Source organism: Flavobacterium movens (assembly GCF_039581425.1).
In the GTDB taxonomy this organism is placed as follows: domain Bacteria; phylum Bacteroidota; class Bacteroidia; order Flavobacteriales; family Flavobacteriaceae; genus Flavobacterium; species Flavobacterium luteolum.
The window spans coordinates 115,344-173,014 of record NZ_JBCPXY010000008.1; the positions used below are offsets into that span (position 1 = coordinate 115,344).

At 34.2% G+C, this 57,671-nt stretch carries 42 protein-coding genes (1 of these 42 only partly in view); 23 read left to right on the forward strand and 19 right to left on the reverse strand.

Annotated elements, in window-relative coordinates; genetic code table 11:
• Both AAYQ05_RS15460 and gldJ read right to left on the reverse strand, forming a co-directional pair.
• Positions 1-910: the 5' portion of a UDP-N-acetylmuramoyl-tripeptide--D-alanyl-D-alanine ligase gene (locus AAYQ05_RS15460; RefSeq protein ID WP_343544326.1), read on the reverse strand. Its footprint begins 374 nt before the window's first position; 910 of the gene's 1,284 nt are visible here — the first part of the coding sequence; the start codon lies at positions 908-910; its stop codon lies off the left edge, out of view.
• A 117-nt stretch (positions 911-1,027) separates the two neighbouring features.
• The gene (gene gldJ, locus AAYQ05_RS15465) at positions 1,028-2,698 is read right to left on the reverse strand and encodes a gliding motility lipoprotein GldJ (RefSeq protein ID WP_343544412.1); all 1,671 of its coding nucleotides are present in this window, start codon (positions 2,696-2,698) and stop codon (positions 1,028-1,030) included.
• Positions 2,699-2,910: 212 nt separating this feature from the next.
• Here gldJ and porU point away from each other — a divergent pair, with 212 nt between their 5' ends.
• From porU to AAYQ05_RS15505, 8 genes are all read left to right on the forward strand, one after another.
• Positions 2,911-6,744, forward strand: coding sequence for a type IX secretion system sortase PorU (porU, locus tag AAYQ05_RS15470; protein WP_343544327.1), 3,834 nt, complete (start codon positions 2,911-2,913; stop codon positions 6,742-6,744).
• Between the two features lie 41 nt (positions 6,745-6,785).
• Positions 6,786-7,991 (forward strand): type IX secretion system outer membrane channel protein PorV, encoded by a 1,206-nt coding sequence (gene porV / locus AAYQ05_RS15475; protein ID WP_343544328.1) that lies wholly within the window; start codon positions 6,786-6,788, stop codon positions 7,989-7,991.
• A 79-nt stretch (positions 7,992-8,070) separates the two neighbouring features.
• Positions 8,071-8,553: a cytidine deaminase gene (gene cdd, locus AAYQ05_RS15480; protein WP_281631068.1), complete on the forward strand. Its 483-nt coding sequence runs from the start codon at positions 8,071-8,073 to the stop codon at positions 8,551-8,553.
• A 159-nt stretch (positions 8,554-8,712) separates the two neighbouring features.
• On the forward strand, positions 8,713-9,711 hold the full coding sequence (gene pdhA / locus AAYQ05_RS15485; RefSeq protein WP_281631067.1) for a pyruvate dehydrogenase (acetyl-transferring) E1 component subunit alpha: 999 nt from the start codon (positions 8,713-8,715) through the stop codon (positions 9,709-9,711).
• A gap of 4 nt (positions 9,712-9,715) precedes the next feature.
• Positions 9,716-11,356, forward strand: a complete 1,641-nt coding sequence (locus AAYQ05_RS15490; RefSeq protein ID WP_343544329.1) for a dihydrolipoamide acetyltransferase family protein — start codon at positions 9,716-9,718, stop codon at positions 11,354-11,356.
• A 91-nt stretch (positions 11,357-11,447) separates the two neighbouring features.
• Entirely contained in the window at positions 11,448-13,295 is a 1,848-nt protein-coding gene (locus AAYQ05_RS15495; protein ID WP_343544330.1) for a hydrolase/aminopeptidase, read from the forward strand.
• A 467-nt stretch (positions 13,296-13,762) separates the two neighbouring features.
• Positions 13,763-14,293: a carboxymuconolactone decarboxylase family protein gene (locus tag AAYQ05_RS15500; RefSeq protein ID WP_343544331.1), complete on the forward strand. Its 531-nt coding sequence runs from the start codon at positions 13,763-13,765 to the stop codon at positions 14,291-14,293.
• A 99-nt stretch (positions 14,294-14,392) separates the two neighbouring features.
• A complete protein-coding gene (locus tag AAYQ05_RS15505) occupies positions 14,393-15,271 on the forward strand; it encodes a helix-turn-helix domain-containing protein (RefSeq protein ID WP_343544332.1) in 879 nt (292 codons plus the stop codon).
• A gap of 70 nt (positions 15,272-15,341) precedes the next feature.
• Here AAYQ05_RS15505 and AAYQ05_RS15510 read toward each other — a convergent pair whose 3' ends face one another.
• Positions 15,342-16,583: a glycosyltransferase family 4 protein gene (locus AAYQ05_RS15510; protein WP_343544333.1), complete on the reverse strand. Its 1,242-nt coding sequence runs from the start codon at positions 16,581-16,583 to the stop codon at positions 15,342-15,344.
• A gap of 113 nt (positions 16,584-16,696) precedes the next feature.
• Between AAYQ05_RS15510 and AAYQ05_RS15515 the strand changes: the two genes are divergently transcribed.
• Together AAYQ05_RS15515 and AAYQ05_RS15520 are read left to right on the forward strand one after the other, a co-directional pair.
• Positions 16,697-17,278: a MiaE family protein gene (locus AAYQ05_RS15515; protein ID WP_111379367.1), complete on the forward strand. Its 582-nt coding sequence runs from the start codon at positions 16,697-16,699 to the stop codon at positions 17,276-17,278.
• A gap of 53 nt (positions 17,279-17,331) precedes the next feature.
• Positions 17,332-20,091, forward strand: a complete 2,760-nt coding sequence (locus AAYQ05_RS15520) for an AsmA family protein (RefSeq protein WP_343544334.1) — start codon at positions 17,332-17,334, stop codon at positions 20,089-20,091.
• 97 nt (positions 20,092-20,188) lie between these two features.
• Here the strand turns inward: AAYQ05_RS15520 and AAYQ05_RS15525 are convergent, their stop codons facing one another.
• The 3 genes from AAYQ05_RS15525 to rplU form a co-directional block, all read right to left on the reverse strand.
• On the reverse strand, positions 20,189-21,484 hold the full coding sequence (locus tag AAYQ05_RS15525; RefSeq protein WP_343544335.1) for a hypothetical protein: 1,296 nt from the start codon (positions 21,482-21,484) through the stop codon (positions 20,189-20,191).
• A gap of 140 nt (positions 21,485-21,624) precedes the next feature.
• On the reverse strand, positions 21,625-21,885 hold the full coding sequence (gene rpmA, locus AAYQ05_RS15530; RefSeq protein ID WP_012023622.1) for a 50S ribosomal protein L27: 261 nt from the start codon (positions 21,883-21,885) through the stop codon (positions 21,625-21,627).
• Positions 21,886-21,909: 24 nt separating this feature from the next.
• Complete coding sequence (rplU, locus tag AAYQ05_RS15535; protein WP_343544336.1) at positions 21,910-22,353, reverse strand: 50S ribosomal protein L21; 444 nt, start codon at positions 22,351-22,353, stop codon at positions 21,910-21,912.
• A 273-nt stretch (positions 22,354-22,626) separates the two neighbouring features.
• On the opposite strand from rplU, the gene AAYQ05_RS15540 reads away from it, so the two are divergent.
• Together AAYQ05_RS15540 and AAYQ05_RS15545 are read left to right on the forward strand one after the other, a co-directional pair.
• Complete coding sequence (locus tag AAYQ05_RS15540; RefSeq protein WP_177211040.1) at positions 22,627-23,949, forward strand: M16 family metallopeptidase; 1,323 nt, start codon at positions 22,627-22,629, stop codon at positions 23,947-23,949.
• Positions 23,950-23,961: 12 nt separating this feature from the next.
• On the forward strand, positions 23,962-26,010 hold the full coding sequence (locus AAYQ05_RS15545; protein ID WP_343544337.1) for a M16 family metallopeptidase: 2,049 nt from the start codon (positions 23,962-23,964) through the stop codon (positions 26,008-26,010).
• Between the two features lie 165 nt (positions 26,011-26,175).
• On the opposite strand, the gene AAYQ05_RS15550 is transcribed toward AAYQ05_RS15545, so the two are convergent.
• The gene (locus tag AAYQ05_RS15550) at positions 26,176-27,042 is read right to left on the reverse strand and encodes a DMT family transporter (protein ID WP_343544338.1); all 867 of its coding nucleotides are present in this window, start codon (positions 27,040-27,042) and stop codon (positions 26,176-26,178) included.
• A 102-nt stretch (positions 27,043-27,144) separates the two neighbouring features.
• On the opposite strand from AAYQ05_RS15550, the gene AAYQ05_RS15555 reads away from it, so the two are divergent.
• Complete coding sequence (locus AAYQ05_RS15555) at positions 27,145-27,522, forward strand: heavy-metal-associated domain-containing protein (RefSeq protein WP_343544339.1); 378 nt, start codon at positions 27,145-27,147, stop codon at positions 27,520-27,522.
• 280 nt (positions 27,523-27,802) lie between these two features.
• Here the strand turns inward: AAYQ05_RS15555 and gldD are convergent, their stop codons facing one another.
• From gldD to AAYQ05_RS15570, 3 genes are read right to left on the reverse strand one after another with little or no spacing between them, the layout of a single operon-like run.
• Entirely contained in the window at positions 27,803-28,363 is a 561-nt protein-coding gene (gldD, locus tag AAYQ05_RS15560) for a gliding motility lipoprotein GldD (RefSeq protein ID WP_343544340.1), read from the reverse strand.
• A 1-nt stretch (position 28,364) separates the two neighbouring features.
• A complete protein-coding gene (locus AAYQ05_RS15565) occupies positions 28,365-29,660 on the reverse strand; it encodes a gliding motility-associated protein GldE (RefSeq protein ID WP_343544341.1) in 1,296 nt (431 codons plus the stop codon).
• Positions 29,661-29,686: 26 nt separating this feature from the next.
• A complete protein-coding gene (locus AAYQ05_RS15570; protein ID WP_008466647.1) occupies positions 29,687-30,127 on the reverse strand; it encodes a single-stranded DNA-binding protein in 441 nt (146 codons plus the stop codon).
• A 252-nt stretch (positions 30,128-30,379) separates the two neighbouring features.
• On the opposite strand from AAYQ05_RS15570, the gene AAYQ05_RS15575 reads away from it, so the two are divergent.
• Positions 30,380-30,610 (forward strand): hypothetical protein, encoded by a 231-nt coding sequence (locus AAYQ05_RS15575; protein ID WP_343544342.1) that lies wholly within the window; start codon positions 30,380-30,382, stop codon positions 30,608-30,610.
• 2 nt (positions 30,611-30,612) lie between these two features.
• On the opposite strand, the gene mutY is transcribed toward AAYQ05_RS15575, so the two are convergent.
• Positions 30,613-31,647, reverse strand: a complete 1,035-nt coding sequence (gene mutY, locus AAYQ05_RS15580; RefSeq protein WP_343544343.1) for an A/G-specific adenine glycosylase — start codon at positions 31,645-31,647, stop codon at positions 30,613-30,615.
• Between the two features lie 140 nt (positions 31,648-31,787).
• On the opposite strand from mutY, the gene AAYQ05_RS15585 reads away from it, so the two are divergent.
• The 3 genes from AAYQ05_RS15585 (at position 31,788) to AAYQ05_RS15595 (ending at position 34,958) form a co-directional block, all read left to right on the forward strand.
• Positions 31,788-32,078 carry an HU family DNA-binding protein gene (locus AAYQ05_RS15585; protein WP_007805026.1) on the forward strand — a complete coding sequence of 97 codons (291 nt, stop codon included), beginning with the start codon at positions 31,788-31,790 and terminating at the stop codon, positions 32,076-32,078.
• A 377-nt stretch (positions 32,079-32,455) separates the two neighbouring features.
• The gene (locus AAYQ05_RS15590; RefSeq protein ID WP_066032867.1) at positions 32,456-34,000 is read left to right on the forward strand and encodes an Rne/Rng family ribonuclease; all 1,545 of its coding nucleotides are present in this window, start codon (positions 32,456-32,458) and stop codon (positions 33,998-34,000) included.
• A gap of 151 nt (positions 34,001-34,151) precedes the next feature.
• Positions 34,152-34,958, forward strand: a complete 807-nt coding sequence (locus AAYQ05_RS15595; RefSeq protein ID WP_343544344.1) for a hypothetical protein — start codon at positions 34,152-34,154, stop codon at positions 34,956-34,958.
• On the opposite strand, the gene pbpC is transcribed toward AAYQ05_RS15595, so the two are convergent.
• The 4 genes from pbpC to AAYQ05_RS15615 form a co-directional block, all read right to left on the reverse strand.
• Positions 34,948-37,323, reverse strand: coding sequence for a penicillin-binding protein 1C (pbpC, locus tag AAYQ05_RS15600; RefSeq protein WP_343544345.1), 2,376 nt, complete (start codon positions 37,321-37,323; stop codon positions 34,948-34,950). The genes AAYQ05_RS15595 and pbpC overlap by 11 nt on opposite strands.
• A gap of 144 nt (positions 37,324-37,467) precedes the next feature.
• On the reverse strand, positions 37,468-38,058 hold the full coding sequence (locus AAYQ05_RS15605; RefSeq protein ID WP_343544346.1) for a transposase: 591 nt from the start codon (positions 38,056-38,058) through the stop codon (positions 37,468-37,470).
• 129 nt (positions 38,059-38,187) lie between these two features.
• Positions 38,188-43,851 carry an alpha-2-macroglobulin family protein gene (locus AAYQ05_RS15610; RefSeq protein WP_343544347.1) on the reverse strand — a complete coding sequence of 1,888 codons (5,664 nt, stop codon included), beginning with the start codon at positions 43,849-43,851 and terminating at the stop codon, positions 38,188-38,190.
• 190 nt (positions 43,852-44,041) lie between these two features.
• Positions 44,042-44,485, reverse strand: a complete 444-nt coding sequence (locus AAYQ05_RS15615) for a nucleoside deaminase (protein WP_198854603.1) — start codon at positions 44,483-44,485, stop codon at positions 44,042-44,044.
• 61 nt (positions 44,486-44,546) lie between these two features.
• On the opposite strand from AAYQ05_RS15615, the gene AAYQ05_RS15620 reads away from it, so the two are divergent.
• Genes AAYQ05_RS15620 through AAYQ05_RS15630 form a run of 3 tightly spaced genes read left to right on the forward strand, consistent with a single transcriptional unit; the run spans position 44,547 to position 48,057 of the window.
• Complete coding sequence (locus tag AAYQ05_RS15620) at positions 44,547-45,182, forward strand: hypothetical protein (RefSeq protein WP_343544348.1); 636 nt, start codon at positions 44,547-44,549, stop codon at positions 45,180-45,182.
• Positions 45,183-45,234: 52 nt separating this feature from the next.
• Positions 45,235-47,022, forward strand: a complete 1,788-nt coding sequence (locus AAYQ05_RS15625) for a 1-deoxy-D-xylulose-5-phosphate synthase (RefSeq protein WP_343544349.1) — start codon at positions 45,235-45,237, stop codon at positions 47,020-47,022.
• 33 nt (positions 47,023-47,055) lie between these two features.
• On the forward strand, positions 47,056-48,057 hold the full coding sequence (locus AAYQ05_RS15630) for a DUF3078 domain-containing protein (RefSeq protein ID WP_343544350.1): 1,002 nt from the start codon (positions 47,056-47,058) through the stop codon (positions 48,055-48,057).
• Between the two features lie 74 nt (positions 48,058-48,131).
• On the opposite strand, the gene AAYQ05_RS15635 is transcribed toward AAYQ05_RS15630, so the two are convergent.
• The gene (locus tag AAYQ05_RS15635) at positions 48,132-49,478 is read right to left on the reverse strand and encodes a deoxyguanosinetriphosphate triphosphohydrolase (protein ID WP_177211060.1); all 1,347 of its coding nucleotides are present in this window, start codon (positions 49,476-49,478) and stop codon (positions 48,132-48,134) included.
• Positions 49,479-49,574: 96 nt separating this feature from the next.
• On the reverse strand, positions 49,575-50,036 hold the full coding sequence (locus AAYQ05_RS15640; protein ID WP_201998764.1) for an Lrp/AsnC family transcriptional regulator: 462 nt from the start codon (positions 50,034-50,036) through the stop codon (positions 49,575-49,577).
• Between the two features lie 157 nt (positions 50,037-50,193).
• On the opposite strand from AAYQ05_RS15640, the gene metE reads away from it, so the two are divergent.
• Entirely contained in the window at positions 50,194-52,515 is a 2,322-nt protein-coding gene (gene metE, locus AAYQ05_RS15645; RefSeq protein ID WP_343544351.1) for a 5-methyltetrahydropteroyltriglutamate--homocysteine S-methyltransferase, read from the forward strand.
• Between the two features lie 290 nt (positions 52,516-52,805).
• On the opposite strand, the gene AAYQ05_RS15650 is transcribed toward metE, so the two are convergent.
• Complete coding sequence (locus AAYQ05_RS15650; RefSeq protein ID WP_343544352.1) at positions 52,806-53,387, reverse strand: outer membrane beta-barrel protein; 582 nt, start codon at positions 53,385-53,387, stop codon at positions 52,806-52,808.
• Between the two features lie 192 nt (positions 53,388-53,579).
• Complete coding sequence (locus AAYQ05_RS15655) at positions 53,580-54,158, reverse strand: outer membrane beta-barrel protein (RefSeq protein ID WP_343544353.1); 579 nt, start codon at positions 54,156-54,158, stop codon at positions 53,580-53,582.
• Between the two features lie 148 nt (positions 54,159-54,306).
• On the opposite strand from AAYQ05_RS15655, the gene gldA reads away from it, so the two are divergent.
• Complete coding sequence (gene gldA, locus AAYQ05_RS15660; protein ID WP_343544354.1) at positions 54,307-55,203, forward strand: gliding motility-associated ABC transporter ATP-binding subunit GldA; 897 nt, start codon at positions 54,307-54,309, stop codon at positions 55,201-55,203.
• A gap of 344 nt (positions 55,204-55,547) precedes the next feature.
• Complete coding sequence (locus AAYQ05_RS15665) at positions 55,548-57,668, forward strand: TonB-dependent receptor domain-containing protein (RefSeq protein ID WP_343544355.1); 2,121 nt, start codon at positions 55,548-55,550, stop codon at positions 57,666-57,668.
• Positions 57,669-57,671: the final 3 nt, after the last annotated feature.

Here is a 57,671-nt window from a genome sequence, read left to right on the forward strand (position 1 = left end):
GCATCATTTGAGACCTATTGTTTGCAGGAATATAGTTTTCAATAGCGCTTTTTATATCGCTTTCTTTTACATCAAAATATTTTCCAATGGCTACAGCTGCATTTATATTGTTCGCGTTGTAAAGTCCGATTAAATGAGATTCTATTGTAAAATCATTATATTCAATAGCAACAAATGGATTTGCTGTAATATTTTGAATATTTAAATCTGCATTTTCTTTTTTAACCCCAAAAGTAAATGCCTTAATTCCTTTTGATTTTTCTATTTGAATAGGATCTTCTAGATTTACAAAAACTGTTTTCTGATTTGCTGAAAGATATTGATACATTTCGCTTTTACCAGCAATCACACCTTCAACTCCCCCAAAACCTTCTAAATGGGCTTTTCCGAAATTGGTTATATATCCATAATCAGGCTGTGCAATCTGACACAAAAACTCGATTTCTTTTTGATGATTGGCCCCCATTTCAACAATTCCGATTTCTGTTTCTTTTGTAAAAGAAAGCAAAGTCAACGGTACACCAATATGATTATTTAAATTACCAATGGTCGCTTTTGTTTTGAACTTTTTTGAAAGCACAACATTGATTAATTCTTTTGTCGTCGTTTTTCCGTTACTTCCTGTCAAAGCAACAATTGGAAGTCCTAAATAACTTCTATGAAATTTTGCCAATTCCTGAAGCGTTTGCAAGCTGTTTTCTACCAAGATAGTCCTGTCATCAATAAAATAAGATTCATTGTCTATAACAACAAATAAAGCTCCCAAATCTAAGGCTTCTTTGGCAAATGTATTAGCGTCAAAATTCTCTCCTTTAATGGCAAAAAACATCGAATTCTTTTCGATTTTTCTGGTATCAATAGATAGAGAACTACACTGTAAAAACAAGTTATGAATGTCTTTAATATTCATTTATATATTTTTTAATAAGTCATAAAAGTAGAAAAAAAACAATAAAAAAATTCCAAATTCCAGACTGAATATTCAGCTTTTGGAATTTGGAATTTTTATTATTAGAATTCCTAAATCTTAGTTTCTAGGAGATTTTCTTTTTTCAGATTTTGATCCTACTCTAGACATTGCACATCTGAAACCAATGTAATCAGTTGCCATATCTTGAGGGAAATATCTTCTTTGAGCTGGGTCTAACCAGTAAGCTCTGTCTCTCCAAGAACCTCCTTTGTAAACTCTTACTTTATCATCAATTAAAGTAGTACGTTTACTAGAGTTATCATACTTTCTGATCATTTTTCCTAAACTGTCAGTTGTAACATTGTGCTTAGGAGAGTTGTACATTGCCTGATCTGCTTTAGATCCAGACTCTGAATCACCAAAATCAAAATATCTTGAAGATTGTTTATCACCATCTCTGTAGTTGATATTGTCGCTTGTGCTGAAGTTTTGTCTCAAATAAGTTTCTTGTTCATCAACTGGCACTTGAGCAATTTCTCCAGGAAGGTTTCTTGCAATTACTTTACCGTTACTTAAAGTATCATACTTAATAGTAGCAGTTGTAACGATTTCAACTTTACCATCTTTACCAATTTTATTCTTAGCATACTGGTTTCCTCTGTAATAGTTGAAATCATTTGCTTCGTTATCAATAATAGGTCTGTAAACATCGGCAACCCATTCTGCAACGTTTCCTGCCATATCATAAAGACCGAAATCGTTTGGTGCATAACTTTTCACAGCATTTGTAATATCTGCTCCGTCATCTGACCAACCTGCAATTCCACCGTAATCACCGTTTCCTTGTTTAAAGTTAGCCAATTGATCACCTCTGTTTTTACGTTTGTTAGAACGTGTGTAATCTCCAGACCAAGGGTATTTCTTTTGTCCTTTGTAGATATTATATTCTCTTTGTCCAACATCAGCTGCAGCTGCATATTCCCATTCTGCTTCAGTAGGAAGTCTATATTCTGGCAAGATAATTCCTGAAGAGCGTTGTGCGTATACGTTTTTCTCTTCTTCTCCTGCTTTTGTTCTTTTTCCGCTAGGATTTTTCTTTAATACAATCTCATCGCTTGCTCCACGTGATGTACTTGGAGACATTAAATAACCTTCAGTATTAAATGCATTTTCAGCATTAACATCGGTCGTTTTAGCTCCTTTTTTAAGATATCCGTTTTTCTCTAAAACTGCTTCGTTTACACGGTCAGTTCTCCATTTGCTAAATTCAACTGCTTGAATCCAGTTAACACCAACTACAGGGTAATTAGCATAAGAAGGGTGTCTTAAATAGTTGTTAGTCATCGTTTCGTTGTATCCTAAACGATTTCTCCAAACTAATGTATCAGGAGATGCTCCTTCGTAAATATTTTTGTAATTTTCTTCTGTTGGTGGGAAAACTTTCTTTAACCACTCTAGGTATTCTAAGTACATACCGTTCGTAACTTCGGTTTCATCCATATAGAATGATTGAACGTGTTGTTGAGTTGGTGTGTTATTCCAATCGTGCATAACATCATCCTGTACTTTACCCATAGTAAACGTACCTCCTTCAACAAAAACTAAACCAGGACCAGCCTGTTGTTTTTTTCCTGCATTTCTGGCAGCAGTTCCATTCTGACTATCTACATCCCAGCCAGTAGCTCTAGAAGCGTGAGTGGAACTCGATTTTTTGCTACAACTAGCCGTGCCCAACATCAATACCATTGACATCATTAACTGCAAGACTACAATTTTGTTTACTTTCATACTCATTCTTAGGTGATAAATTTAGGTGCTGCAATATAATAATTAACATTTAATTGGCAACATCTGTTCTAATAATTTTATTTAGCTGTTTTTTACCAGAAAATAACCTTTAGTTACGAACGCAAAAATATACTTTTTATTATTACTATAACATGAAATACTATATTTTTACTTACTAATTATTTTTTAATTAAATTTCGCCTTTTTAAACAATGAAACAAACATTTCTTACCTGTCTTTTTTTAGTTCCAATTCTCCTGTTTTCCCAGTCAAATGGGACGATAACGATAGACTGGCAAAACAAAAAAGAGGTAAATTATGGCGAAAATAAAATCACAATTCCATACTTCTTAGGAAACAGTTTTCGCTTCGACATTACAAAAAAAAGCATAACATTACTGCAAAACCTTAACCTTCCTAACGTCTCAAACGGAAGCTCTGTACAAATTAACAATATCTCTTACGAACCTATTTCCAGAGCTGATTTAGGAGATTTAACACCTGAAAATATCCCCGAAAAGCTTAATGAATCGATAATAGTGACAAATGCAAGGGATCTGAGATATTCTTTCTTGTCCTTATCTCCTATAATTAAGGAAGGAAACAGCTACAAACGTATAAAATCTTTTTCTTACTTTATCAGCAATACCACAGCGCGAACTGCATCCACTTCCTCATTTCAAAAATCGGCTGCAATTGTAAATTCTGTTTTAGCTTCTGGAGATTGGTATCGATTTTACATTCAGAAATCAGGCGTTTACAAAATAGACAAATCTTTCTTGCAAAGTTTAGGATTCGACCCTTCGAAAATTGATCCCAGAAGAATAAAAATATACGGAAATGGCGGACGAATGCTTCCTCTAGCAAATAACACATATTATCCTGATGATTTAACTGAAAACGCAATACAAATAAATGGCGAAAATGACGGTGTTTTTAACAATGAAGATTACATTCTTTTTTATGCTGAAGGCACCGATAATTGGAATTCAGAAAGCCAGACCAATTTAAATTTATACGACACCAAGTCCTATTATTATATTACAACATCTGGAGGCGACGGAAAGAGGATTCAAAACTTAAATCAACCAACGGGAAACAGCACTTTAGAGCTGAACACGTTTGATGACTATCAATATCACGAAATCGACCAAACCAACATAGTTCACCTAGGTCGTCAATGGCTCGGAGAATCTTTTGACATTAATCAAGAGCAAGAATTCTCCTTTAGTTTTCCAAACCTAGACACTTCTGTTCCCGTAAAGATAGAGATAAGTGCAGCGGCAGCATCGTTCACCACTACTTCATTTGGAATAGCAGCAAACGGACAAAATATAGGATCTATAAATTTCCCTTCTTTAATCGCGAATTCTGATACTAAATACACAACAGGAAAACTTTCAAATACTGGATTTACTGGAGCAGACAATATCAAAATAAAACTTATCTACAACAATAGCGGTGTTCCTGGCTCGAAAGGCTACTTAGATTACATCAATCTAACAGCAAAGCGAAAACTTTTGGGAACAGGTAAACAATTTCAGTTTCAATATAACGCCGCTGGCTCAACAGCAGGAATTGTCAATTACAATATTGGAAATGCATCGGCGATAACTCAAATTTGGGATATTACAGACCTATATAATATATCTAAAATAGAGAATGCCAATCAGAATGCTTTTAGCTTTAAAGCTAATCTTGGCGAAGTTAGAAAATACACTACCCTTGACCCTTCCGATTATTATGTTCCATTAAAAGAGAATCAGTCAAAAATTGCCAATCAAAATTTAAAAGGAACACTTTTCAGAAACAGCCAAAATGCTTTTCAGGATATCGATTATGTTATTGTAACTCCAAAAACATTAGTCTCTCAAGCCGAAAGACTGGCAAGTTTTCATCGAACAAATTCCAATTTAAATGTAAAAGTTATTGCACTAGAGAATATCTATCAAGAATTTTCTTCTGGCAAACAAGATATTGCCGCTATTAGAAATTGTATTAAATATATTTATGACAACGCATCATCATCAGAAAAAAAAATACGCTACTTAAACTTATTTGGAGATGCTTCTTTTGATTATAAAGATCGAATTTCAAACAACACCAATATCGTACCTATATATCAATCTCTAATAAGCAATACTGTAGGCGAAGCTTCATTTGCCTCTGATGATTTTTACGGCCTTATGGATGCCAATGAAGGTGTTATCATTCCATCACTTGCCGGAATTGATATTGCAGTTGGAAGAATGTTGGTTTCAGACAATTCTCAAGCACAGGAAATGGTCAACAAAGTTTTTGAATACTATGACACAAAATCATACGGAAACTGGAGAAACAATGTTGTTTTAATTAGCGATGATTCCGACAAAGCTGGAGACCAGACCTTGCAAGCAAATCAAAATGCTCTTGCAGATCTAATAGCAACTGAAAAACCTTTTTTTAATATTGACAAAATTTTTCTAGATGCTTACACACAAGAAGCTTCAGCAGGCGGATCGCGATATCCAAAAGCAAGAGCCGATTTTTTTAATGCCTTTGAAAAAGGTGCTCTAATATTTAATTATTTAGGACACGGTGGTGAGGACGGACTAGCCAGCGAGAGAATTTGGGAGAAATCAGACGGACAAAATCTTACTAATCAATATAAATATCCGCTATTCATTACCATTACATGTGAATTTTCTCGCTTTGACGATCCAACAAGGCCTACAGCCGGAGAATATGTCTATTGGAACCCTAAAGGCGGCGCAATTTCAATGCTGACTACAGTTCGTGAAATTGGACAAACAAATGCAGAAGAGTTCAACAAAACAATCAGTAAAAACCTTCTTTCTTATGGTTCAAATCAATACAATAGTATTGCAGAATCATTAAGAATATCTAAAAACGAAAACCCAAGTTCTTCCAGCAATGTTGTTTTTTGCATTGGAGATCCAGCTTTAATGCTAGCTATTCCGAAACCGCGAATTAATCTAACAAAAGTAAATGACATTGTGATTTCGCAGGCAATTCCTGATTTAAAATCATTATCAAAAATTAAAATTTCTGGCGAAATCACAGACGAAAACAATACGCTTTTAAGCAATTATAACGGAGAATTAGCCACAGCCATTTTCGATAAATTAATTACAAACACAACCTTAAATAATGATGGTTTTAGTCCTCCAATGCAATTTAAAACTTTAGGAGAAACTATTTTTAGAGGAAATGCATCTGTTACCAATGGACAATTTGAATTCAGTTTTGTTGTCCCTAGAGACATCCGAATTCCTGTTGACTACGGTAGGATCAGCTTTTATTCGAAAAAAAATGAGGTTGCAGAAAACCAAACCGGATACAACAACACCATTAAAATTGGAGGAATTAACGAAAATGCACCTCAGGACAATATTAGTCCAAAAGTGAAGTTATATATGAACGATGAAACTTTTGTATCTGGAGGAATTACTAATGAATCGCCATTTCTTTTGGCTTTCTTAGAAGATGAAAATGGAATTAATACAGCAAGCGGAATCGGACACGATATTGTCGCTATTTTAGATGGAGACGTAAGCAATCCTTACATTTTGAATGATTATTATCAAACAAAATTGGACGATTATACCAACGGAAATCTACGTTTTCCTTTTAGAAATTTAGCTCCTGGACTGCACACCATAAGTTTTACCGCTTGGGATGTTTACAACAATCCTGTTACAAGCGAAATTCAGTTTACAGTTGTAGGAGACGATTCTCTGACACTATCGCACGTTCTTAATTATCCAAATCCTTTTTCGACTTATACCCAATTTTGGTTTTCGCACAACAGACCATACGAACCACTAGATGTACAAGTACAGGTAATGACTATTACAGGAAAAGTTGTCTGGACAAAAAACCAAACCGTTACAACAGAAGGCTTTTTATCTAGAGAAATAACATGGGACGGAAGAGATGATTTTGGCGACAGAATCGGAAAAGGAGTGTACATTTACAAACTGACTGTAAAATCTAATTTAACAAATAAAAAAGCAGAAAAATACGAAAAGCTTGTCATCCTATAATATTATATATATTTGCACTACCAAAAACACTAGTCCCATAAATGAAAAAACTATCACTTTTATTAATTTGTATTTTTAGTATTTACAATTCTAGGGCTCAGGAATCAAGACCCATTGTTACCGGAGTACCATTTTTATTAGTCGCTGCCGATGCTAGAGCAGCAGGTTTGGCAGACCAAGGTGTCGCTACTTCTGCCGACGTTTTCTCACAACAATGGAATCCTGCTAAGTATGCATTTTCCGAAGACGCACAAGGCCTTTCCATCAGTTACACACCTTATTTAACAGATCTTGCCAATGATATTTCGTTAGGACAGATTACGTATTACAACAAAATCAACGAAAAAAGTGCCTTTGCAGGAAGTTTTCGTTATTTTGGTTTCGGAGGTATCGAATTAAGATACACTGGAGACCCAAATGAAGCCGTAAGAGAAGTAAACCCGAATGAGTTTGCCTTAGACGGATCTTACTCATTAAAATTAAGCGAAAAATTCTCGATGGCAGTTGCAGGACGTTTTATCAGCTCAAACTTAAAAGTCGCTTCAGAAGAAGTTGATGCTACATCTGCAAGATCTTTTGCAGTAGATGTGGCTGCATTTTATCAATCAGAAGAAATTGCTTATCAAGATTTTAATGGGAGATGGAGAGCAGGTATCAACTTTCAAAACATGGGACCAAAAATCAGTTACGATAATGACGATATAAGCTCAAACTTCTTGCCTGCCAATTTAAGATTAGGTGGAGGATTTGATTTTATTTTTGATGATTATAACAAACTTACTCTAAGCGCCGAGCTTACTAAACTTTTAGTTCCAACTCCTCCAGGCATTGGAACACCTGTAGACGTAAATGGCGACGGAGACTTTGATGATCCTGAAGATATATCACAACAAGAAGCAACCGATATTGGTTACAGAAACTATAATGATATCGGATGGTTTCAGGGAATCTTTAAATCTTTTGGAGACGCTCCAGGCGGATTTAAAGAAGAAATGAAAGAGGTAACTTACAGCATTGCTGGAGAATACATGTACCAAGATGCTTTCGCATTTCGTTTAGGATATTATCATGAAAGCCCAGAAAAAGGCGCTAAACAATTTTTCTCTTTAGGAGCAGGATTTAAATACAATATCATGAAAATTGATGTTTCGTACCTATTCTCAGCTTCTAAAATAAAAAATCCTTTAGAAAACACGCTTCGTTTCTCTTTAACGTTTAACTTTGGAGACAAATACGAAACTTATTAAAGAGAACGTTTAAAATAAAAATAATTCAATCCAAATTCCGGCATTTTAGGAATTTGGATTTTTTTTCCCTTATAAACAAATGAAAGAAATCAATATAACCGCTTCATTTACAATATTTGATAATTTAAATGAACTTCCAGCCGAAATTCAGGATTTAATGAATCAAGCTGTCGAAATCAGAAAAAAAGCTTACGCACCTTATTCAAAGTTTAAAGTTGGAGCAGCACTACTTTTAGACAACGGAAAAGTGATCTTAGGTTCTAACCAAGAAAATGCCGCTTATCCGTCTGGACTTTGTGCTGAACGAACTGCAATTTTTTATGCTGGAAGTGCATATCCAGAAGCTAAAATCTTAAAAATGGCAATTACAGCTGCGTCAGACACCAATCAAACTACTGCCCCTATTCCGCCATGCGGATCGTGCCGACAATCAATAGCAGAATACGAAATAAAACAAGACACCCCTATTGAAATCTATTTTATGGGAGAAATTGGTGAAATTTACAAATCATCATCCCTAAAAAATTTGCTCCCATTGATGTTCGACAAAAAGTTCTTGTAAAAAAAAGCCAAAAAGTATCGTTTTAATTTTAGTTCTTAAATGTAATGTCTTATTTTTGCATCCCGACCTTTCGGGCGCAAATTTGTGGGAGGAAACTATTTTGCGTTACAGGCACAATAATCGATAACACAAACAACTTTAGCAAAAGAAAGAATTCAGATGAAAGAAGTTACAAAAGAGGTATATTTAAAGTGGTATGAGGACATGCTACTTTGGAGAAAGTTTGAAGACAAACTTGCAGCATTATACATTCAACAAAAAGTTAGAGGTTTTCTACACCTATATAATGGTCAAGAAGCTGTATTAGCTGGCGCACTGCACGCTATGGATTTGACCAAAGATAAAATGATTACTGCTTACAGAAACCACGTTCAGCCAATTGGTATGGGAGTTGATCCTAGAAACGTAATGGCAGAACTTTTAGGAAAAGCAACAGGAACTTCTAAAGGTATGGGAGGTTCTATGCACATTTTCTCTAAAGAACACGGTTTTTACGGTGGACACGGAATCGTAGGTGCTCAAATTCCTGTAGGAGCTGGTATTGCTTTTGCAGACAAATATTTCAACACTGGCGGTGTTACTATGACTTACTTTGGTGATGGTGCTGCTAGACAAGGTTCTCTTCACGAAGCTTTCAACATGGCTATGTTATGGAAATTACCAGTTGTATTTATCGTTGAAAACAACGGTTATGCAATGGGAACTTCTGTAGAAAGAACTGCAAACCACACTGACATCTGGAAATTAGGTTTAGGTTATGAAATGCCTTGTGGGCCTGTTGACGGAATGAACCCTGTAAAAGTTGCTGAAGCAATGCACGAAGCTATCGAAAGAGCGCGTCGTGGAGACGGACCAACTTTCCTTGAAATGAAAACGTACCGTTACAGAGGACACTCTATGTCTGATGCACAATTATACCGTTCTAAAGAAGAGGTTGAAGAGTACAAAAAAATCGACCCAATTACGCAAGTTCTTGACGTAATCTTGGATCAAAAATATGCTACAGAAGCAGAAATCGAAGTAATTGACCAAAGAGTTAAAGACTTAGTTGAAGAGTGTGCTAAATTCGCTGAAGAATCTCCATACCCAGACTTACAACAATTATACGATGTAGTATACGCACAAGAAGACTATCCATTTACACCTCATAAATTATAATATCATGGCGATTAAAGTAACAATGCCTCGTTTGAGCGATACTATGACTGAAGGAACGGTAGCAACTTGGCTTAAAAAAGTAGGCGACAAAGTAAGCGAAGGTGATATCTTAGCTGAAATCGAAACAGACAAAGCAACAATGGAGTTCGAATCTTTTAACGAAGGAACTCTTTTACATATCGGAATTCAAGAAGGAGAAACTGCTCCTGTTGATTCATTATTAGCAATCATTGGTAAAGAAGGAGAAGACATTTCTGCTCTTTTAGCTGGTGGTGATGCTCCTGCTGCTGAAGCTCCAAAAGCGGACGCTCCTGCTGCTGAAGCAAAAACTGAAACTGCTGCTCCTGCAAAAGCTGCAGCTGAATTACCAAAAGGTGTTATAGTTGTAACTATGCCTCGTTTGAGTGATACAATGACTGAAGGTACTGTAGCAACTTGGTTGAAAAAAGTTGGCGATACTGTAGCTGAAGGAGATATTTTAGCAGAAATTGAAACAGACAAAGCTACAATGGAGTTTGAGTCTTTCAATGCTGGAACTTTATTATACATCGGAATTCAAGAAGGAAGCACTGCTCCAGTTGACAGCTTATTAGCTATCATCGGACCTGCAGGAACTGATATTTCTGGAGTTGCTGATAACTTTACTGCTGGAGGCGCTGCAACCGCAAGTGCTCCTGCCGCAGAAGAAAAAGCTGCACCTGCTGCTGAAAAAGCACCACAAGCTGTTGCTGAAGCTTCAAATGGAGGAAGAATTTTAGCTTCTCCATTAGCTAAGAAAATTGCTTCTGACAAAGGAATCCAGTTATCTCAAGTTAAAGGTTCTGGAGAAAACGGACGTATCGTGAAAAGCGATATCGAGAACTTCACTCCATCTGCTCAAGCACAAACTGCTGCTTCTGCACCAGCTGCTAAACAAGAAGCATCTGCTCCTGCTGCACCAAAAGTTTTTGTTCCTGCTGGTGAAGTTTACACAGAAGAGATTAAAAACTCTCAAATGCGTAAAATCATTGCAAAACGTCTTTCTGAATCTTTATTCACTGCTCCTCACTACAACTTAGTGATCGAGGTAAGCATGGACGAAGCAATGCAAGCTAGAGCTGCTATCAACAGCGTTCCTGATACAAAAGTATCTTTCAACGATATGGTAATCAAAGCTTGTGCTTTAGCATTGAAAAAACACCCAAAAATCAACTCTACTTGGAAAGAAGACGCAATTATAATCAACCACCACGTAAACATTGGTGTTGCTGTAGCTGTTGAAGACGGATTAGTAGTTCCTGTATTGAAATTTACTGACGCTATGAGTTTATCTCAAATTGGCGGTTCAGTAAGAGATCTTGCTGGAAGAGCTAAAAACAAAAAACTTGGACCACAAGAAATGGAAGGAAGTACTTTTACAGTATCTAACCTTGGCATGTTTGGTATTACTGAATTCAATTCAATTATCAACCAACCAAACTCGGCTATCCTTTCTGTAGGTGCAATTGTTGAGAAACCAGTAGTTAAAAACGGCCAAATTGTAGTTGGAAACACAATGATGTTATCATTAGCTTGCGACCACAGAACAATTGACGGTGCAACTGGAGCTCAGTTCTTACAAACATTAAAACAATACATCGAAAGCCCAGTTACAATGTTGGCGTAATCGTTGTTAATTTTATAATTAAATCCCGTTTTGTTTATTCAAAACGGGATTTTTTGTTTAATTTTCATCCTCAAATTCAAAACCTCACAAAATGAAGAAACTAATTCTTGTCGCTTTATTTCTGACAGCAATTGCTTGCCAGAAAAAAGAGCAAACAGAAAAAACAGCTACTATTACAGACGAACACAGTTACTCTAAACCAGAACTTGCTGTTGCAAAACATCTTGATCTTGATATCAAAGTTGATTTTGACACGCAAACTATTTCAGGAAAAGCATCTTGGACAATTGACAACATCAGTAAAGGAAATGAAATTATTTTCGACGAAAACACTTTAGATATTACAAAAGTAACTTTAGGCGACGAAGAAAAAGAAACCAAATTCGAGCTTGGAAAAGACACGGAATTTCATGGAAAACCACTTCACATTACAATCGAGCCAAACACAACTAAAGTAAACATTTACTACAACACAACTAAAGATGGCGTTGCGTTACAATGGCTTAAACCAGAGCAAACTGCAGACAAAAAGAAACCTTTTGTTTTCTCTCAAGGAGAAAGCGTTTGGTCTAGAACCTGGATTCCGTGTCAGGATTCGCCAGGAATTCGTTTTACTTATAATGCTAAAGTTACAGTTCCTAAAGATTTATTAGCCGTTATGAGCGCTGTAAATCCGCAGAAGAAAAATGATACCGGAGTTTATACTTTCAAACAAGACAAAGCAATCCCTTCTTACTTAATGGCAATCGCAGTTGGAGATATCGAATTTAAAGCAATCGACAACAGAACTGGAGTTTATGCAGAACCATCTGTTCTAAAAAGCGCTGCTTATGAATTTGCTGAATTAGGAAAAATGGTAAATGCTGCTGAAAAATTATACGGACCATACAGATGGGGACGTTATGATGTTTTGGTTTTGCCACCAAGTTTCCCTTATGGCGGAATGGAGAATCCAAACTTGACTTTTTTAACTCCAGGAGTACTTGCTGGAGATCGTTCACTTACAAGTTTACTAGCACACGAATTAGGCCATAGCTGGAGCGGAAACTTAGTTACAAATGCTACTTGGGATGACATTTGGCTAAACGAAGGTTTTACTACTTACGTTGAGCACAGAATTGGAGAAGCAATTTTTGGCAAAAAAGAATTTGATATGCAAAACGTTATCACCAATAAAGAATTGGTTGATAATGTTGCTGAATACGGAGATACAAATCCAGACACAAGATTAAAAGTAAGCCTTACTGGAAGAAATCCTGATGACGGAATCAGCATGATCCCTTATGTAAAAGGGTATTCTTTTTTAAGAGTTATTGAAAATGCAGTTGGTCGCGATAAATTCGATCCGTTTATTAAAAACTATTTCGATTCTCATGCTTTCCAATCTATCACAACAGAAGATTTTGTAAAGTATTTAAACGAAAATCTTATTAAAGGAGATAAAGCTTTAGCAGATAAAATCCAATTAGACAACTGGATTTACAAACCAGGAATTCCATCAAACATTGTTCCTGTTAGCTCAGCAGAATTTGACGCTATTGACGCAATCCAAAAAAGCTGGAGAGAAACCGGCGTTGCAGGTTTGAGCAAAAAAATCACAACTACCGCAGAAAAACAGCATTTTATTGACCATCTTCCTGCTGATATTACCGTAAAAGAAATGGAAGCAATTGATAAAGAATTCAACTTTACTAAAGGTGGTAATTTCATTATTAAACGCCAATGGTTTGTGCAGGCAATTCGCCATCAATATAAAGCTGCCGATCCTGCAATTGAACAATTTTTAATTGGAAGCAGCAGAACTGGCTCTATCATGATGCTTTATAAAGAAATGGTTAAAACTCCAGAAGGAAAAGTTTGGGCTAAAAAAGTTTTTGATAAAGCTAAATCTGGTTATCACGCAACGACTATTCAAGATGCTGCAAGTGTTTTGAAATAGTTTTTTCAAGATTATAACTCTAAAAAGAGGCTGTTCTTTAGGAACAGCCTCTTTTTTTACGCCTTATTTGTCATTTCTACGAAGGAGAAATCTTCACGAGAAGCTCGACAAAGATCGGATTCTCATTGCGGAGTTACTCGCGAAGATTTCTCCTTCGTCGAAATGACAAGATTGTGTTAATTGTTTGCAGAATTTCTGAGTGCGATCCTTCCTTCGCCAGGATGGCAAACTACTGAAAAACAATCTTATAAAAACGAGAGTCCTAGCCCCGATAGAAGTGGAAATCCTTTTGTGCCGGGGTTCGGCACAAAAGACTGGAACAAATAGCGGGAAATAGCTCCTAAAAAACTAGCAGGGAAAATTATCCATCACATAGCGTACATTCTCCATGTTTTAAAATCTTCAATCGTCGCAACTTTGTAATGTCAAAAGACAACAACAAATAACAACTTTAAAAAATAAATAAAATGACACGATTAACAGCTTTAAATCCAGAAGAAGTAACAGGAAAAACTAAAGATTTATTCAACGCAGTTCAAGCAAAATTGGGCGTTGTACCAAACATGATGAGAACAATGGGAAATTCTCCAGCAGTTCTTGAAGGATACTTAAACCTAAGCGGAGCTTTGAGCCACGGAAAATTAAGCGCAAAAACAGGCGAATTAATTGCTTTAGCAGTTTCAGAAAGCAACTCTTGCGATTACTGTTTAGCAGCGCATACTTTTATTGGAGAGAAATTAGTAAAAGCAGATCCAGCAGTTTTAAAAGCAGCAAGATTAGGAAATTCTGCTGACGCTAAAACAGAGGCTATTTTACAATTGGCAAAAACATTAATCAGCAAAGGTGGTTTGGTAAATGATGAAGATGTAAACAAAGCCAAAAATGCAGGAGTTTCTGACGCTGAAATTGCAGAAACTATTGGTCATGTAGCATTAAACGTTTTAACAAACTACTTTAACAATGTAGCAAATACTGAAATTGACTTTCCTACAGTTTAATCAAAATCTACATATTCACTATAACAAAAAACAATTTATAAAGATAGCTGTGGATTTATTTCATGGCTATCTTTATACTTTCAAAAAACAAAACAATTTATGAGTTCTCAAAATGTTTTTACTTTAATCAATCCGCAGAATGGAAATTTAGCTTTTAAGATTCTTCCTTTTGAAGACAATAGTCATTTTGATCATTTGCAGCGAAACAATTATTACTCTCTAATTTGGGTAACTAAAGGAAAAGGCAAAGTAAAAGCTGATTTTGCAGAACATCATTTTGAAGAAAACTCACTTCTCGCCTTTTCGCCTTATCAGCCTTTTATGCTTTGTGTAAATGAGCCAATTGAAGGAATTGCGATTCATTTTCATCCCGATTTTTATTGCATTCACATGCATCAAAAAGAAGTTTCGTGCAATGGTGTTTTGTTCAATAATATTTATCAACCGCCGTATGTTCAGGTTACAGAACAAGCTTCGCAAACTTTTAATATGATTATTGATCAAATGAAAGCCGAAATTCAAAATGCTGAATTGGCGCAATATGAATTGCTTATTTCTTATTTGAAGATTTTTTTAATTACCGCTTCGAGATTAAAAACAGAACAATTAGAAGAAATGAAATCAGTTCCAGATTCAAAAGAACCTATAATTCTTCAAAATTTGAAAGATGCGATTGAACTGAATTTTAAAACCAAACACTCAGCTGGAAATTATGCCGAATTATTAAATATTTCTCCGAAAGCATTGGCAAAATTGTCTAAGAATTATTTCAACAAAACCTTAACCGATTTAATTTCGGAAAGAATCATTATTGAAGCTAAAAGAGAACTTTATTTAACCAACAAAACCGTCAAAGAAATTGCATACGAATTAGGTTATGAAGACGAACATTATTTCAGTCGTTTCTTTAAAACAAACGCTGATGTTTCACCTCAAATTTATCGCGAAACGGTAGGATTTGGTAAAATGGAAGCTTAGTTTAGAGTCGCAGTTTTCAGTCGCAGTCTTCAGTAACTACAGACTTGAAAACTGTGACTGAAAACTGCGACTATTTATTCTTTGCTTCAATCCATTTTGACATATACATTGTGCTTTTGAACGCATGGTGCTGGAGCAAATTACCCATAAAATTATGAAGACGATGTTTTTTTGAATCAACCAAAAGCGAATTTATCAATGAAATCAATTTATCTGAATAATCGCTTTTTTGATAGCATTTATTAATGATTTCGATTCCGTTTTTTTGTGATTGTTTCCAAAGATTTTCATTCTGGTAAAGCTCAATCGCTTTTTTAGCAAATTCAGCTGGATCATCTTCAATAAAACCATTCCAAGGCAAATTTTCATGCATAGCTTCGGAACCTATTGAAGTGGTTATACTTGGCGTTCCGCACTGCATAGCTTCTAATAATTTTCCTTTTAATCCTGCTCCAAACCGAATTGGCGCTAAAACCACTTTTGTGTTTTTTACTATTTCGTTGGCATCTTCTGCCCTTCCCATAATGTAAAAACCGTTTTTAGGCTGATGCAACTGCAATACTTTCTGCGAAGGATAAGCACCATAAACCTTCAAAACCGCTTCTGGAAAATCTTTTTTTATAGAAGGCCAAATTGCTTCTTTCAAATATTGAACGGTATTCCAATTTGGTTCATGAAGAAAATTTCCAATAAAAACAAAATCACTTCGGTTTTCAAAAGAAGGCAATTCTAAGAAATCTTCTTCTTTCATTTCATCAACCAAAAAGGGAAGATAAAAAAGTAAATCTTGATTAATTTTAAAAATATCTTTCAGAATATTCATTTCAAACTCTGAAATAATCAAAGATAAATCACATCTTAAAATACTGGCAATTTCACGTTTTGCCACTTCCTCAGACAACAAATCATGAATTTCAAAATTTCGTTTTTCTTTAAAGGCTTTTTGTCTTGCAGTTCTTAAACAATGTAAATCTTCAGTATCTAGAATTCTAATTGCTTTCGGACACTTTTCAATTACTCTCCATCCAAATTGTTCTTCGACCATAAAGCGATCAAACAAGACAACATCTGGATTTAATTCGGCTACAAAATTATCAAAACTTGAAGAATTAAGTTCGATGCTTTTTTTTATTACTCCAAATTCAGACAAATCAACCATAAAATTGCTATCCTGAGCCGCACTTGCAAATGTAATTTCAAATCCATTTTCTTTGAAAATAGAAATCAATTGCATCATTCTTCCACCTGCTGCAGAAGACTTTGGCTCGGGCCAAACAAACCCAATAATTAAAAGTTTTTTGATTTGATTCATAATCTTTGTTTCATATTACAAAATAATGCTTTTTTCCGCGGATTTGCACCCAACTTCCAGATATTCGGACGTAAAAAATCACTAATTTTGCAAAATCTAAATGCTGGGAAATTATGTTGGGATTAAAATTAGCTACAGACCCTCGCTGGGTAAATATCGTTGAGTCAAATATCGAAGAAATTTTAACGGATCATGCTTGGTGCGAACAAAAAGCGGCTTCAAACGCGATTAGTATCGTTACTTACAATTCTGAAATTGAAGAATTGGTAACAGAAATGCTAGAAATTGCCAGAGAAGAACTAGAACATTTTCAGATGGTTCACAACATTATAAAGCAGCGCGGACTTACTTTAGGACGTGAACGAAAAGATCATTATGTAAATGAGCTTTTTAAATTCATGAAAAAAGACGGAAGCCGAAGAGATGCTCTGTGCGACCGATTATTATTCTCTGCAATGATTGAGGCCAGAAGCTGCGAACGTTTTAAAGTGCTTTCGGAGAATATTAAAGATGAAGAATTAGCTAAATTCTACCGAGATTTAATGATTTCTGAAGCAGGACATTATACTACTTTTTTAGGATTTGCCAGAAAATATCAAGATAACATCGACATTGATAAACGCTGGAAAGAATGGATTGAATATGAAGGTTCTATTATTACCAATTATGGTAAACAAGAAACCGTTCACGGATAAATTACGCTCTTTTTTCAACTCTATTTTTTTTATTTAAAAAACCAAAATTCGTTATGCAAAAAAGTAAATCGAGATCAATCGTTTTTAAAATTGCGAAGTATACCGGAATAACTTTCGCAGTTATCATAGCATTACTATTTTTAACGCCTATCGTCTTTGAGGACCAGATTAAAGAACAAATAAAGAAAACAGCCAACGAAAGATTAAGCGCAGAACTGAATTATTCTGATGTTTCGGTGTCATTCTTCCACCATTTCCCCTCACTCACTTTAACCTTAGACAACTTAAGCCTTAATGGCTCAGCTCCGTATACAAAAGAAAAATTCATAACCGCAAAAGAGGTTTCTTTTGGAATAAATGTGGCAAGTCTAATTTTCAGCAAATCGGTAAAAATTGATCAGATTTATTTATCGGATTCTTTTATAAATGTAAAAGTGAATGCAAACGGAGAAGCGAATTACAACATTTACAAATCACAGGAACAAGCTTCTAAAGCCAAAGACAGCAGTGATACCGCGCTTAAACTGGAACGAATTGAAATTTTAAACAGCAAAATTGTTTATGATGATAAGTCTACTAAAGTCCATTTTGACGCATACGGATTTAACTATTTAGGAAAAGGAGATTTAAACAAAGCCGTTTTTGACTTATATTCTAAAGCAAACATCGAAAAATTAAATATTGTTTATGAAGATGAACCTTATTTAATGAATAAAAAGGTTGATGCAGATTTAATTACAAAAGTAAACATCAACTCACTTTCTTTCTTTTTTCAACAAAACAATCTAAAAATCAACCAGCTACTAGTCGATTTTAAAGGGAAATTTGATTTTTTGAAAGATGGTTATAATATGGATTTTGTAATTAAATCTGAAAACAGTAAGCTGTATGATGTTTTTACAGCGTTACCTCCAAAATATATTACTTGGCTTTCTAAAACCGAATTAAAAGGAAACACAAATCTGCTGCTGACTTTAAAAGGAAAGTATATTACTTCTGAAAATATAGCACCCGATCTAGATTTGGATGTAAAAGTAACTGATGGTTTTGTCAATTATAACAAAAGCGCATTTCCGGTTTCAAACTTAAATTTAGATGTTAAAACAACTGTTCCTTCTTTAAATCCAGATTTGGTAATTGTTGACGCAAAAAACTTATCGCTAAATATCAATCAGGATTATTTAAAATCGAAATTTTTGGTTAAAGGTGTAAACACACCAGATATTAATGCTGATTTCAAGGCCAAAATCGATCTTGAAAAACTACTTAAAGCGCTTGGAATTCCAGATATTGAACTGAAAGGAACTTTGACTGGCGACGTAAAAACAAACGGAATATTTGACCAAAAGAACAAGCGTTTTCCTGTTACAAACGGAGTTCTTAATTTGGAAAATGGATATTTAAAAACTCCATATTATCCAAATCCGATTACTGACATTACGATTAAATCGAAAATAGAAAACCAGAAAGGAACATTTGCCGATCTGAAAGTAAATTTACAGCCAACGCAATTTACTTTTGAAGGAAAACCTGTTTTTGTACAAGCCGATTTAAGCAATTTTGACGATTTGAGTTATGATGTAAAAGCCAAAGGCGAATTAGATATTAGCAGAATTTACAGAGTCTTTTCGCAAAAAGGTCTTGATTTAGATGGTTTTGTAAAAGCCGATTTAGTCTTAAAAGGTAAACAAAGTGATGCCGAAAAAGGAAATTACAGCAAATTAAACAACAAAGGAACGCTTGAGTTAAGAAATATTGGAATAGCCTCTGAATATCTTCCGAAAAAATTCATCATTAAGGAAGGAATTTTTAAAATCAATCAGGATAAAATGTCCTTCAATAATTTCCTAGCTGCATACGGGCAGTCTGATTTTAAAATGAATGGATATTTACAGAATGTTATCAATTACGTTACCACAAATACAGGCGTTTTAAAAGGCTCTTTTAAAGTTACTTCTCGATATATCAATGTAGACGAATTCATGTCAAGCGTTGATCCAAACACACCAGTAACACAGAGTTCTACTCCTAAAACCGAAACGAAACCATCTGAAAACACTCAGACTGGTGTTATAATTATTCCAACCAATTTAAATTTACAATTATTTGCCAACGCTCAAAAAGTATATTTTGACAAATTAAATCTTCAAAATGCAACTGGAAATTTATCTATGAAAAATGGTAAATTAACCATGCAAAATACTGGTTTTAATTTAATTGGATGCAACGTTTCCATGAATGCCAATTACCAAGCTGTAACGCCACAAAAAGCTAATTTTGATTACGCCATAAAAGCTACAGATTTTGACATTAAGAGAGCTTATAACGAGATTGAAGTTTTCAGAAAAATGGCAAGCGCTGCAGAGAAAGCACAGGGAATTGTTTCTTTAGATTATCAGTTAAAAGGCCGTTTAAACGGAAATATGGATCCTGTTTATCCTTCACTTGTTGGAGGCGGAACACTTTCTATAAAAGATGTAAAAGTGAGAGGTCTGAAAATGTTTAATGCTGTAAGCAAACAAACCAATTCTGAATCTATGAAAAACCCAGATCTTTCTAAAGTTGACATCAAAACAACAGTTAAGAACAATATCATAACTGTAGAACGCTTTAAATTTAAGTTTGCAGGCTTTAGACCAAGAATTGAAGGAACAACAAGCCTAGATGGAAAATTAAACCTAAAAATGCGTTTAGGACTTCCTCCTTTTGGTATTTTCGGAATTCCATTGACTGTAACTGGAACTCAGGATAATCCAAAAGTAAAAGTCGGTAAGAAAACGGAAGATTTGGAAGAAACTAAAGATACCGAATAAATAAAACTCTAATTCTGGAAATTCCAAATTCCAATTTTCACTATAGACCTTTGTTACAGATTTAAACTTTGACAAAGGTTTTTTCCTTTACAGAAAATTAGAGTATAAATATTTGTTTCGAAACACACAAAATTCCTTTACCCATAATCCATAACAGCAAGGCTAAACCGAGCAATTTCCAAGCCCAGCCTCTTCCTCTTTTCCAATCTGAAAAAAAAGAAAAAGCTTCCATATACTTTACAATTACAAATAAGGTTGATCCTATAATCGCAAACCAAATAACTTCGTTTAACTGAAAATAAAACCCGTACATAAAAACTGCACTAAGAAAAAGAAACGTTACAAATTGTATAAAATAATAGTTTCTTAAACTGTGTTTATGATTCATTTTTAATGACAAAATTAAAAATGACACAATCAATAAACTTAATAGAGCCGAGATAATATTACTAAAAGTACGATTTTCTTGCAGTACAAATAGTATTGTGGCAACAATCGCAACAACAGTGCATGCAGCCAGAGAATTAACGCTTCTCTCTCTATAATTTTCTTTAGAAAAAGGGAATAAAACAGGATAAATATACTTTTCTAAAGAGCGCCAGAAAGGTAAAGCATAAACCGCAGCGACTCCCGACAAAACCACTTCGTAGTTATAAAAAGCATCGGTAGGAACTTTATACAATACGTATAAAATAGCAATCGTAACTATAAAAGCTGGAAAACAAATTGTTTTTATGGTTTCCCAAGAATCTTTACCCCAAAAGTTATTTTCTATTTCATAAACATATTTCTTAATCCAATATTCTTTTGTAAATAAAGCCGTAGACTGGCTCCATAACAAAAACAAGCCTAAATGTATCACTACAGTTCGTAGCACAAATTCCTCAATAATACAGCCACAAATTACACAAGCTATTCCAACTAAAAGCAATTCAATAGTCAGTAAAACTGGCGAAAACAAAATCTTTAATATCGGAGCAATATGACGAATTAAAAACTGAATGAGCAGACTCCAATACCTTTTAAACAGAGCAACAATAGCACATATAGCTATAAATGCAGAAAGATAAAACATCCAATTGGTCAGCAATTTTGTTTGCATCCACAATTGCACCGTAGAATCTTTTTGCGGTGCATATACAATATCTGAATTTAGAAAAACTTCCTTTGCTAATTCGTCTCTCAGATTATTACTTAAACGAGGAAATTCATTTTTATGCGCATTCCAAAACTGATCTGTATTGAAACCATTATTTTTTATAACTTCAAATTCATATAAAACATTTTTCTGCTTACCATTTAGTACACTCAAATGAATGGCAATACTATCCGACACAACTTTACCATAAGTGCTTATACAGAACAAAAGGGCAAATAAGACTTTTTTTTTCAACTTATAACATTTAAAGAATTGAAGATATCTAATTATCCTCAGTCTTGCAAATACAAATTTTTCACTAAACCGTCTTAAGCTAAAAACAAAAAACCCGATCTTTTCAGAACGGGTTTTTTATAAAAAGTAATCTATGATTATTATGCCTCGAATGGAATAATAGATACATAAGATTTGTTATCTCTTTTCTTTTGGAACTTAACAACTCCAGCAACTCTTGCGTGAAGAGTGTGATCTTTACTAATGTAAACGTTTTCACCTGGATTGTGTTTTGAACCTCTTTGTCTAACGATGATGTTCCCAGCAATAGCAGCTTGACCACCATAAATCTTAACGCCTAAACGTTTTGATTCTGATTCTCTACCATTCTTCGAACTACCGACACCTTTCTTGTGAGCCATGACGTATGAGTTTAAATATTGTTATTATTCTTTAGTAGTCTCTTTTTTTGCTTTTGGAGTTGCTTTTTTTGCTTTTGGAGCTGCTTCTACTTCTTCAGTAGCTGCTGCATCTTCTGCTACAACCGCTTTTTTAGCTGCTGCTTTTTTTGTTCCTCCTGCTGCAGTAATACCTTCAATTACAATTTGAGTAAGATATTGTCTGTGACCATTTCTTTTTTTGTATCCTTTTCTTCTTTTCTTTTTGAAAACGATAACTTTATCTCCTTTTAAGTGTTGTAACACTTTAGCTTCTACTGAAGCACCTTCTATAGCTGGGGCGCCTAAAGTTACATTTCCATTGTCATCTAATAAAAGAACTTTGTCAAAAGAAACTTTTGAACCTTCTTCATTAGCTAAACGGTGAACATAAACCTTTAAGTCTTTGCTTACTTTAAATTGTTGCCCTGCTATCTCTACGATTGCATACATATCAAATTGATTTATTGAATTTTAAGGTTGCAAATATACAACTAATAATTTACTATGCAACCTATAAAAGCAAAAATATTTCCACCTGAAAAAACGTTGTTTTTCAAGCAGTTCTGCATATAAAACAAAATTAATTTAAAGTAAAAGATTGTTAAAATAGTGTTTATTTAAAAACAATTCTGCAATACATAACTAAAAAAAACTATTTTTGATGTAACCAAAATCAACTCTTGTCGACCTACTCTTGTTGATATTTTAAAATTATTAATCTTTATGAAAAAATCAATAATGATGTTAAGTGCTGCATTAATGCTTGGCGGAGTGGCTCATGCCCAAAAAGTAGCTTTTGAAGAATACGATTTAGACAACGGACTGCATGTCATTTTACACAATGATCCATCTGCTCCAGTTGTGATCACTTCAGTAATGTACCATGTTGGATCAAAAGATGAACGTCCCGACCGAACAGGTTTTGCACACTTCTTTGAGCATTTATTATTTGAAGGAACCCAAAACATAAAACGTGGGGAATGGATGAAAATCGTTACTGCAAATGGAGGAGTTAACAATGCTAACACATCTGATGACAGAACGTATTATTATGAAGTTTTTCCTTCTAACAGCCTAGAGCTTGGTTTATGGATGGAATCTGAAAGATTAATGCATCCTATTATAAATAAGGTGGGTGTTGACACGCAAAACGAAGTAGTAAAAGAAGAAAAAAGAATGCGTTACGATAATCAGCCGTACGGAAATATTCTGGCAGAGGTTAAGAAAAACATGTTCAAAAACCACCCTTACAGATGGACAACTATTGGTTCCATGAAAGATTTGGACGCCGCAACTCTTGAAGAATTTCAGGCATTCAATAAAAAATTCTATACGCCAAACAACGCTGTTTTGGTTGTTGCTGGGGATTTCGAAAAAGCAAAAACAAAAGAATGGATTCAGAAATATTTTGGACCAATTCCAAAAGGTGAAGAAGTTAAAAAACAAACTTTTACAGAAGAGCCAATCACACAAACCATTAAAGCTACTTATGAAGATCCGAACATTCAGATTCCAATGATTGTTGCCTCATACAGAACACCTTCAATGAAAACTAGAGACGCCAGAGTTTTAGACCTAATTTCATCTTATTTAAGCGATGGAAAAAGCTCTAAACTTTACAAAAAAATAGTTGACGACAAAAAAATGGCGCTACAAATTGGCGCTGTAGGATTTAGCCAAGAAGATTACGGAACATACATTCTTTACGGCTTGCCAATGGCTCCGTACACAATTGATGATATTTTAAAAGAAATAGATGAAGAAATTGTAAAAATTCAAACCGATCTTATTTCTGAAAAAGATTACGAAAAATTACAAAACAAATTCGATAACAATTACGTAAATGCCAATGCAAGCGTAGAGGGAATTGCAGAAAATCTAGCTTCTTACTATCTTCTGTATGGCGATGTCAATTTAATCAATACTGAAATTGACATCTATCATTCTATTACAAGAGAAGAAATCAGAGAAGTTGCTAAGAAGTATTTGAACCCGAATCAGCGTTTGATTTTAGATTATATTCCGACAGCCAAATCTCAAAACTAAGAATATCGAATCATGAAAAAAATATATACTTTTTTAATCCTTATTTTCCTAACTGGAATTATGCAAGCACAAGATCGTCCACAACCCAAACCAGGAAATGCCCCAGTAGTCAACATCAAAAAACCGCAGACCTTTGTTTTATCAAACGGAATGAAAGTTTTAGTTGTTGAAAACCACAAATTACCTAGAGTGAGCTACACGCTTACTTTAGACAATGCTCCATTTACTGAAGGCAATAAAAAAGGGGTTGACGAATTGACCAGCAGTCTGATTGGAAATGGAACAAAAAAAACAACTAAAGAAGCTTTTAACGAAGAAATTGATTTTTACGGAGCTAATATCAATTTTACTTCTCAAGGTGCTTATGCTAGTACATTATCAAAATATTCTGGACGTGTTTTAGAACTTTTGGCAGAAGGTGCTTTACAGCCAAATTTCACTCAAACAGAATTCGATAAAGAAAAAGCAAAACTTTTAGAAGGTTTAAAAGCCGATGAAAAAAGCGTTCCTGCCATTTCAAACAGAGTGGTTGATGTTTTAGCATTTGGAAAAAACCATCCTAACGGAGAATATCTTTCTGAAGAAACCGTAAAAAATGTTACACTAGCAGACGTTCAAAACAATTACAACACTTATTTTGTTCCAGAAAATGCCTATTTGGTAGTTATTGGCGACGTCAAATTTAAAGACGTAAAAACGGCTGTTGAAAAACTTTTCAGCGGATGGAAAAAACAAAGTGCTCCAAAAAACACTTATCCAAACCCTACAAATCCTTCAAATTTGCAGATTGATTTTGTAGATGTTCCAAACGCGGTTCAATCTGAAATCTCATTGGTAAATACTTTAAATTTAAAAATGAGCGATCCTGATTTTTTTCCAGCGGTTATTGCTAATCAAATTCTTGGAGGTGATTTCAACAGTTATTTAAACATGAATCTTCGTGAGCAGCACGCTTGGACATACGGAGCTAACTCAAGTATTGGAAGCGGCAAATATGTAACTAAATTTAAAGCTTCTTCGGCTGTTAGAAATACAGTAACAGATAGCGCAGTTGTTCAGTTTGTAAAAGAAATTAAACGAATTAGAACCGAAAGAGTTGACCCAGAAGTTTTAAGAAACGTAAAAGCAGGTTATATTGGAAGATTTGTAATGCAGGTTGAAAAACCTCAAGCTGTTGCACGTTATGCGCTAAACATTGAAACAGAAAAACTTCCTGCAGATTTCTACGAAAAATACATTCAAACCATCAATAATGTTACTGCTGACGATATTTATCGCGTTGCTAACAAATACTTTTTATTGGATAATATGCGTATTGTAATTGTCGGAAAAGGTTCTGATGTACTTCCTGGATTAGAAAAACTGCAGATTCCGATTTCATATTTCGACAAATATGGAAATCCAGTTGAAAAACCTTCAACAAAAAAAGAAGCACCAAAAGATATTAGTGCAAAAACAGTTTTCGAAAACTACATCAATGCCATTGGCGGAGAAAAAGCAGTTTCAGCCGTAAAAACATTATACATGAACGGTTCAACAACAATTCCGCAGGCTCCTACTCCATTAACTTTTACTTCTAAATTAGACTCTAAAGGAAAAATGATGGTTTCACTTTCTATGGGAACAATGAATTTAATGAAACAGGTAGTTAATGAAAAAGGCGCATATGTTGAACAGCAAGGCCAGAGAAAAAACCTTGAAGGTGAAGATTTAGCCGAAATGAAAGCTAATGCAGCTCCATTTGAAGAACTGCAACTTGTAAAAAGAACTGATCTTAAAGTAGAAGGAATCGAACCAATCAATGGAAGCGATGCTTACGTAATTAAAGATGGTAAAACAAAATATTATTACGACGTTAAATCAGGCCTAAAAACTGCCGAATCTAAAGTTCGCGAGCAAGGCGGAAAATCAGTTGAACAAATCACTAATTTCAATGATTACAAAGAAGTAAAAGGTGTTAAAGTTCCTTTTAACTTAGTTCAGAATGTTGGTTTTGAATTAGACATCAAAATGTCTGATATTAAAATTAACGAAGGAGTTTCTGAGAAAGATTTTCTTTAAGATGCTAAGGTTCTGAGATACTAAGCCACTAAGTTCTTAAGTGTTTAATATTTTAAGGCTTTGTCAAAGTTTGAAACTTTGACAAAGCTTTTTTATTTACTAGGCTTTGTCAAGTTGAGCGGAGTCGAAAGCCATTCATAACTTATAACTCATAACTCAAAAAAATCACTTCTTAGCCGACAAATAAACCCCAATCAAAATAATAAAAGCACCTACAGATTGAATTGGTGTCAGGAATTCGTTATCTAACAATCCCCAGAAAAATGCTACGATCGGAATTAAATATGTTACTGATGTTGCAAAAACAGGCGATGACATTTGAATCAGTTTAAAGAAAAGAATATTGGCAATTCCAGTTCCAAGAACACCTAAAATAGCCACAAAAAGTATAGAATACTGCGTTTCTGCAAAATGTATTTTTTGGCTAATATCGGTTGTACTTAAAATGATTAATGCCGGCAAAAGCAAAACCGCAAAATTTCCTGTTGTGATACTTACAGAATTTAAATCATGCAAATACTTTTTAATCAAATTTACGTTGATCGCATAACTAAGCGTTGCAATAACCACCAATAAAACATAAAGATAATTTTGAGTTCCGCTTGCAGAATCGCCGCTTAAAACCAAAAGCAGACAGCCTACAAGTCCGACAAAAACGCCCAAAACTTGTCGTTTTTGAAACTGAATTCCAAACGCTATAATTCCTAAAACTAAAGTATTTAAAGGTGTTAACGAATTTAAAATCGCTACAACAGAACTATTTACTTGGGTTTCGGCAATAGCAAAAAGATACGCTGGCATAAAAGTTCCAAAAAGCGAAGTTATAGCAACAAATTTCCATTGACGGCGCGAAATCTTCTTTAAACTATTAAAACCTACAATCAGCAAAAACAAAGCAGCAAAAATAATTCGGAACGATCCTACCTGAACAGCGCTTAAGCCTATCAATCCTTTTTTTATCAGAATAAAAGAACTTCCCCAAATAAGAGAAAGAATAGTTAAGTAAATCCACTTTAACTGTTTTGTTTCCATAAATCGCATTTTACTGCAAATTTGTAATTATTTTACGAACTAAGCATTCTCTTTTTATTAATTTTGCAAGAATCTTATTCGCAATTTTTAAATTTATATATAATGAAAATTTCAAAAATCTTATTCGCTGCAGCAATCGCTGGTTTAGTACTTGTTGGCTGTAAAAAAGCAGAAGACAAAAGTCTTGAAGTGGTAAATAAAGAAAAAAGTGCTCCAAAAGAACACAAACCAATCGCAGCTGAAAATCTTCAAACTGCAAGTTTTACCATTGACGGAATGACTTGCGCTGTTGGATGCGCTAAAACCATTGAAGAAGAATTAGCCAACCTTGACGGAGTTGAAAAAGCAACTGTCGATTTTGACAAGAAAACAGCAACGGTAAGTTTTGACAAAACAATTCAAAACTCAGCATCTTTGACAAAAGTGGTTCAAGAAACTGGAGACGGAAAAACATATAAGGTTTCGAACTTTAAGTCTTAAACAAACCTATTAACATCATAAATAATAAAAACAGGCTGTCTCAAAAGGGCAACTTTTTTGTTGGGTGAAACATTCTTTATTGATAAAACCCCAGCGGGGTAAAATATTTATAGAATCACGATAATGCAAATAAAAAAAGCTCCGCAGGAGTGACATATTTAGGTTGTATTAAAATATGTCACTCCTCCGGAGCTTTATGCTGTAAACATTTTACCCTTTACTATAAATATTTCGCTTCTCTGAAGCTCATAAAAAACATCCTTTTGAGACAGCTTGTTTTTTATTTCCATTTTAATGTTTCCATCAAACGCTGCATATCGTTTTTAACATAACTCGCCGCAGGCATAATCGAATCAAAGTTTGGTTTTGCATAAAAATACATCGAACCAATTAAAAAATGTTTTGTACTGTCGGTAACGTAGAACTGAGAGTTTGTAGCTGCATTTCCGTCTACTTGGTAAAACATTCCATATACTTTTTTCTGTGGATTTAAGTACGGCTGTTCCAGAATATCATCAGCTTTAATAACATGCTCGTACGTTAGTTTTTGAGCATCGCGTAGTAATTTATCAATATTGCCATTTACTGGCTTGTACGTCAAATAAATGGTCGCTTTCATCTTTGGATAAGTAATTGCAAAACCGCATTCTTTTTCTCCTTTTATAATAGCATCCTCATTCATTTGAAAAGTAAACGGACAAGTGTTTTCAAAATTCACATATTTTGCTTCTGGATAATCTAATCGCAGATAACTCGCTGGTTTTGGCAAAACATCATTTTTACAGCTTATAACCGTTAGCGCAAGCAAAATTGCCGATATTGAAAGTATTTTATTAAGCATTTTAATTTATGGTTACTTTTATTTGTTTTACACGCTTTTTATCAACTGTTTCCACGGTGAAAATACAGTTTTCGAAAGGTATTTTTTGATCTTTCTTCGGGAAATTACCTAAAATCTCCAGAATAAATCCAGCTAATGTTTCGGCTTCACCTTTGTGGGCTTCAAAAACATCTTCGTCAACATCTACAATTCTGTAGAAATCTTTCAGGTTTATTTTTCCTTCAAAAAGAAAATTATTTTCATCTATTTGCGAGAAGTTAAGATTTTCATCATCAAATTCATCACTAATATCACCAACAATTTCCTCAATAACATCTTCTAAAGAAACCAATCCCGAAGTTCCGCCATATTCATCAACTACAATTGCTAAGTGACTTTTCAAGCTTTGAAAATCCTTTAATAGATTATCTAGTTTTTTATTCTCAGGAACAAAAAACGCTTCTCTAATTAAAGAAGTCCAGTCAAATTCTTCTTTATCAATATGAGGCAATAAGTCTTTTACAAAAAGTACACCTTCAATCTGATCAATATTATCTCGATAAACCGGAATTCTCGAAAAACCTGTTTCTATTATTTTAGGATAAATTTCTTGAAATGTTTCTGATATTTCCAATGCAAAAATATCAATTCTTGGACTCATTACCTGTTTTGTATCGGTATTTCCAAAAGAAACAATTCCTTCCAAAATCTTTTGTTCTTCTGTTGAAGTTCCTTCCGAATCTGTAAGTTCCAATGCCTGAGAAAGTTGATTGACAGAAAAATTGCTTTTTTGCTTTCCTAATTTATTTTGAAAATATATCGTAACAGCACGCATTGGCAAACTGATCGGAGTAAGCACTTTGTCTAAAAATGCCAATGGATAAGCAACACGTTTAGCAAAACGAACGCTATTTCTGCTTGCATAAACTTTAGGAAGCACTTCGCCAAATAGTAAAATAAGAAAAGTAACCAAAATCACTTCGAGCGTAAATTTAAAAGCTGGCGAACTTACATTGGCAAAAATATTCTGTCCCAAGTAAGCAAATAAGATTACTACACCAATATTAAAGAAGTTATTGGCAACCAATAATGTAGCGAGAAGCTTTTTAGGCTTCTCTAATAAATTTGAAATAATTTTTCCTTTTGCAAGATTATCGTTTAAAGTCTCATCTATGTCTTGCTGTGATAAAGAAAAAAGAGCAACTTCAGCTCCTGAAACAATTGCTGAAAGAAATAACAAAATAAATATTCCGACGAAACCAATAATTAGATTGGCGTCAAGATTGGTAGAAAAAAGTAAACTGGGCTCTGGGTCCAAATTGCATAAAATTAGTTAGACATCTATTAGAAAGGCAGATCATTAATCGGAAGCCCTTCATTAGCAGCATCAAAGTTAGTATTTTTTGCTGACTCTACATCTTGGTTTTGTTTTGTATATGCAGTTTCTTTTTTGGTAGTCAGAAAAGTAAACTCTGTAACTTGAATTTCTGTAGTATATTTTGTCGTTCCATCTTCTGTCTGCCACTGACGAGATTTTATTCTTCCCTCGACATAAATTTTATCTCCTTTAGAAAGATATTTTTCGCAAATTTCTGCAGCTTTATTACGCACAACCAAATTATGCCATTCTGTAGAAGTAATCTTTTCGTTGGTCGTTTTATTGATATACACCTCATTGGTAGCCAGTTGAAAACGTCCGATGCAGTTTCCTCCATCAAAATAATGCATCTTTACATCATCGCCCAAATGGCCAATAAGCATCACTTTATTTAATGTTCCGTTCATAGTTTTTGGTGGTATTTCTCCCAAAGATACATTTTTTTAGCAATTTATTTCTTGCTTTTCTTAATTTATATATCCAGATTTTTATTTTATTATATACTCTATATTTCCTAGCCTAATTGACTAATAATTTACTTTTGATAAATTATTCCGTTCATTTATGTACAAATCTTCTAAAACTTATCAAATTCAATTAATTATATTTTAGTATTTTTCTTACTTTTACAGAACTGTATTTTTATTAAAATTTTATTTATGAATTACGAATTTAACAGCCATCAATCCGAAAAAGATCTACATCCTATTTTAAAAATACTATCATTTTTAATTCCCTTATTAGGCATTTTAATTTATTTAAAAAAAAATGCACAACATAAAGCAGCGTCCTCGGCTTGCGAAATGGCTATTGGTGGTTTTTTCTTTTTTATATTTTTAAAAATGCTTCTATACGCATATGAGACAAGAAACGGATACTTTTTTAAATGAAATTATTGCTTTTCTATAAAATTATATATCGCAATAGGAAAAGGAAAAGTTTTTAATTTTTGAGAATCCACTCCGTTTTTAATTTCCTCTTTTACTTTAATTTTCCAGAATTGTATGTGCAGGTGCTGATGCGAAAGTTTATGTATCAAGGTCGATTCGCTGTAATCCTCTATACTTATAATGGTATAATCTGAAAAAATTTCGTTCTTAGCTTTTTTAGAAACCAAATCAAAATCGGCAATAGTTTCTGTTTCTAACAAAGGAAACTCATATAAATTATGCCAGATTCCTTTTGCCGTTCTTTTTTGAATTAGCGTATTCCCTAAAACATCTTCTAAAATCAAATAATTAAAGTAACGATTGCTTACTTTAAGTTTTTTAGATTTCACGGGAAGCATATTTACTTTTCCTTTTTGCAATGCGGCGCAGCTTTCGTTAAAAACGCAAATAGAACAATCAGGACTTTTGGGCACGCATTGCAACGCACCAAACTCCATTATCGACTGATTAAAAATTGCAGGATTATCTTTAGGCATTAATTCCTCAGCCAAGGCTGCAAACTCTTTTTTGGTTGCCAGAAGTGCAATATCAGACTCAATATCAAAATAACGCGACAATACCCGAAACACATTTCCATCTACTACAGGAACCGATTCGTTATAAGAAAAAGAAGCAATTGCTGCTGCAGTGTATTCTCCAACTCCTTTTAGTTTTAAAAGTTCTTTATAAGAATCAGGAAAAACACCATTTAAATCATTACTTATATATTGAGCTGTTTTATGAAGATTTCGCGCACGAGAATAATACCCCAAACCTTGCCAAAGCTTCAAAACTTTCTCTTCTGAAGCATCTGCTAAATCTTTTACTGTAGGAAATTCTTTGGTAAATGAAAAAAAATAGGGCATTCCTTGCGCAACTCGTGTCTGCTGAAGCATAATTTCTGAGAGCCAAATTTGGTACGGATCGACCGTTTTTCGCCACGGTAAATCACGCTTGTTCTGTAAATACCATTTTATCAATATGTTATAAAAATCCATTGCAAAATACTTAGATTGCAAAAGTAAATGTTTATGTAATTAAAATTTAACGAATTAGCTTGATTAATTATTTTTTTAATTCCTATATTTGCAAACTCAAAAAAATAGTACACCATTTATAAAATAAAATAGGAAAGAAAATGACGAAAGCAGATATCGTAGCGAAGATTTCAGAGAAACTAGGTCTTGAAAAAGGAGACGTTCAAGCAACAGTAGAAACTTTTATGGAAGAAGTTAAGACTTCTTTAGAAACTGGAGACAATGTATACCTTAGAGGTTTCGGTAGTTTTATCGTTAAAACTAGAGCTGAAAAAACTGGAAGAAACATTTCTAAAAACACTACTATTAAAATTCCAGCACACAACATTCCTGCGTTTAAACCTGCAAAAGTTTTTGTAGAAGGGGTTAAAACAAACAACGAAGCAAAATAATATTAATTAACATAAATCGACACAATATGCCAAGTGGTAAAAAAAGAAAGAGACATAAGGTAGCTACTCACAAACGTAAAAAAAGAGCGAGAGCTAACCGCCACAAAAAGAAAAAGTAGTTTTAAACTACTTTTTTCTTTTTAAACGTTCATTGAAATTGGAGTTTGACAATCTCAGTCACAGATTACAGTTTGCAGCCTAAAACTGCATACTGCCACTGAAAACTGATAACTAACTCCACCGGGTTAATACCTGTTAAAAATATTGTTTAATCCATCCTTGTAGAAGTTGATGATTTTTGTTTTTTGTTTTTGGTTTCTTTACCAACAACTATCAACAAGCAACCGACAACCAATTCACGGATAAAAATTTACAGTGTGAATAAAGAATTAATCATTAGATCTAGTTCTGATGCAGTAGATTTTGCCTTATTAAAAGATGGAAAACTAATTGAATTACACAAAGAAGAAGAAAAAAGCAACTTTCAGGTTGGTGATATTTTTATTGCCAAAATCAGAAAACCAGTTGCTGGACTTAATGCTGCTTTTGTAAATGTAGGCTTCGAAAAAGATGCCTTTTTACATTATCACGATTTGGGTCCAAATCTAGCTTCTCAGCTGAAATTCATAAAACTTGTAAGCGCAGGTAAATTAAAAGATTTCTCCCTAAAAACCTTTCAGTTTGAAAAAGAGATTGACAAAGATGGCATCATTACTGATATTTTAAGTGCCAATCAATCTGTCTTAGTTCAAGTAGTTAAAGAGCCGATATCGACCAAAGGTCCAAGAATAAGTGCTGAGCTTTCTCTTGCCGGAAGATTTATCGTTCTAGTTCCTTTTTCTGATCGTGTTTCTATTTCTCAAAAAATAGAAGACAAAAAAGAAAAGGATCGTCTAAAAAAACTTGTTCTATCGATCAAACCTAAAGGATTTGGTGTTATTGTTCGTACAGTAGCCGAAGGCAAAAACGTAGCCGAATTAGAAAAAGATTTGCAGAACCTGCTAGGCAGATGGTCTGCAATGTGTAAAAAATTACCAACTGCTCATCATCCATCAAAAGTATTAGGAGAGCTTAACAGAGCTTCTTCGATATTAAGAGATGTATTCAATGATACCTTCAGCGGTATTCAAATAGATGATGAAGAGTTGTACCATCAAACGAAGGAGTATCTGCAAGAAATTGCACCTTCAAAACAATCGATTGTTAAGTTTTATCAATCAAATGACACTCCAATTTTCGAGAAATACAATATAGAGAGACAAATCAAAACTTCTTTTGGGCGAACTGTTTCCATGAGTAAAGGTGCTTATCTTATTATAGAACACACCGAAGCTCTTCACGTTATAGACGTAAATAGCGGAAACCGTTCTAATAAAGCAACCAACCAAGAAGACACAGCCATGGAAGTTAATATGATTGCCGCTGCAGAAATCGCAAGACAACTTCGTCTTCGTGATATGGGTGGTATAATCGTAGTTGATTTTATCGATATGTCTAATCCTGAAAATAGGAAAGTTTTGTTCGACTTCTTGCGAGAAGAAATGAGCGACGATAAAGCAAAACATAAAATATTACCGCCGAGTAAATTTGGTTTGGTCCAGATTACAAGACAGCGAGTAAGACCAGAAGTTAATATCAAAACCAGAGAAGAAGATCCTAACAAACATAATGGTGAAATTGAAGCTCCAATTTTAATCATTGATAAGATCACCGCTGATTTAGAAAGACTTTTAAAAACCCACAATAAAGTTGTGTTAAATACACATCCGTTTGTGGCTGCATACCTCAGCAAAGGTTTTCCATCATTACGTTCAAAATGGTTTTTTGAACATAAGAAATGGGTGAAAATCATACCTCGTGACGCTTACACGTATTTAGAATACCATTTCTACGATAAAAAAGGAAATGTTATTACAGAATAAAAAAACATCAAACCGCCTTTCGAAAGATTGGCGGTTTTTTTGTGCCTTTTTTACAACATCTTTTATGTCGTATACTAGCATAAAAAAAGCTTATGCGTTTACAAAATATTTATCTTTAAAGTAAGTTTATATAATTTTTAAAAAATACTAAATGAAAATTGTTATGACTTATAGTTTTGAGAAAAAAAGATATGCCATTTTCCCTCTCATAACAATCCTTTTTTTGCTTTCTTTGAAAGTGACTGCACAAAACGATACTATCTTTTTTGATAAAAATTGGAAAACAAGCAGTAAAGAAATGGCTATCTATTACCGAATTAAACCTTCAAAAATAAAGACCAAAGATGCAATAGGCTATGAAATAAAAAATATTGACTCTCTTTTTGTAATTAAAGATTACTATTTAAGCAGTAATAAAATACAATTTAAGGGATACTCAAAAGACTATAATGGTGATTTTCTAATTGGTAAAGCGGAATGGCACAATGCTATCGATGGAAAAATGTACACAAGGGAATATAATTACAAAACCAACAATAATAATTCGAAATTTAAAACTCCAGATTGGCCTATTCTCTATATAAATTATTCTATAGCCGATAAGAGCCTTTTTACTGGTGGTCTTGAATTTTGTTTGGATTGTGAAGAATACAAGAACAAACTTTTTTTAGGCCTAGGATATGGAATCACTAATAGCTACAACGATAAATATTATGGTCTTCCTGACATACATTTATCGTACAATACAGAATATCTATTATTTATAAAAGCTGGCAGCTCAAATAAAAGTGCTTACGTTTTAGGCGGTTTAACGTTATTAAATCTGATAGATTTAGGATTGGGATATTCATTTCCGTATAATAAAGAAAGTATTCCAGCTTACGAAGGCTTTACTGCTTCTTTGACTTTTCGAATTACGAAAAGTCAAAAAGTATACACAAAGCTATTTATTCCCTAACTATCTCAATTCTTCGTCTAATCTCATTGCCGGAAGCATCTACAACCGTAATATAATGCATCCCTGTTGCTGGTGTAATTGGCAGCTCATGAAATGTTTTTGTTGTGGCTTTATAAACATCATCAATATACCAAAACAATTCTTTATCTCTCTCAGAATAAGCTACTTTTAAAATTACAGGCTGCACGTTACTATTAAAGTCCTTTGTTAAATAGATTTTACTATTTGCTTTTGGATAAATAAAATCCATTGTAGTGGTTTGTATTCCTTCGCATCCTTCTTTGAATGGCGGTAACGGCAAATATTCGATATGCTGACTTTTGTAATACCATGCCATAACAGGAGGCAAAACAAACCAATTTTTAGTCACAATATTTTCTACGCTTTCACAACTGCTGTTGACCTGAAATTGTTCTGCCTTATCTAAATGAATTGTTCTGTGATATGGACAAACTTTAGTCGTTTTTCCTTTTTTAGTAACCCATTGCTTAATTTTCGGACAATTGTCTTTTGCCAAATAACCACTTAAACGGCAAACCTCAACTTCGGCTAAATCATTATACGGAGTATCAAACCATCTTTGCCTTGGAAGTAAATTAAAAACGTCAAATAAAATTGGCGCTGCGCTGGTTACTCCTGTTAAGGTTGGTCTTCCTTCTCCCGTCGCATTTCCTACCCAAATTCCGACCACATATTTTGAATTGGTTCCAATAGCCCAAGCGTCACGATTCCCAAAGCTCGTTCCTGTTTTCCATGCAATTTTAAGAGAACTGTCATAAAATTTCCAAGCTTCATCTCCTTCTGGCCTATTCACCTCTTCCATTGCATTATACGTTAACCAAATTGATCCAGCGCCCAAAATATTCTTCTGATCGGTTTCTGATCCAAAATCGGGCTTAAAATCGTTTTTATAGTTAAGTTCGGTAAATTCATTAGTTCGATACTTGCTCTTATTTTTAGTATAATAATTGATCGTTGATGAAAGATTTGCATATGTTCTACATAAATCCCAAAGATTACTTTCGGCACCTCCCAAAATAAGTGACAAACCATAATGATCGGGAGTTTTATTGATATTTTTCAATTTGAACTTTTGCAATTCTTCATAGAATTTATTTACCGTAAATTCCTGAAGCATTAAAACCGCCGGAATATTCAATGAACGTGATAAAGCGCGATGCGCCGGAACAGCTCCATCAAAGGTCAAATTAAAATTTTGAGGCGTGTAACCTGAAATCTGGGTTGGAACATCGGCCACTAAAGTATTAGGAAGTAATTCTCCGTCGTCCAACATTGCGCCGTACAAAAGTGGCTTTAGAATACTTCCCGTACTTCTTGGCGCATCAATAATATCAACATCTTTCTGATGATCTGAATCAGCTGGAGAATTCCCAACATAACTCATTACATTTCTGTTCTGAACATCAATCACCAAAATCGCAAGATTATGGACTTCATTTTGTTTGTATTGATTATAATAATATCTCGCGATTTGATTTACACGATTTTGCAGAGTATAATCAATTGTTGTTTTTACTCTTGTTCCTTCTTCATTTTTTGCCACTCTTTGTAACAAATGAGGAGCAATTTGGGGAAGATCATACGGCTTTTGAGGCAGGGGTTCTTCAACTGAAAGTTCATAAGTCTGCTTATCGATTATCCCTTCTTGATGAAGTTTTAGTAAAAGTCGGTTTCTTTTATTAAGAAGTTTTATTTGATTTTTTCCTGGATAAATCAAGCTAGGCGCATTCGGCAAAACGGCTAAAACTGCATTTTCAGCCCAAGATAATTGATTGGATTGTACGCCAAAATAACGCCAAGAAGCCATTTCTAATCCCACAACATTTCCTCCAAATGGCGCATGTGCAGCATACATTTCGAGAATTTCATTTTTAGAATAACCTAGTTCTAATCTTGTCGCAAGAATAATTTCTATTATTTTTTCGAAATAAGTTCTGTTCTTTCCTTTTCGGGAAAGTCTGATTACTTGCTGTGTCAACGTACTTCCTCCTCTAACAACTTTTCCTGCTTTTTTGTTTTGTTTAAAAGCATTAACCATCGCTCCCGGATTAAATCCCGGATGTTTGTAGAAATATTCATCCTCAAAATACACAATACATTTTTTGAATTTATCAGGCACACTGTCTTGCGCAGGAAAACGCCACTGTCCGTCACGGGCAATTTTAGCTCCCAGCAATTCTCCTTCTTTGCCTTCTATAACTGTTGAATAGGGTTCTTTGAATAAAGTTCGGGGTATTGAAAAATAGTAAATCAGCAAGAGCAGAAATGCAATTGCTGATTTTATTTTGTTTCTTTTTATCCAATTTAGAATGCGTTGAAAAAACGCTTTTAATTTATTTTTCAAATCACGTTGTTGTTTCGTATCCTAACAGGTTTCTAAAACCTGTTAGGTATTCCTTTTCCATTCCTAAAAGAAAAAATCTAAACTTTACATTTATAATTATCTAACAGATTTTGGAACCCCCTTAGAGTAACCGAATATAATTTGTTATTTATCCTGTAAATTAACATCATTTATCACGCCCTCATAAATTAATTTTCTTTCATCATGACAAAATATAAAATTCTCTAGATCGTTGAATAATTTTATAACAAACCCTTTATCAAGACTACTTGACTTATCAGATAAATAGGAACGATAAGATGAATGTTTATACGATTGAAAATCTTCAGAAAACATATGTTTAATAGGATTCAAATGAACATATAAGATTAGCTGTTTCAAATATTCTTCATTTTCAATTCTATTTCTCTGTAAATGTTCTTGAAATAAACTTCCAGTTCTATTGTATGCTTTATTTATACTTTTAGAATAAGAGTTAAATAAATTTGAAAAAGGTAAATGAATCTTTTCTTTAAATTTTTCAGGCAAATCAATTCTGTCTCTAATTCTCAGAACAATATGAAAATGATTTTTGAGCAAACAATACGCATAAACATCAGCAATTGGCAAGATATATTTTTTAACTTTTTCTAAAAAGTAACTGTAATTTTTCTCCTCAATAAAAATATTCTCACTATTATTCCCCCGATTATAAACATGATAATAATGGCCAGCCTCAAAAACATCTTTCTCCACAATCTTATTCTTTTAATATCCTAACAGGTTTCCAAAACCCGTTAGGTATGTTTTTTCTTTTCCTAAAAACTTAATATGATACCTAACAGGTTTTGGAAACCTGTTAGGATACGTATTACTAAATAAATTCTACTTCACAACCTCAACCCAGAATCCTTTTGTTCTAGCTAGGAATGTATTATCGTACATTGCTTCACATTGTAATCCTGGCAGGTAATAATTTCCTAGATACGATGCGTTTAATAGGATTCTGAAAACTTTGGTTTCTCTGGCTTTCATTCCGAAATAGAAATTTGTTCTATCATCTCGAATATCAATATAATCAGCGATGTTGTTTACGGCATCTCCATAATCTGTGAAACGAGTATTTACAATTTCGAATCCTGAAGGCAGAATTTGAGATAATGCAACGTTCTGAACAGCTTCTCCTCTTTGGTTTTTAATTGTAACCTCAGCAACAAATTCAGTTCCCTGATTGATTCTTGAAACATTAATTACGCTTCCCTTTCTGTTTTTGAAAACTATAGAAGCAGTAACATCACTTTGAACCGCATTTTCCTGTCCGATTGGCAAAATTCCTGTGTTTAACACACGAACATAAACCGTATTGGCTTTATTGTTTTTCAACGTAATACTGTTTGAACCTGAAGCAACAGATAAACTGCGATCTGCAACTGATTTACCTGTGTTTATGGTCTCGCCTTTTCCGTTTTTACTAAACTGAATATTTATTCCTTTTGGACCATTGCTCACTGCAAATTTCGACATTGCGTATAAACAGTAAGCCGTTGTTTGCGTACTCATCCATTGATTGGCTGACATTTCTTTGGCTAATTTTGTCGCAGTTACAAATGCTTTTTGTTTCTGGTCTAAGAGAAGCATCGTTTCAAGAGCCATTGCTCTGTTTCTTTCGCTTGAACCATAATAGTAATAACTGTATTCATCTGAAGTTCCGTCAATACTTGTTCTTAAAAATAAACTTTGTCCAGCTGATTTTTGTCCAGCTAAAACATAAGCAGCTGCTAGACGAAGCATACTTTCGTTTGAAATACCTTTTGTTTCGCGCAATCTGTTCATTGCTGATAAATCGGCATTTCCTGCTAAAGCTAAAGTGTACAAACGATACGCCTGAGCCAGATCATTTCCGTATTTAGGTTCAAAACGCCATTGTTTTGCTTCTTTTTGCTGATAACCTAACCATTTTGATTTGAAATTAATTGGCAGTACATATCCTTTTTTCTCTGCTTCGATCAAGAAATGTCCTGCATACGAAGTTCCCCAATCATCTGCAATTGCATTTCCTTGCCAGTAAGACATTCCTCCATTTGATAACTGGAAATTACCCAATCTTGCAATTCCAGCTGTAATGTTTTTTTGAATCAGATCTTTGCGTTTTGCATCAATATCTGCCACATCTCCTAAATACAATTGCGGGAAAACAGATGAAGTCGTTTGCTCCACACATCCATGCGGATACTGAATCAAGAATTGTAATCTTCCATTCAAATTCATTGACGGCATAGACGAAACCTCTAATCTTGCTTTATTACTTCCTGCAATTCCAAATGTTTTCCATGAAATTGCTTTTGTACTATTTGGCGTTAAAACAACATCTGTAAATGTACTGGTAACGGGATTTGGATTCGTCATATCGATTTCGACATCATAAGTTGATTTTTCGCTTCCAGATGTCGCAATTACCTGAACTTTTGCAATTCCAGTCGCAGAACCTACAACCAAATTAAAATAAGCCATTTTCTCATCTGGCTGTGCAAAACTTAGTTTTTGAACCGCGCTTCCCATTACTTTCAATCCGTTGCTGGTTTTAACCTGAATCGAAACATTTTTAATTTTGTTTTCAGTAGCGAAAACCGTTACTGGTAATGTTACTTTTTCTGATGGCGAAATTTTTCTAGGCAGTGAAGCCAGTACCATCAACGGACTTTTAACCTGAGTTGCTTTTTCAACACTTCCGTAAGCGCTTGTATTTGCGTCTCCAGCCACAACCATTGTTCGAACTGAACCAATATATTTTGGCAGTTTTAATTCATGCGATTTTGTTTCTCCTTTTCCTAATTTAAATGGTCCGTAATACAATACCACAGGTTTAAAACGATTGGCTTTTTTAGCTTTTCCGCCTCCTAAATCTTGATCTCCTCCAATACTGAAAATCTGGTTTATTTTTCCGCCGTAAGCTCCAATTACATCATCGTAAACATCCCAAGTCTTTACTCCTAAAGCTTCACGAACATAGAAACTATCCCACGCATTTGGTGTTTTAAAACGAGTTAAATCTAAGAGCCCTTCATCTACAACAGCAATGGTATAGGTCATTTCTTTACCTGATTTCTCACCTACTTTAACCGTAAAAGGCTGTTCTGGTCTTAATACGTCTGGCATATTAAGAGTCGGTGCCAAAATGGTGTTTTTATCAACCACTTCAATTGGCACAATTCCGTACATACGAATTGGCGAATCGTTTTTAGTTGAAGCATGAGGCTGTAATAACGTGATATTAAAATATACATTTGGCGCCATTGCTCCTGTAATTGGAACTTCAACTTTTGTTTCTCCGTTTTTCGTTTCAGCCCAAATAGTCTGTACAACTCTTGAACCGTTTTCGATCGAAATTAAAGCACGCCCGCCTTCACTTGAAGGGAAAGAAATCTGTGCTTTTTCTCCCACTGCATAATTTTTCTTATCGGTAGAAAAAACTAACATATTAGCTGTAGATGCATCTCTATTTCTTGTTTTTCCAGACCAGATTGGCCAGTCGATATTTATGGTCAAAGAAGTTGCATGGCCACTTTCTCCATCTTCCACACGAATTAAATAACGTCCCCATTCTTCGTCAGTCAAAGCAAATTGAAAACTTCCTTTTCCGTTAGAATCTGTGTTGATGACAAAAGTCTTGTATGAAGTCGTTGCATTCGACGAGTTGTAATTTGATAAATTATCGCTTGAAGAATCCCACCACCATCTCCAATCTACTTTATAAACTCTTACTTCGAGATTGCGAACTGATTTTGGTCTTCCGTTTTCATCAACAGTAACCACTTCAAAACGATTGTTTGTTCTGGTTTCAAGCATGCTGTACTTGTTCAGTTCAGGCGTTTTAAGTCCAACATACGTTTTGTACGGAGAATAAGTCGTTGACATTACATCTGTACTAAAATCCCCTCCTTCTTCATATACTTTTGTAATGAATGAAGCGCGAAGCATTCCTGGCGCCTGACCTTGTAATCTTGGCTGAATGTTTACTGATGCTTTTCCACTTTCATTTAATTTTCCAGAGAAGACATTGATTTCTTCTGTGCTGAATTGACGAGCTAAATCATCAAAAGTATATTTTTCATAACCTTTAAATGTTGTGCTTTGTTGAGAGAATTTAGCCTGCATCTCTACATTCAAATTCTTAGCAATTGCACCGTGAAGCCACGTTACTTCAAGATTATCCGTATTTGGATAAGAAGCCGAAAGTGTTTTTCTGCTAAAGGTATTTTTTATTTTTAAACGATTTGGTTTGATGGTTTCAATCTTGATGCTCTTATAGAATTTTGCGCCTCCAACGCTTACCATTGCTTCCCAGTTTCCTGTTGGTGCATCTTGATTAGTTGGAACTATAAAAGCGTAATGGTTTAGATCATTTGTTTTTTGAACCGTTTGATAAACTGTTTTACCATTCGGATCGTTTAATCGGAATTTAATTGGATGTGATTTTGGAAGTTTATTCGCCGCATCATTCAAAATAAATGATAAATATAAATTGTCTCCAGGGCGCCAAACACCTCTTTCTCCATAAATAAATCCTTTCAGTCCTTTTTGTAAAGTCTCTCCAGCAACATCAAAATTACTTACAGACAATGAAAGCCCATCGTCCAGTTTTACGTAAGTCGACTGGTCTCCTAAAGTTACAATTGCGAAATAGGCAAATTTATCCAATTGGAAAGATGCAATACCTTCACTGCTTGTTGCTTCGGTCGCTATTTTTTGCTGTTGGAAATTATACAAATCTACTCTTGCATTCGAAACCGGTTCTGTTGTAACAATATTATTTACAGCAAATAAGTACGATTTGTTTTCGCCTCTTTTGGCAATAACTCCTAAATCTGATGCTAAAATGTTAGTCGCAATTCTGGCATTGTAATAATAAGATCCTGTACAGGGATCTTGGCTTTCTCTCCAATCGTAATCATCGTAATAATAATCGTCGTAAGAGTTGCCACTATAGTTCACGTCATTTTCATCTACTTCTTCTTCCTCGGTTTCGTCGTCATTTCCTTCCGAAGTTTTACATTTGTAAAGCGAGTATTTCTTTTTATAAACAAATTCAACTCTGTAAATCGCTCCTGGTTCTGGTTTGATAATTTTAGATAAATCTAAAGCGTACGTATTCCATTTTGCCAGATTTACGAGCATGCTTTCCCTTAAATTCAAAGTAGTTTTGGCAATTGGCTGCGCTACTTTTTTGAGATTCTGCCCACCATTTAATTCATTATATTGAAGAAACTGCAGAATATTGTTTTTATAGATTTTATAAACCTTTACATCAACTGCACTTAGATTTACAGCTTCAAAATTCAGTTTTAAGTTATTAGAACTTGGAAGAATTGTTCCATTTTTAATAAAACGAACATTTGGTTTTATCTGGTCAAAAGAAATTTTTTCCCTATAATTGTTTTCGAGTTTTTTACCATACTGGCTTTCTATCCCCTGAAAGACTTCTAGCAATAATTCGCCCGTTACAACTTGTTCTGGTTCTTCGTCTGGCACATATTCAACGGGATCTACTGCTACTGCGGCGGCTGAATCAACCATAACCGCAACCGAATCTACTGCTACCGCAACTGGCTCTTGCACAGCTACTACTACAGGTTCTTGTTTTTTAGAGGTATTTTGATTAGTAAAATATACTTTAAGTAAATTTCCTTGTGTAGAAAATTTCAAATTATTGGTATTCTGAATCGAAACCAATCCAGCAAAATCCTGACCTTTTTCTAAAGGCTCGGAGAAATTAATTAAAACCTGCTGATTGTTTCCATCTGGAATTTCAACTTTTATAACTTTAAATTCGTTGATGCTTGTAATCGGAAAATCGATTTGGCCCTTCTGATCGATGTCAAAATCATTTCCGTCATATATAATCTCTAAATTCGAAGCTTCTGACTGGCGTTGAATACTATCTATTATAAAATGAAATTCTTTTCCTGAAGACACATTTTTATCGAACTTAATCTTAAGATCGCTTCCATTATGTTTAGCTTTAACCAGCTTAATGGCGGTTTCCAAATCAATATTATCTGCAGTCTTTAACGTACAGTTTAAATATTGATATTCTTTGCTGTACGACTGCACATCGCCAGTATTGATAGTAAAATCCTGTTTAACGGTTTTAACTGTAAAGTTGAATTTAGAAAGTTCTTTTTCTTTCTCTTTAGGAATGGCTGTCAGCTTATCTAAGTTTAAAGTAACTTGATATTCTGTTCCCATTTTAAGTTTTTTTTCCGGAATAAAAGCTAAAGTATTTGTTGAAAGTGCAATAACTTTTCCGTGAACACTTGGCGAAATATCAAACAAATCGTCGTCTAATTCTTGATTAGGTTTCCAATCGTTTTTATCAAAAGCCAAAACCACTCGAATATCAGAATCTGCAGAAACGATACCGCCAGTAAAACTAGTAATGTAGTCTTTGAATAACGAAAAATCGGAATTAAAATCGGCCGCTGATTTGCGCCCGCAGGATTGAAAAATAAAAAACACAAAAAATACGAGAAATAATCCTTTTGCCTTCACTTTTATCTAGAGTTAATGGTTAACAAATTGAGAATTTAATACGATTTAGCGCTAAAAGCCTTAACACCAAAATACAAATTAAATTACGATAAAAGTAAATTATTTTCCTCTTATTTTAAGAAGAAAATTCCGAAATAAAAATATTTAACTTTTGTTGAAGGATACAGACTACTGTAGAGATACTCAACGATTATTTACGTCTTTCCAAGAAAAAACGTTTCATTAAATCTGCAGCTTCATTTGCCATTACACCAGAAACAACAGTAGTTTTAGGATGCAATTTTGTTCCCATATTCAAAAATCCGCGTTGTTCATCGCGTGCACCAAAAACAATCTTTGAAATCTGACTCCAGTACAAAGCTCCCGCGCACATTTGACAAGGCTCTAGTGTAACATAAAGCGTACAGTCTTTTAAATATTTTCCGCCAAGAAAATTAGCTGCCGCGGTGATGGACTGCATCTCAGCGTGTGCCGTTACATCATTCAGCAATTCGGTCAAATTATGACTTCTTGCAATTACTTTATCAGCCACAACAATTATAGCTCCAACAGGAATCTCGCCTTTTTCGTAAGCGATTTCGGCTTCCTGCAAAGCTTTTTTCATAAAATACTCGTCGGTGAAAGGATTTATCATACTTGCAAAAATAGGATTTTAGAACTTATTTTTTATTACTTTTAAATCGTGATAATAGAATATGGAAAGAAAACATAGAATAACTGTTCAAACAAACTACAAATTGATTCTGCCAATACTGTTTGCGGTTATAACTGTACTTTTTTTCGGCTGCCAAAACAAAGAAGATAAAAAATCAAAAATTGACAATTTTGAAGTTATCACAGATACGACAGCAGCAAAATCACATTCTTTAGATACGACTATAAACAGAAAGACATTAGAACAAACACAATCGTCTGCGCTAAAAGTTGAACAAGTTGAATTAAAGAAAACTATACCAACAGTGTCTGAAGAATCTACTAAGAATAAAATCTCTGAACAGAATACAGTAAAAAAAGATGATTCTTCATCAACTCTAAAACCCATCTCAAATACAAATGCTGAGTTCCCTGGCGGTATTGAACAATTTCATAACTTCTTCATGAAAGAATATAAAAAACCAGAAGACGTAAACTATTGGAAACTTAATTTCACTCTCGCATTTGCAGTAGAAAAAAACGGTTCAGTATCTTTTCTTGAATGTTCGCCAGCCGTTGAAGAACCACTACAAAAAGAAATTATCAGAGTTTTAAGTTTATGCCCTAAATGGCAGCCTGGAGAATCGAACGGAAAAAAAGTTAGAATGCAATATTCTGTGCCTATTTTATTGAAATAAGACTCCGCAAGAAAATTAAATTTAAAACCGTAAATTTGCTTTTTACCTTACAATGAAAAGCGATTTACTTTCCAACATATACAATCCTGCCGATTTGCGTCTTTTAAAAGAAGAACAGCTTACTCAAGTTGCTCAAGAACTTCGTCAGTTTATTATTGATATCGTTTCTGTAAAAGAAGGTCATTTAGGCGCAAGTTTAGGCGTTGTAGAACTCACCATTGCTTTACACTACGTTTTTAATACTCCAGATGATTTATTGGTTTGGGATGTTGGGCATCAGGCATACGGGCATAAAATATTGACCGAAAGAAGAGAAATTTTTCATACCAACAGACAGATCGGAGGAATTTCCGGATTTCCGAAAAGAAGCGAAAGTGTTTACGATACTTTTGGTGTTGGGCATTCTTCCACCTCTATTTCTGCCGCACTTGGAATGGCGATTGCTTCTAAACTACAAGGTGATTTCGACAAAGAACATATTGCAGTTATTGGAGACGCTTCTATTGCCAGCGGAATGGCTTTTGAAGGTTTAAATCATGCCGGAGTAACTGATGCCAATATTTTGGTGATTCTAAACGACAATGCCATCGGAATTGATCCGAGCGTTGGTGCTTTAAAAAAATACCTTACTTCGGTTAAAAACGGCAAAAATCCACGCCAGAATAATATCATTAAATCTTTGAATTTTGATTACTCAGGACCAATAGACGGTCATGACCTTCCTAAATTAATCAAAGAATTAAATCGTCTTAAAAAGATAAAAGGTCCAAAATTCCTTCATATTGTAACTACAAAAGGAAAAGGATTGCAGCAGGCTGAGGAAAATCAGGTAAAATATCATGCGCCTGGAAAATTTGACGCTTCAACTGGAGAAATTCATTTAAAATCGGAAGAAAATCTTCCGCCTAAATATCAGGATGTTTTTGGCTTGACTATTTTAGATTTAGCCAAAAAGAATGAAAAAATAATAGGCATCACTCCTGCCATGCCATCTGGAAGTTCCTTAAAATTTATGATGGATGAATTCCCAGAACGCGCTTTTGATGTTGGAATTGCTGAGCAACACGCCGTAACGCTGGCAGCAGGAATGGCAACTCAGGGCATGATTGTATATTGCAACATTTACTCCACATTTTTGCAACGTGCCTACGATCAGGTAATTCATGATGTGGCATTGCAAAATTTACCTGTAATTTTTTGTTTGGACCGCGCAGGTTTAGTTGGCGAAGATGGCGCAACGCATCATGGTGTTTTTGACATCGCTTATCTGAGATCAATTCCGAATATGGTTATCTATGCTCCGCTGAACGAAATTGAACTTCAAAATATTTTATACACAGTTCAATTAGGAATAGAACATCCTATCGCAATTCGATATCCAAGAGGCCGAGGAGTCTTGCCAAATTGGGAAATAGAAAATTTCGGACATTACGAAAAAATAAACTGGGGCGAGGCAAAATGCCTGAAAGATGGTACGAAAGTTGCTGTGCTATCGGCCGGAACAATTGGAAATAATGTTATAGAAGCACTTAAAGAATCAATAAATTCTGAAGAGATTGCGCATTATAACTTTAGCTTTATTAAACCACTAGATTACAACACATTAAACTCTGTTTTTTCAACTTTCGAACGTATTATTACAATCGAAGAAGGGGTTAAAAATGGCGGTTTTGGAAGTGCAATTTTGGAGTTTGCAGCATCAAATAATTTTAGAAATTCTATTGAAATTATGGGTGTTCCAGACAAGTTTATCGAACATGGAACGGTAAACCAACTGCAACAATTGTGTAAAATTGACGTTAAAAGTTTAATAAATCTTTTTTCTAACGGTTCAAAATAATTATTTTGCGACACCAAAAAAAAAAATTACCTAATGAAATTATTGCGTTCTACCCTTTTGCTATTATTGCTTTTGTGTACTTCTAATAACTTTGCCCAGATTATACAAACAACTTTAAGTCCTAATCAAGCACCTAAACCGCCGTCCAACTGGAGCAGAAAGAATCAGGTTGGTTTTGACATTTCTGAAATTGCTTTTGTAAACTGGAGCGCGGGAGGAACAAGTTCTATTTCAGGTCTATTTAAAGGTGAATTTGGAAGAACCTACGCCAAAAAAAATCATAAATGGGTAAATGAGCTTATTGTAAAATATGGCTTAAATAAACAAGACGGAATTGAGTTAAGAAAAACAGACGACGCCTTTCAGTTTAACTCTACTTATGGTTTCAGAAAAGATACTGCTTCAAACTGGTATTACTCTTCTAAATTAAATTTCAACACACAATTTACAGATGGTTATAATTATCCAAACCGTGATGTTGCCATTTCTAAACCTTTCGCACCAGCTTATATCTTTCTGGGAGCCGGAGCAGAGAATTCAAACAAAGAAAAAAACAGAGTATTTTACTTCTCTCCTATTACATTAAAAACCACTTTAGTACTTGATCAATATCTTGCAGACCAAGGTTCTTTCGGGGTTAAAAAAGCGGTTTACGCACCAGACCCGTTAGATCCTACTCAGCAAATATTGATTGAAAATGGGCAAAAGGTAAAAGCCGAATTTGGTATTCTTTTTACAGCTTATATGAAAAACGAAATCTATAAAAACGTTTTTTACGAAAACAGATTAAGTTTATATACCGATTACTTAAACAAATTCGGAAATGTCGATATTGATTATGATACACGACTTGATCTTGTTGTTAACGCTTACGTAAAGGCTAATATCGGTGTTCACTTAATTTATGATGACGATATTAAAACCAAAAAAGATGTTGTTGATCCAACTACAGGAACAACAACTCAGGTAAATGACGGCCCAAGAATGCAATTAAGACAAGTTCTTGGAGTTGGTCTGGTTTATGCTTTCAAATAAATAAAATAAGAATAATAAAAAATGCCTCTTTCGTTAATTTTGAAAGAGGCATTTTGTATTGTAAAAGAATCGATTTAACGCTTTTTCTGTCCTTGAATTGTTTCGTATAATTCAAGTGCGTTTCCGTCTGTAAGAAGCGAAACGTAGTGACAAATATGCAATAAACGTTCGTATAAATTAGTTTTATCTAAATGGTGTTTCTCTGGCAGCATTTTCAAAATCAATTTGTCATAATTTGAAGCCGTTCCTTCATATTTATTATTGAATGCTGTGATGAACTTATCCAATAATGTTTGAATGATTTGATAACCTACAATTTCTTTTTCTATCACTTCACGGCTTTGGTAGATTTTCTCAACACTTAGTTTAATGATATCATTCATCTGCGCTTTGTATTTGCTTTTGTCTGTTAAAGCATACGGAAAGTTTCCTGCAAGAATTGCTTCTTCATTTTCAACAAAGACATTTACAGCATCATTAATTAAAGTTCCGATAGCCAAAGCTCGTAAATAACTAATACGATCTTCTTTTGTGGTTAATGATTTGTATTTAGAAACCCCAATATTGTCTTTTACGAGATTAATCAAATATTCTAAAGCAAAATCTTCAGATACCAAACCTAAATTAATTCCGTCTTCAAAGTCGATAATGGTGTAGCAAATATCATCTGCAGCCTCGACTAAATAAGCCAAAGGATGTCTTTCGAAACCAATATCTTCACCAGATTTATTGGCTATCATTCCCATGTCTTTGGCTACTTCCTCAAAGAATAATTTATCAGACTGAAAGAATCCATATTTTTTATCAGAAATATTATTGGTTGGCTTTTTCGGAAGACTTTCTTTCGGGTATTTCATAAAAGCTCCTAAAGTTGCATACGAAATACGAAGTCCGCCCTCAATTCCTGGACGGCTTGCTGTTAAAACTGAAAATCCGTTGGCATTTCCTTCAAAATCTATCAAATCCTGCCATTGTTTATCTGTAAGCTGATTTCTATATTTTTGTCCATTTCCGATGGAAAAATATTCTCCAATTGCTTTTTCACCAGAATGCCCAAAAGGCGGATTTCCAATGTCATGCGCCAACGAAGCCGCGGCTACAATAGCTCCAAAATCGTTCATGTGATAACCGTGAACTTCTTTCAGGTAAGGATATTTCTCAATGATTTTTTTTCCAACCAAACGCCCTAGCGAGCGCCCAACAACCGAAACTTCCAAACTGTGCGTTAAGCGTGTGTGAACGAAATCTGTTTTAGAAAGCGGAATAACCTGTGTTTTATCTTGTAAACTTCTAAAAGCAGCAGAAAAAATAATTCGATCATAATCTACTTCAAATCCCAAACGAGTATCATCTTGTTCTACACGTAATCTTTTGCTTGTATCGCCTTGACGTTTTAATGATAATAGCTGTTCCCAGTTCATTTGATTTTAGATTGATGATTAAAGATTTTAGATTGATGATCTAAATCTTGATTTAAGACTTCAAAAATACATTTTATTTTAGGATTTTCTTCTCCTTTAAAATTCTAAAGCAGTACTGTGCTTGATTTCTCCCATCACAAAAATACTATTGGTATTCCCGATATTCTCAATCGTTGACAATTTATTCATTACAAAATCCTGATAACTAGCCATGTCTTGCACCAAAATTTTGAGCATAAAATCGTAATCTCCAGCTATGTTATAACATTCTATAATTTCTGGAAGTGCCACAATATCTTTAACAAAATTGCTTCCAACATTTTTGGCGTGTTCTTTTAATCTCACATTACAGAAAACTGTCATCCCTCGGTTCATTTTCTGCTTGTCCAAAAGAGCAACATATTTAGTAATATAACCGTCTCTTTCCAATCTTTTAATTCTCTCATAAACGGGCGTAACGGTTAGAAATAATTTACTTGCAAGGTCTTTTGTATTGATATTGCAGTCTTCTTGAAGGTATTTCAAGATCAACAAATCGGTTTTGTCTAGATTTTCCATAGTTTTTTTTACTGCCAAAAGTTAATTTCAGACATCTATACAGAAAAATAATCTTTAAAATAGTATTTTAAAAACGCATTTTACTAAAATAAAAGCCAAATATAAGTTATAAAAACCAAGAACGTAAATTTGTTCAGTAAAAAATACTGAATCAAAAATGAAAACAAACAACTTAGGTTATCCACGAATTGGAAGCAACAGAGAGCTCAAAAAAGCATCTGAATTGTATTGGGCGGAAAAAATTTCTGCTGACGAACTTATTGAAACAGGAAAAGAAATCCGTCTTAAAAACTGGAAATTACAAGCTGAAGCAGGAGTAGATTTAATTCCGTCTAATGATTTTTCTTTTTATGATCAGGTTTTAGACCTTACGTTGACTCTTGGAGCAATTCCTGCTCGTTATCACGAATTAGCAAAAAACAATTCGGCTCTGGATTTGTATTTTGCGATGGCAAGAGGATCTCAAAAGAACGGACAAGATGTTGTGGCGATGGAAATGACAAAATGGTTTGATACCAATTACCATTATATAGTTCCTGAATTCACAAAAAACCAAAAGTTCGAATTGTTTTCAGAAAAAATAATCAACGAGTTTAAAGAAGCAAATGTTCTAGGAATTAAGACAAAACCTGTTTTAATTGGACCCGTTTCTTATCTTTTGTTAGGAAAAGAAAAAGAAGAAGGCTTTAACCGAATTGATCTTCTTGATAATTTACTTCCTGTATACTTTGAAATTCTTGAAAAATTACAAGCAGAAAAGGCAGAATACATTCAGATTGACGAACCTTTCTTAGCTTTAAATTTAACCGACAAGGAAAGAAGTGCTTTCACGAAAGTGTATAACGAAATTAATACTCGTTTCCCAAAGCTTAAAATCATTTTAGCAAACTATTTTGATTGTTTTGGAGAAAATCTAGAAACAGCTCTGGCTCTGCCAGTTGATACTTTGCATTTAGATTTAGTTCGCTGTCCGCTTCAGTTAGATGATATTTTAGAATCAGGGAAACTGGCTCCAAACGTAAATCTTTCTTTAGGAGTTGTTGACGGAAGAAACATCTGGAAAAATGATTTTAAAAAATCTTTAGAATTAATCAAAAGAGCCACTGATGCTTTAGGCAAAAATAGAATTTTAGTTGCGCCTTCTTGTTCATTAATTCATAGCCCGTGCGATTTAGATTTAGAAACAAACGATCAGACCCTTACGCCTGAAATTAAACAATGGCTGGCTTTTGCTAAGCAGAAAATCAACGAAATTGTACTTTTAAAACAATTTGCTTCAAATGAAGTGAACCTAGAAAACTCAGCCGCTTATAAAGAAAATGTTCAGGCAAACGAAAACCGTAAAACTTCAAAATTAATTCATAATAATGAAGTTAAAGCTCGAGTAGCCGGAATCACAGCTTCAGACGACAAACGCAATAGCGTGTTTGCCATTAGAAGAAAAAGTCAGATTGAGGCTTTAAAACTGCCATTATTTCCAACTACAACAATTGGATCTTTCCCTCAAACAGCAGAAGTAAGAAGCTGGAGAGCGAGATTCAAAAAAGGAGAATTAACAGCTCAAGAATACAATGATTTAATCGAAAAAGAAACCGAAGCAACTATTCGTTTTCAGGAAGAGACTGGAATCGACGTTTTAGTCCATGGTGAGTTTGAGCGTAACGATATGGTTGAGTATTTCGGTGAGCAATTGGACGGATTCACTTTTACAAAAAACGGTTGGGTTCAGAGTTACGGAAGCCGTTGCGTGAAACCTCCTGTTATTTACGGCGATGTTTCAAGACCAAACCCTATGACTGTAAAATGGTCTCAATATGCACAATCTTTAACTCCAAAATGGGTAAAAGGAATGTTGACAGGACCTGTTACAATATTGCAATGGTCTTTTGTACGTAATGACCAGCCGCGTTCTGAAACTTGTACGCAAATCGCTTTGGCAATTCGCGATGAAGTTGTCGATTTAGAAAAAGCAGGAATCAAAATCATTCAAATCGATGAACCAGCCATTCGTGAAGGTCTTCCGTTAAGAAAAGAAGAATGGGCAAACTATTTAGAGTGGGCTGTAAAAGCATTCCGAATTTCTGCAAGTGGCGTAAACGACGATACGCAAATTCATACCCATATGTGTTACAGCGAATTCAACGATATTATCCAGAACATCGCCGATATGGATGCCGACGTTATTACGATTGAATGTTCTCGTTCGCAAATGGAACTTTTAGACGCTTTTGCAAACTTTAAATATCCAAACGAAATTGGTCCTGGAGTTTATGACATTCACTCACCACGTGTTCCATCAAGCGCAGAAATGGTTCGTTTATTAGAAAAAGCTTCTGCTGTAATTCCTGTTGACCAGCTTTGGGTAAATCCAGATTGCGGTTTAAAAACCCGTCATTGGGATGAAACTAAAAAAGCTTTAATCGAAATGGTAAATGCAGCTCAGGAAATGAGAGCTGCAGTAGAAAATCCTGTTACTTAATAGTTTTACCTAGAATATATTTTTGTTTTTTATGCCAGCAAATGAGGCCGAATATTAGTTATGATTCGGTTCGGCTTCATTTTGCTGGTATTATTTTTTAGAAGCAGAAAAATTTAGTTTTCAAAACAGCTTCTCTCCCGCTATCCGCTATATCTTTTCCTGGCTAAAGAAGCCAGAAAAAGGATACCGCTTCTATCGGGGCTAAACCTCAAGTTTAATTTTCAGAAGAACTTTAGCAAAAAAAAGCGCCCCAATTGGAGCGCTTTTTCATGTTTAGCTAAAACTTAAACCTAGAAGTTTTTAGAAATTCCGATGTTTACTGTTTTTCCAAAATTGAAATTAAACTCCTTATTTTTTTGTCCTTCATTATCAAAACTCCAAGTTTGATAACCAATACCTCCAATACTAAAATTTAATCCAAAACCTTTTTTCATATTAATAAAAAGAGACGGAGTAATAGCTGTGTAAAAACCATCTCCTTTGAATTCGTTCTCTGCGTCTACTGAAGTGACAGTTCTTTTTTGATTTTGAAAACCAGCACCTAAATCAGCAAATACCGAAAAAGTTTCAGTCAAAGGAACAGAATAACGTAAAAAAGCACCCGCTTTAAAATTATTTGCTTTTCCAGTCATTCTACCTTCAATTTCAGTTCTCGAAGAACCAATCGAGAATTCTCCTCCGACAGTCCAATTATCATGAAACTGGTAACCTACTTTAGGAGAAAAACCAAAATCACGGTATTTTTCATTTGATGTTAGAAAATCTCTATTTGAAGAAGTATAACCAATATTTCCTCCAACTAAAATTGTTCCCTTTTGGGCATTTGCAAAGCTAACCATAGCTAGTGCAAGAATAAGTAGCATTTTTTTCATTTGTGATATTTATTAAGATTTCACATACAACAAACAATTAAAATACCAATACATAACTATAGTTATTTTCTTAACGATTAATTAAAAACAACTCAATTTAAATAGCTTAAAAATTAAAGTAACAACAAGAAATGGTTATAAAAAAAGCGCTCCGTTTGGAGCGCTTTCTGAAATTGAATATAAAACTAAAGATTAGAAGTTTTTAGAAATTCCGATACTTGCTGTTTTACCAAAGTTGAAATTAAATTTGCTTACATCTGGACCGTTGTTGTCATAATTTAATGTTTCGTATCCTAAACCTCCAATGCTAAAGTTAAGACCAAAACCTTTTTTCATGTTAATGAAAAGAGCTGGAACTACACCAATATACATTCCATCTCCTTTAGCTTTTGAATAGTTTGCTCCGATGTAATCTTTTTCAGTTCTGTTTTGGAAACCAGCTCCTAAATCTGCGAATACTGAGAAAGTTTGGCTTAATGGCATAGTGTAACGAACGAATGCACCAAATCTAGAAGTATTAGTTTTGTATTCATTTACACCTTGATCATCTTTTGAAGAAGCAACTGTAAACTCACCTCCAACTGTCCAGTTTTCGTGAAATTGGTAACCTACTTTTGGAGAAAAAGCAAATTCGTTTGATTTTCTTTCAGCATTACCGAAATCTCTTGTTTCAGAAGAATAAGAGATGTTTCCACCAACTAATACTGTTCCTTTTTGTGCATTTGCAAAACTGCAGATAGCTAAAGCAGCCATCACTAAAAATTTTTTCATGATTTGGGTTTTATTTTAATTTTAGCATTCCTTTAACAATAACAATGCCGTGAATACTGGTGCTGCTGATTTTTTTATAATCACTTTAGGAGACAAATTTTTAGCAATAGAGACTATTTCTGTTTACTTTTGTAACAAATAAAAAGTCATGTCGATAGAAGTAAACAGTATATCAAAAAGTTACGGAGAGCAAAAAGCTTTAAATGAAATTTCTTTTAAAATTGAGAAAGGGGAAATCGTGGGATTTCTTGGTCCTAACGGAGCTGGAAAATCTACTTTGATGAAAATTTTGACCACTTATTTACTTGCCGATAGTGGCTCAGCCCTTGTAAATGGTCACGATGTCATGACAAACACAAAAGAAGTACAACGCTCAATTGGGTACTTGCCAGAGCATAATCCTTTGTATTTGGATTTGTATGTTCGTGAATATTTGGCATTTAATGCCGATGTTTATAAAGTCCCCAAATCAAGAATCGAAGAGGTAATTCAACTGACAGGACTGACACCAGAAAGCCATAAAAAGATTGGGCAGCTTTCTAAAGGATATCGCCAACGCGTTGGTTTGGCAAACGCTCTACTTCATGATCCAGAAGTCTTAATTTTAGATGAACCAACTACAGGACTGGATCCGAATCAGTTAATGGAAATTCGAAATGTGATTAAAAATGCGGGGAAAAATAAAACTGTTTTTTTATCTACACATATTATGCAGGAAGTTGAAGCAATTTGCGATCGTGTCATAATTATTGATAAAGGACAAATTGTTGCAGACAATAAATTAGATCATTTAGTTACTGCCGATAAAGAGCAAGTTATTGAAGTAGAGTTTGATTACAAAGTTGAAGAACAGCTTTTGGCTAGACTTGAAAACATCTCTTCTTACATTAATACGCATGACATGACATGGGAGCTGACTTTTGTTACAGATAAGGATATGCGCCCAGCTATTTTTGACTTTGCCAACGAAAATGGTTTAAAAACATTACAATTGAATCAGAAGAATAAAAATCTGGAAGCTGTTTTTAGAGAAATTACTAAGTAAGTTTTCAGTCGCAGTCACGGTTTTCAGTTAGAAAAGCGGTTTGTTTTATTTAAAAACAAACCGCTTTTTTTATTTATGCACTTCTTATAATCAAGAAATTACGTTAAAATTAGAAAAATTAATTCTATTTTTATTTAGACTTATTATAAATAGTTATATATTTGGCATATCAAATTTTAAATGCCACAGTATGTTACATATACTCCATATCCTTAAAAAACGTATTTCAGTTGTTTTAAATCAAGCGTTAAATCTTCAAAAAAAGTTTTCAGAAGAATTGGAACGAATTGTTCTTCAATAAATCTGATAAAAAACAAGATTAGAATCGGTCAAATTAAAACAGCATGAAAAAAATTATAACCTCCATGATGCTTGCTTTTTCGGTATATGGATATTCACAGACAGAAGAAAAAGAAACAGATAGTATTGTTGAAACAGCTATAAATGCTTTAGATGAAATCGTGATTACTAAAAAGAAAGTACTTTATACTCAAAAATCTGATCGTCTTGTTTTCAATGTAGAAAACAGCATCGTTTCTGAAGGCGGGACCGCGCTTGACGTCTTATCTCGTGCGCCAGGCGTTGTCGTGTCTCAGGATGGCGATTTGTCTATTCGCGGACAGCAAGGTGTTGCTGTAATGATAAACGGTAAACTGACACAGCTTTCTCAAAAAGAATTGGCGAATTATCTAAAGGCGACAACCTCTTCCAACATCAAACAAATTGAAGTAATTACCAATCCTTCTTCTAAATATGATGCAGCAGGAAAAGCGGGTATCATAAACATTATCCTCAAAAAACCTAATGCTTCGGGCTTAAAAGGCACGGCCTTTGCGAGTTATGGAAGAGGGCGAAAAAACAGAACCAATTCTGGCTTCAACTTAAATTATAATAAGGACAAATGGGGCGTTTTCGGAAATTACAGCTATACTTTTAGAGGCGAAGAAGAACATAAAAAATTTGATCAGACTCAATATACAGATCTTACGCATCAGGAAATTATATCTAAAAACCACCAAACATCAATTACAGATGAACCTTTAACTTCTAATAATTTCAAGATTGGAACACAATATGAGGTTTCTCCTAAAACAAATTTGGAATTTTATGTAGATGCCAAAATCGGTCGATATGAAAATATGGCTGACGGTACAAATACGGTATTTAACACTTCAAATCAGCCCATTTTTGATGCTCTGACTTATAATGATAGTAAAGAAAAATGGAATGATTATACGTATGCTTTTTCTGGAGTTCATAAATTTAATACAGAAGGAAAAAACATGTCTTTTGACTTTGAATATGAAACTTCGAAGTTTAGATCGAACCAATTTCAAAGCGCAGATAATACAGCAAATGCTACTGTTATAAATGACCGTCGTGGTTACATTCCTTCTCAGTTAAAAGTTTTTACTGGAAAACTTGATTTTGTAAATCCATTCAAGGAAAAACAATCTATTGAATGGGGTTTCAAAGCCAGCATTAAAAATAATGATAATCCATCTGTTTACGAATACTATGAAAATAATGAATGGCTTATCGATTTTAATTCGACTAACCATTTTGAATATAACGAACAGATTTATGCCGCATACGTCAACTACAAATATCAGTTAGAAAAATTAAACATTCAAGCGGGTTTAAGAAGTGAATACACCGCAATCAATATTGATCAGAAAACATTGAATGAAGAACACAAAGATGATTATTTGAAATGGTTCCCGAGTCTTTCCTTAAAGTATGAATTCACGAGTAATCATTCTGCACATGCATCTTACAGTAAAAGAATCAATAGACCAAGTCAGTTTGATTTGAATCCATTTCGTTTTTATGATGACTCATTCAACTATTCACAAGGAAATCCGAATTTGATTCCAGAGATTACTCATGCTATGGAAATTGGTTATGCATGGAAAAGCAATTTTATGGCTTCTCTTTATTTTAATAGCACCAAAGACGTTTTCACGGAAATGTACAATTACAATCCTGACACTAACACCACTGTCACAACGCAAATAAATGTTGATAAATCATACAATTATGGAATCAATATTACCAATACGTCTGAGCTAACCAAATGGTGGTCTGTAAACACTTTATTCAATGTTTTTGAAAATAAATTTATGGGAGACATTTTAAACAGCAATACAATCGATCCTATTATGACTTTGAATGTAAGCGTGCAAAATTCTTTTGCTATAACTGAAACCCTGAAAGCGGAAGGAAATGCACAATATCAGTCCAAATCCAATCTTGGAATTTATCAGAGAGATGGCTTCTTTGATTTCAGCATTGGAATTTCAAAACAAGTATTAGCTAAAAAAGGAAACATCAAACTCAATTTTACCGATGTTTTCAATACCAACAATTTTACTATTAAATCTGCAGTTGCTCAAACTACTATTGATAAAAGATATGAGTTAGATAATCGTATTGCGACAATTGCATTTACATACCGAATTTAAAAT

Excerpts from the sequence above, each read along its gene's own strand:
- AAYQ05_RS15555 (WP_343544339.1), top strand. The coding sequence starts at position 27,145 with ATGAAAATTTCAAAAATCTTATTCGCTGCAGCAATCGCTGGTTTAGTA.
- AAYQ05_RS15665 (WP_343544355.1), top strand. The coding sequence starts at position 55,548 with ATGAAAAAAATTATAACCTCCATGATGCTTGCTTTTTCGGTATATGGA.
- AAYQ05_RS15490 (WP_343544329.1), top strand. The coding sequence starts at position 9,716 with ATGGCGATTAAAGTAACAATGCCTCGTTTGAGCGATACTATGACTGAA.
- AAYQ05_RS15570 (WP_008466647.1), bottom strand. The coding sequence starts at position 30,127 with ATGAACGGAACATTAAATAAAGTGATGCTTATTGGCCATTTGGGCGAT.
- AAYQ05_RS15505 (WP_343544332.1), top strand. The coding sequence starts at position 14,393 with ATGAGTTCTCAAAATGTTTTTACTTTAATCAATCCGCAGAATGGAAAT.
- AAYQ05_RS15515 (WP_111379367.1), top strand. The coding sequence starts at position 16,697 with ATGTTGGGATTAAAATTAGCTACAGACCCTCGCTGGGTAAATATCGTT.
- cdd (WP_281631068.1), top strand. The coding sequence starts at position 8,071 with ATGAAAGAAATCAATATAACCGCTTCATTTACAATATTTGATAATTTA.
- rplU (WP_343544336.1), bottom strand. The coding sequence starts at position 22,353 with ATGTATGCAATCGTAGAGATAGCAGGGCAACAATTTAAAGTAAGCAAA.
- gldA (WP_343544354.1), top strand. The coding sequence starts at position 54,307 with ATGTCGATAGAAGTAAACAGTATATCAAAAAGTTACGGAGAGCAAAAA.
- gldD (WP_343544340.1), bottom strand. The coding sequence starts at position 28,363 with ATGCTTAATAAAATACTTTCAATATCGGCAATTTTGCTTGCGCTAACG.
- AAYQ05_RS15550 (WP_343544338.1), bottom strand. The coding sequence starts at position 27,042 with ATGGAAACAAAACAGTTAAAGTGGATTTACTTAACTATTCTTTCTCTT.
- AAYQ05_RS15655 (WP_343544353.1), bottom strand. The coding sequence starts at position 54,158 with ATGAAAAAATTTTTAGTGATGGCTGCTTTAGCTATCTGCAGTTTTGCA.
- AAYQ05_RS15510 (WP_343544333.1), bottom strand. The coding sequence starts at position 16,583 with ATGAATCAAATCAAAAAACTTTTAATTATTGGGTTTGTTTGGCCCGAG.
- AAYQ05_RS15620 (WP_343544348.1), top strand. The coding sequence starts at position 44,547 with ATGGAAAGAAAACATAGAATAACTGTTCAAACAAACTACAAATTGATT.
- porV (WP_343544328.1), top strand. The coding sequence starts at position 6,786 with ATGAAAAAACTATCACTTTTATTAATTTGTATTTTTAGTATTTACAAT.
- AAYQ05_RS15545 (WP_343544337.1), top strand. The coding sequence starts at position 23,962 with ATGAAAAAAATATATACTTTTTTAATCCTTATTTTCCTAACTGGAATT.
- AAYQ05_RS15640 (WP_201998764.1), bottom strand. The coding sequence starts at position 50,036 with ATGGAAAATCTAGACAAAACCGATTTGTTGATCTTGAAATACCTTCAA.
- rpmA (WP_012023622.1), bottom strand. The coding sequence starts at position 21,885 with ATGGCTCACAAGAAAGGTGTCGGTAGTTCGAAGAATGGTAGAGAATCA.
- AAYQ05_RS15650 (WP_343544352.1), bottom strand. The coding sequence starts at position 53,387 with ATGAAAAAAATGCTACTTATTCTTGCACTAGCTATGGTTAGCTTTGCA.
- AAYQ05_RS15575 (WP_343544342.1), top strand. The coding sequence starts at position 30,380 with ATGAATTACGAATTTAACAGCCATCAATCCGAAAAAGATCTACATCCT.
- AAYQ05_RS15630 (WP_343544350.1), top strand. The coding sequence starts at position 47,056 with ATGAAATTATTGCGTTCTACCCTTTTGCTATTATTGCTTTTGTGTACT.
- AAYQ05_RS15585 (WP_007805026.1), top strand. The coding sequence starts at position 31,788 with ATGACGAAAGCAGATATCGTAGCGAAGATTTCAGAGAAACTAGGTCTT.
- AAYQ05_RS15540 (WP_177211040.1), top strand. The coding sequence starts at position 22,627 with ATGAAAAAATCAATAATGATGTTAAGTGCTGCATTAATGCTTGGCGGA.
- mutY (WP_343544343.1), bottom strand. The coding sequence starts at position 31,647 with ATGGATTTTTATAACATATTGATAAAATGGTATTTACAGAACAAGCGT.
- porU (WP_343544327.1), top strand. The coding sequence starts at position 2,911 with ATGAAACAAACATTTCTTACCTGTCTTTTTTTAGTTCCAATTCTCCTG.
- metE (WP_343544351.1), top strand. The coding sequence starts at position 50,194 with ATGAAAACAAACAACTTAGGTTATCCACGAATTGGAAGCAACAGAGAG.
- AAYQ05_RS15615 (WP_198854603.1), bottom strand. The coding sequence starts at position 44,485 with ATGATAAATCCTTTCACCGACGAGTATTTTATGAAAAAAGCTTTGCAG.
- pdhA (WP_281631067.1), top strand. The coding sequence starts at position 8,713 with ATGAAAGAAGTTACAAAAGAGGTATATTTAAAGTGGTATGAGGACATG.
- AAYQ05_RS15595 (WP_343544344.1), top strand. The coding sequence starts at position 34,152 with ATGAAAATTGTTATGACTTATAGTTTTGAGAAAAAAAGATATGCCATT.
- AAYQ05_RS15635 (WP_177211060.1), bottom strand. The coding sequence starts at position 49,478 with ATGAACTGGGAACAGCTATTATCATTAAAACGTCAAGGCGATACAAGC.
- AAYQ05_RS15500 (WP_343544331.1), top strand. The coding sequence starts at position 13,763 with ATGACACGATTAACAGCTTTAAATCCAGAAGAAGTAACAGGAAAAACT.
- gldJ (WP_343544412.1), bottom strand. The coding sequence starts at position 2,698 with ATGAAAGTAAACAAAATTGTAGTCTTGCAGTTAATGATGTCAATGGTA.
- AAYQ05_RS15495 (WP_343544330.1), top strand. The coding sequence starts at position 11,448 with ATGAAGAAACTAATTCTTGTCGCTTTATTTCTGACAGCAATTGCTTGC.
- AAYQ05_RS15625 (WP_343544349.1), top strand. The coding sequence starts at position 45,235 with ATGAAAAGCGATTTACTTTCCAACATATACAATCCTGCCGATTTGCGT.
- AAYQ05_RS15520 (WP_343544334.1), top strand. The coding sequence starts at position 17,332 with ATGCAAAAAAGTAAATCGAGATCAATCGTTTTTAAAATTGCGAAGTAT.